Below are 43,231 nucleotides of genomic sequence, written 5' to 3' on the forward strand. Positions count from 1 at the left end.
GGTCCATGCGCGGCGGCTCGCCGAGGAGGTGCCCGCCGAGGCCGCTGCCGCGCGCACGGCGGCGCTGCGGCTGTATCTCGACGCGGCACGCGCCGCCAGCGCATGGGGCCGCGGGGGTTTCCCCACGGGCCCGGAGCCGGCCGGATCCGCGTTCCCGAACTGGCGGGACGCGGTGCGCTGGCTCGACGCTGCGGGCCCCGAACTCGTGGACGTGGTGGAGCACGCCGCCACGTACGCGGAGCCCGAGCTCGCGTGCTGGATCGCGGAGGCGCTCACGGCCCACTTCCTCGGCCGGGGCCGGCACCAGGACTGCCAGAGCGCGATCGAGACGGCGCTCGCCCAGGCGGACCGGGCGAGCGACCGGCGCATGGCGCTCGCGCTGGGCAACGCGCTCGGCCTGACGCTCATGCACCGGGCGCGGTTCGTGGCGGCGTACGTCTGTCTGAGCGAGACGCTGGACCTCACGCGCGCGCACGCGAACCGGCACGAGGAGGCACGGGCGCTGATCGGTCTCGGCACGATGGCCGGTCTCGGCACGCCCGGGGCGCGGGCCGGTCACCGGGCGACGGGAACAGAGTGGCTCGCCGAGGGCCGGGACCTGGCCTGGGAGCACGCGGACCACTGGCTGGCCGCGATGGGCTCGTTCGCGCTCGGCGTCGTCCGCCACGACCAGGGGCAGGACGCGCAGGCGCTGGATCACTTCCGCGACGCGTGCGCGGACGGCGGCGCCCCGCGCGCGGTGGCCCGGGCCCTGACCTCCAACCTCGACCTGTATCTCTACCTGGGACGGCCGCGGACCGTGGACCTGTTGCGGCGGGTGGCCCCGGTCATGGCGGAGACCGGCGACGCCAGGCTGCACGCGCTCGCCCTGGCCCGGCTCGCGGCGGCCGAGCAGGCGGTGGGCGGTCTCGACGCCGCCGAGGCCGCGTGCCGCACGGCGCTGGCACGCCACCGCACGCTGGAGGAACGGGACGATCCGGACCACGGCCGGCACGAGATGGACCTGCACATCCGGCTGGGCCGCATCGCCCGCGCGAGGGGACGGCAGGACGTGGCGGTGGCCCGGTTCGGGGCGGCGCTCGCCGTGCCCGGCGCCGACCTGTTCCCGCTGGAGCACGCTCGGGCGACGGAGGGGCTCAGCGCCGCACCCGCGGCATCCCCAGTCCGATCCACGAGATGATCTCCCGCTGGATCTCGTTGTTGCCGCCGCCGAAGGTGAAGATCACCGCCGACCGGTAGCCGCGTTCCAGTTCGCCGTGGAGCACGGCACCGGCGCTCCCCTCCTTCAATGCGCCGGCCGCGCCCACGACTTCCATCAGCCACGCGTACGCGTCGCGGCGTGCCTCCGAGCCGTAGACCTTCACGGCGGAGGCGTCCTGCGGCATGAGCGTGCCCTCCTGGACGGCGTTCACCATCTGCCAGTTGAGGAGTTTCATCGCGTCGAGCCTGGTGTGCGTCTGCGCGAGGCGCTTGCGCACCCAGCCGAGGTCGATGACGCGGCGCCCGTCCGCGAGCTTGGTCTCCATGGCCCAGCGCTGCACGTCGTGCAGGGCGCGGATCGCCATGGTGCCGTGCGCGGCGAGGGTGACGCGTTCGTGGTTGAGCTGGTTCGTGATGAGCCGCCAGCCCTTGTTCTCGTCGCCGACGCGGCGCGCGAGGGGGACGCGGATGTTCTCGTAGTAGCTCGCCGTGGTGTCGTGCGAGGCAAGGGTGTTGATGACGGTGCAGGAGTAGCCGGGGTCGGACGTCGGCACGAGCAGCATCGTGATGCCCTTGTGCGGGGGCGCGTCCGGGTCGGTGCGGACGGCGAGCCAGACCCAGTCGGCGGTGTCGCCGTTGGTGGTCCAGATCTTCTGGCCGTCGACGACGTAGGTGTCGCCGTCGCGCACCGCCTTCGTCTTCAGGGCCGCGAGATCGGTGCCCGCGTCGGGCTCGCTGTAGCCGATCGCGAAGTCGATCTCGCCCGAGAGGATCCGGGGCAGGAAGTACTCCTTCTGTTCGTCCGTGCCGAACTGCATGATCGTCGGGCCGACGGTGTTCAGTGCCATCAGCGGCAGCGGGACACCGGCCTGCGCGGCCTCGTCGAAGAAGATGAACTGTTCCATCGGGGTCAGGCCGCGCCCGCCGTACTCCTTCGGCCAGCCCACACCGAGCCAGCCGTCGGTGCCGAGGCGGCGCACCGTCTCGCGGTAGAAGCGCTTCTGGGCGGCCGGGTCCTCGTACCGGGCGTAGGCGTTGTCGGGCACGAGCTCGGCGAAGTAGGCGCGCAGCTCGGTGCGCAACTGCTGCTGCTCGGGCGTGTATTCGAGGTGCACGGCCCCTCCTGGCGTTCCACTGGCGGCGTCTGACGGCGTCTCAGATTCGACTGACGGCGCACACGGTAGAACTCGTTCCAGAAATGGGGAAGAGCGATGACGGGACCGATCACGGGGCGGGCGGCGGGTTCCGCTCCAAGGTGGCCAGGAAGTCGGTGCAGGCCCGGGCGCACGCCCGGCAGCGTTCGGCGCAGTCGGCGGCTTCCGGGGCCGCATCGCAGGCGTGGGCGCACTCCAGGGCGACGGCGCGGCACCACTCGACCTGGAGCCGCAGCGCGTACTCGTCCTGGAGCGTCTCCTCCGACAGCAGCCGGCAGGTCGCGTCGCACACCTCCACGCCGAGCAGCAGGGCGCGCCGCAGTCCGGTCGGCGCCCCGGGCGCCGGGGCGGGTCCCGCGGGCGCGGGGCGGACCGGGCCGGATCCCGTCGGCGGGATCACGCCGAGGTCTGTCGAGCTGACCAGGACCGCGCAGGCGCGGGCGCACTCGGTGCAGGACTGCGCGCACGAGAAGCGGTCCTCCAGGAAGCGGACCCGGTCGTCCTCGGCCGGTCCCGCGGGGAGTTCGGCGGCCAGGGCCGGGTACGCGTCCGTGGCGTCCTCGGCGTAGGGGTGCGAGTGCTTCGCCTCGGATGTCACCGGTCCTGCTCCTTCGCAAGGGTCGTTCGTGTCCGGTGCGGGTAGCCCGATCGTCCGTCGCCAAACCGGGCGGGTGGGGCACGGGGGCGTGCCCCGCGCCCCACCCCTGCCGGCGCTCCGTCAGGTGCCCATCACCTTGCGGATGGCGTCCCTGGCGTGGTCCACGACGGTCGCCACGGGTGTCGTGACGAGGTTCTTGGTCGCGGTGTCGGTGCCGGGGTGCGGGCGGGTCGGCGCGACGGCCTCCGCCGCCCGCACCGCACGCGCCAGGTTCGCCAGCTTCCCCTGGTCCGCGACTTCCTTGAAGTGCGCGAACTCGTAGTGCTCCTCCTTCTCGGCATGCGCGAGGACGTCCTGGCGCAGCGCCGCGAACCGGTCGAGGAACTCGGCGGAGTCGGGGTCCATGTCGTCGAGTTGGGCCAGGACCTTCTTGGCGCTTTCCTCTTCCTCGAGACGGTCCTTGACGACGAGTTCACCGCCGTCGATGTTCTTGCGCGCGAAGGGGTGCACGACCTCTTCCTCGGCGGTCTCGTGGACCGCGAGGAGCCTCACGAGTTCATGGAAGTGCCGTCCGCGCTCCTCCCCCTTGGTATTGGCCACCTCCTCGAACAGGGTGCGTATCCGGACGTGCTGCTGCTCCAGCAGCTCCACCACGTCGTTGGATGTCATTCCGTCCGTCCTTCGTCTCGGGTGCGGAGCGGGCGGGTACCCGCCCGCCGCGGTCGTTACGCACCCCTGAATCCGGTCGGCGCCCGTCAGGCGACCCGGTACTCCTCGATCTCCTCGCCGCGCACTTCGAGTCCGTTGCCCGGACCGTTCTCGCCGGGGCGTATCACGCCGCCCGTGGGGTCGAGGACGCCGCCGAAGAACATCGACTCGATGCGGACATGGTCGTGGAACCACTCGACGTGCCGCAGGTTGGGCACGCACGCCGCCACGTCGGCGTGCGCGTGCGGGGCGCCGTGCGCGGAGACCTCCAGGCCGTGGGCCTGGGCGAGGGCGGCCGCGCGCAGGAACTCGGTGATGCCGCCGCACCGCGTGACGTCGATCTGGACGCAGTCGACGGCGCCCGCGCCGATCATGCGGGCGAAGCAGGGCAGGTCGTAGCCGTACTCCCCCGCCGTCACGTCGCACACGAGGGCGTCGCGCACGAGCCGCAGGCCGGTGAGGTCGTCCGCGGAGACGGGCTCCTCGAACCAGCCGACCATCTGCGCCACGAGGGCCTCGCCGACCCGGACCGCCTGCTTGCGGTTGTAGGCGCCGTTGGCGTCGACGTACAACTCGGCCTGCGGACCGATGACTTGGCGGGCGTGCCGGACCCGCTGCAGATCCCGGGGGACCGCCCTGCCCCACCCCTCCCCGACCTTGATCTTCACGCGGGGGATGTGCTGACCGTGCACCCAGCCGCTGAGCTGGGCCGCGAGATGGGTGTCGTGGTACGTGGTGAAGCCGCCGCTGCCGTAGACGGGCACGTCCGCGCGGGCCGCGCCGAGGAGCCGCACGAGCGGGAGGTCCATCAGCCGGGCCTTGAGGTCCCACAGGGCGAGATCGACGGCGGACAGGGCGCAGGACGCGACGCCGGGGCGGCCCGCGTTGCGCACGGCGCGGCACATCCGGCCGTGGGCCGCGGGGATGTCGAAGGCGTCATGCCCCCTGACGAGCGGGGCGAGTCGGTCGCACACGAGGTCGGCGGCGGCCGGGGGCGCGTAGGTCCAGCCGATGCCGGTGGTGCCGTCGGCGGCGCGGGCCTCGACGAGGACGGCCGTGGTGGTGTCCCAGGCGAGGGTGCCGTCGGCCTCGGGGGCGTCGGTGGGGACGGTGTAGGCGGACACGTCGAGGGTGAGGACGGGGAGGCAGGGGGACGGGACGGGCTTCTCGGTGTTCATCTGTGTACCGGGGTGTCAGGGGCCCGCGGGCCCGCTCGTGCGCCCCGGTTCGGACGGGCTGCCCGCGCGGTCGGCGAGGGCCATGATCTCCTCCAGGGACGGTGGCGCCGTGTCGCTGCCCGGCCGGGTAACCCGGATGCCGGGCGCGGAAACGTTTACGGGAACCCACGCCGGTTACTCAGCACCGGTACCGGTGCGACCTTGATCCGTTCGATGTCGTACCGCGCATCACGCATCCGAGCACGGCCATCACCTCCCGAGCACGCCGAGTTCCCGTAACTCCCCCACCTACACTGAGAGATGAAGTGACTGAGCAATCGACTGAAGGGGACCGCAAGACCCGGATCACGGTCCTGGTGGCGCTCGCCGCCAATCTGCTGATCGCCGTGGCGAAAGCGGTGGGCGGTCTGATCGCCGCGTCGCCCGCGCTGCTGTCGGAGGCCGCGCACTCGGTCGCCGACAGCCTCAACGAGGTGTTCCTGCTGGCGGCGCTGCGCCGCAGCCGCAAACCGGCGGACCCCAAGCACCCGTTCGGCTACGGCAAGGAGCGGTTCTTCTGGTCGCTGCTCGCGGCCGTCGGCATCTTCGTGATGGGTGGCTGCTTCTCGTTCTTCCAGTCCTTCGAGGCGTTCACGTCGGGCGGCGGCCAGGAGGAGTCGCGGACGGGGTACGTCGCCGGTCTCGTCGTCCTCGGCGTCGCGCTGGTCGCCGAGGGCACGTCACTGGTCCGGGCCGTCCTCCAGGTCCGTTCGCAGCCGGGCGACGGCATCGGCTCCGACCCGGCGCTGCGTACGGTCCTCGCCGAGGACAGTACGGCGGTGGCCGGTGTGCTGTTCGCCGCGGCCGGCATGACGCTGCACATGGTGACGGGCCGCATCGAGTGGGAGGCGGGCGCCTCCCTCGTCATCGGACTGCTGCTCGTGTACGTCGCGTACGGCCTGGGGCGCAGCGCCCGCGACCAGTTGATCGGCGAGGCCGACCCGAAGCTGCGCCACGACATCCAGCAACTTCTGGAGGCCCAGGACGAGATCGACTACGTGGCCGCCCTCCACACGATGCGGCTCGGCACGGACTCGACGCTGGTCGCGGCCCGCATCGATCTGACCCCGGGCATCGACAGCGAGCGTTTCGAGCTGGCGAGCGAGCGCATCAAGCGGGCGGTGCGGGAGCGGTGGCCCGAGGCGGACCAGGTGTTCCTGGATGTGGTGGAGGCGCCCCAGGGCGTCCGCGGCTGAGTCGCCTGCGGGGCCGCCCCACGCCGGCGGTTGGCAGCCGCGCGTTCGGGTACCCGGCGGGCAGCCGACGGAGGAGGAGCCATGGGCCTGGTGGAGGCGGGAGTGCTGATGCTCGACTGTGCGGAACCGGAGGAACTCGCCGAGTTCTACCGGACATTGCTGGACGGAGAGATTCACGCGGCCCCCGGCAGCGACCGCGTCGACGTGATCGGCGAGCGGGGTACGCACTTGGCCTTCCGCCGCGACCTGAACGCCACGCCGGCCTCCTGGCCGCGCCCCGACGACTCCCAGCAGGCCCATCTGGACTTCCTCGTGCCGCGGCAGGACATGGACGAGGTGGAGCGGCTCATCATCGGCCTCGGCGCCCGTCCCATCGAGACGCGCGGCGCCCGTGGTCCCCAGGAGACGCGGGTGTACTCGGATCCGGCCGGGCACCCGTTCGCGGTGCACTGCGCCGAGCGGCCCGCGCCCAAGGCGCATTGACGGCCGGTCCGGGGCGCGGAGGATCGGCGGGCGCCTCAACGAGCCCGCCCGCCCCGTAGGACCCGTGCGCCCCATACGACCCCATACGAGCACAACCGACCACTCAAATATGCCCTGTTGTTGTTTCAAGGGCGTCTACAGATCTGTCTACAAAACAAATCGATCAGAATCGACCGAGGAGAGGATCGATCATGAGGCCCGTCGCACGCGCCCCGCACCCCGCCGAAACCAAGCGCGAGGTCAAGGGCCGGATCCGGACCTGCCGCCCGGCCCGAGGCGATCTCCGCGAGCCGTCGGGGTCCGATCAGAAGCGCGATCCGGAGTGGAATCTGGTGCGCGGAGACGACTGACGGCCCCTTCCATCCCCCTCGTTCCGGCATATGCTGTCGGTGCCGACGAGGGGAGGCTCCTGGCGATGCCCACCGTTGCACGGCCCAAGATCCTCGTCGTCGACGACCGCGACGACACACTCTTCGCGATGGAAAGCGCACTCGCTCCGCTCGGCTACCCGATGGACCGCGCGAGCTCCGGCGACGAGGCCCTGAAGACGGTGTTGCGCGGCGGGGTCGCGCTGGTCCTGCTCGATGTGCTGATGCCCGACATCAGCGGTCTTGAGGTCGCCCAGTACATGACACGCGTGGAGCAGACCCAGGACATCCCGATCATGCTGATCACCGGCGCCGGCCAGGACCCCACCCTGGCCTCGAAGGCCTTCGAGCTGGGCGTCGCCGACTACGTCGTCAAGCCGATCGACCCGTGGGTGATGCGGACGAAGGTCCGCTATCTGTACGAGATGAGCCGCCGCCTGCACGCTCTGCGTGAGCGCCTGAGGGCGTACGAGCACCGGAGCGAGGAGTTCCGGGGCCCGGCATCACTACCCGTCGAGGACCGTCCGCTGCCGCGGCCCGCCTGACCCGGCAGCCTCCGCCTCCACCCCTCGTGGCCATGGTCACACCCCTCGCGGGCCGCCCGGTCCCCATATGGTTGTAGAGTACAACAGGGTAAGAGTTGTATAAGCCAACCCATGGAGGTCCCGCTCATGCCCGCGCGCAATCCCGCGCTGCGTCACGTGCTGACGCATCTGCTCACCCCGCTCCTGATGTGCGTGGGCATGGGCCTGGCGTATCTCGGCGCGTTCGCCCACCCCGAGCCCCATCACCTGCCGATCGCCGTCGTCGGCTCGGGCCCGGAGGCGAAGGTCTTCGCGCAGACGGTCAAGGACAAGGCGGGCGACGCGCTCGACGTGCGCACCCTCGGCGACCGGACCGCCGCGATCGACCAGCTCAAGACCCGCGACATCGACGGCGCGTACGTCCTGGCGGGCCGGACCGCCGAGGCTCCGGAGCTGATCGTGGCCTCCGCGGGCTCCGACACCACGGTCTCCGTCGTGGAGAAGATCTTCACGCCGGTCGCCGCGCAGCAGGGCGAGCCGCTGAAGGTCACGGACGTGGTGCCGACGGTCGAGGACGACCCGACGGGCCAGGGCCTGTTCTTCCTGCTCGTGGCGCTCAGCATCGGCTCGTACGCGTCGGTCGCGGTGCTCGGCGGCGCCGGTGCCGCGCTGAGGATGCGCACCCGGGCACTGCTCGTGGTCGGCGTCTCGGCGGTCGTCAGCCTGATCGGCGCGGCCTTCGCCGGTCCGCTCTTCCACCTCGCCCACACCAGCCTGTGGGGCCTGTGGGGCATGGCGTGGCTCTACTCGGCGGGCATCCTGTTCATCGGCGTCGGCCTGCACACGTTCCTGAAGCGGTGGACGACGCTCGGCGTGATGGTGCTGTTCGTGATGCTCAACTTCACCAGCTCCGGCGGGATCTTCCGGCCCGAGCTGCAGAACGGCTTCTTCGGCAGCCTGCACGCGTTCTGGAACGGTGCCGGGTTCGTCGAGGGCGCGCGCAGCCTGCTGTACTTCGGCCACCACGACCTGGCGCGCGACATCTGGACCCTGGTGGCCTGGCTGGCCGTGGGCCTCGTGGTCATCGGCGTGGCGGCGCTCGCCGAGCACCGTCAGGAGCGGGCGCTCGCGCGGGAGACCGCCGCTGCCGCGGACGACGAGCCCGCGGTCGAGGAGGAGCTGGAGGAGGCCGTCGGCGTCTGACCGCGCTCTCCGCAGGAGAGAAGCCCCTCGCACCCACCGGGCGCGAGGGGCTTCGTCCGCTCAGGCGCCCTGCGGAATGTTCTTCGCCTTCTTCCGCACGACGAACGCCGTGATGATCTCCACCACGCCGACCACCAGCAGCCACAGACCGCCGACCATGGTGAGGACCGCGACCGACTCGAAGGGCGAGTCGATCAGGACGATGCCGGCCAGCGCGGTGACCACACCGAGGAAGATCTGCCAGCCGCGTGCGGGCATCGTCGGATCGGAGGCCGCGGCGACGGTCTGTGTGATCCCGCGGAACAGCCAGCCGATACCGATCCAGAGGCCGAGCAGCAGGATCGACTGCATCGCCCCGCGGAAGCAGAACAGACCGAGCAGCACCGACAGGGCGCCGCTGATGAAGCCGATGATCCGCATCCCGGTGGTGATGTGGTTGCCGAAGGCGGCGATCAGCTGGAAGACGCCGCTGACGACGAGGTAGACGCCGAACAGGATGCCCGCCGCCCACAGCGAGGCGCCCGGCCACACCAGGACGAGGACGCCGAGGATGATCGAGGAGAGACCCATCAGCAGCACGGCCTGCCAGGCGTTCCGAGCGAGTCTGCCCAGGGGGCCCTGATCGGTGAGCCCGGAATGCGGGCCGCCGGCGTCGGGCGTCTGCTGCGGAGTCTGAGGGTCGTACGGTGCTTGGGTCATGTCCGACTGTTCGCACACCGCCCGGAGTTCGGCCATCGGAGTGGGCCGAACGGGCGACGTCACCGAGGACCGGACGCCCGCGCCGCACAATGGCCCCATGAGCAACCACGCGCAGCCGGACCCCTTCGCCGTACGCCGCGTCTACGACCCGCCCGCCCCGGCCGACGGCACCCGGGTGCTGGTCGACCGGCTGTGGCCGCGCGGCATCTCCAAGGAGCGGGCCGCCGTCGACGAGTGGCTCAAGGACATCGCGCCGTCCAAGGAGCTGCGCACCTGGTACCACGAGGACCGGGAGGGACGGTACGAGGCCTTCGCCGAGCGCTACGACGCCGAACTCACCGACCCGGTCCGCGCGGAACTGGTGGCGCACGTGCGGGAGCTGGGGCGGCACGGCCGGGTCACGCTGGTGACCTCCGTGAAGGAGGTCGGGCACAGCCACGTTCCCGTGCTCGTGCGCCACTTGCACGACGGCTGACGCGCCCGCGCGCGCCGCGCTGCTTCAGGCCGCGAGGCAGACCGTGCCCTGTCCGCGGACGGCGGCGCCGCGCCGGGCGCCGACGGCCGCGACCGAGGTGACGGAGGCGACCGTGGTGACCGGGGTGACCGGGACGGCCCTGCGCACCTGGGCGGCGCGCGCCAGTTCGCCTTGGGCGAGCGCCAGCACGTCGACCAGGCCGAGGCCGAGCGCCCCGGCCACGGCGGCGAGCATCTCGGAGGACGCCTCCTTGCGGCCGCGCTCCACCTCGGAGAGGTACGGCATGGAGATCCCCGCGACATCGGCCACGTCCTGCAGGGTCCGGCCCTGGGCGCGCCGACGGCGGCGCAACACGTCTCCGACGACGTGCCGCCACAGCGGCTCGGGGGCGGGGGCGACACGGGGGCTGCGGGTCTCGTGGGCGCTCATCGCGCCAGAGTAGGCGGGAACCCGGCGCGGGCGCAGCGGACTTCACCCAGAGCGATATCCCGGGCCGCCGTGGCTACTTGATGACGGCGTTGGCCACCACGACCAGGACGCCGAGCAGCGCGTCCCCCGCTCCGATGCGCCCCGCGGACAGCCAGGTCCTGCCGCCCGCCCGGGCGGCGAGCAGACCCCAGGCGAACAGCAGCACGACGTTGAAGGTGAACGCGACGTACTCGATGCCCTGCGAGTACCACCAGCCGAGACCGGAGCCGAGCAGGATCAGCATGGTCGGCGCGGTCGCCAGGAGCAGCGGCCACTCCTGGAGCAGGACGCGGATCGCGGCGACGACCCCGTGGTGGGTGTGGTCGCCGCGCCGGGCGATCAGGTGCGCGTACCCGTGGGCGAGCGCGGAGGCCAGGGCGGTGATCAGCAGCCAGGCCGCGTCGTAGAGCCGGTCCGCGCGTGCGGTCTGGCCGTAGCGGGTGAGCGCCGCGACCATCGAGCTGGCGAGCACGGCGCCGTAGACACCGCCGAACAGGACGTGCGGGCGCGCCGCGTAGTCGCCGAGTGCGCGGCACCCGGCCGCGACGCGCCGCCGTCTCACGTGCCGGTCCGTTCGTGGCGCAGCAGGACGACACCGTTGCCGAAGGTCCTCGACTCGACCAGACGCAGCGGCCGCGGGGCGAACGAGGTGGTCGGGAGGTGGCGCCGGCCCGCGCCGATCCTGACGGGGTGGATGTAGGTGCGGAACTCGTCGACGAGGTCGTGCTCCAGGAACGTGGCGGCGAGGTCGGCGCCGCCGAGCGCCAGGTCACCGCCGGGTTCCTCCTTGAGGGCGCGGATCGCGGCCGGGACGACCTCCGGCAGGACCGTGGTGTGCCAGTCGGCGGGCCCCGGCTTCAGCGTGCGGGAGAAGACGATCTTCGGCTTCGCCCGCCAGATCTCCGCGAACTCGGCCTCGACCGGCGCGGCGTCCGGGCGCGCGTCGGCGGTCGGCCAGTACGCGGCCATCAGTTCGTGGGTGACACGGCCGTCGAGGAAGCCGCCCATGGGGCGCAGCGTGTCGTTCATGTGCTGATGCAGCTCTTCGTCGACCTGGTGCCAGTCGATCTGCCGGTCGGGGCCCTCCATGTACCCGTCCAGGGACACGGACATCATCAGGACGATCTTGCGCATCTCGGCCTCGTCTCTCGTCTCGTCCGGCACCGCCGCGGACACAATGGCCCGCATGCACCAGACTGCACAGTGCGCCGCGAGGCCGCCATGGAAGTGACCCTGATCGCCGTCGTCGGTGTGGCGAGCATCGTGGCGGTGGCCGCCTTCTCGCAGCGCCTCGGACTGGCCGCTCCGCTGAGCCTCGTCGTGGTGGGCATCGCCCTGAGCTTCGTCCCGGGTGTGCCGGTGGTGGAGCTCGAACCCGAGTGGGTGCTCGCGGGCGTCCTGCCGCCGCTGCTGTACTCGTCGGCCGTGAACATGCCCGCGCAGGACTTCCGCCGCGACATCAAGGCCATCGGCGGGCTCGCCGTGCTGCTCGTCGCGGTGTCCACGCTGGGCGCGGGCTGGTTCGTGCATCTGCTGATGCCGGACATCGGGTGGCCCGCCGCGTTCGCGCTGGGCGCCGTGGTCAGCCCGACGGACGCGGTCGCGGCCACCTCCGTGGGCCGCAAACTGGGCCTGCCCTCCCGTCTGCTGACGCTCCTGGAGGGCGAGGGGCTGGTCAACGACGCCTCGGCCCTGGTGCTGCTGCGCTCCGCGGTCGCGGCGCTCGCGGGCGCGGTGTCGCTGTGGGGCGTGGCCTGGCAGTTCGTGTTCTCGGTGGTCGTCGCGGTGGCCGTCGGCGTCGTGGTCGGCCTGGTCAACGTACGCGTACGGGCGCTCCTCGACGACACGGTCCTGAACACGGCGATCTCGTTCGTCGTGCCGTTCGTCGCGTATGTGCCGGCCGAGGAGTTCGACGCGTCGGGGGTCCTCGCGGTCGTCGTGACCGGGCTGGTGACCGGGCATCTGAGTCCGCGGCTGCTGCGCGCGCAGGACCGGATCGGCGAGGCGATGAACTGGCGCACGCTCGCCTTCCTGCTGGAGAGCACGATCTTCCTGCTGATGGGGCTCGGTCTGAAGACGCTGCTCGACGAGGCGCACACCCATGACAACGGGCTCGGCGCGGGCCGTGTCGTCCTCTACGGCCTGGCGCTGACCGGGCTCGTGATCGTCGTCCGGATGGTGTTCGTGGTGCCGCTGGTGGCGATGGTGCGCCGCGACGAGCGCCGGGCCGCGGCCGCGAAGCCGCTGATCGAGCGGATGCAGGAGCGGCTCGAGGCCGCCTTCGACGGCGACGACCGGTTCACCCCGCGCAAGCGGGCCCACATCGAGCGCCGGGTGCACCGGGTGGGCGCCGACATCGACTTCCGGCTCACGGAGACGCTCGGCTGGCGGGGCGGTGTGGTGCTCGCCTGGTCGGGCATGCGCGGCGCGATCACGGTCGCCGCCGCCCAGACGCTGCCCGAGGACACCCCGTACCGCGCCCAGTTGGTCCTCATCGCGTTCGTCGTGGCCGTGACGACCCTGCTGTTGCAGGGGCTCTCCCTGCCGGCCGTGATCCGTACGGTCAAGATCCCCGGCGACGATCCGCAGCGGCTGCGCGACGAGTACGGGCGGCTGATCACCGAGATGTCCGAAGCGGCCTCCGACGCGCTCGACGAGGCCACGGCGGGCGGTGCCGTCGATCCCTCGATCGTGGACCGGGTACGGCGGGACAGCCTGATGCGGACGCGGGACGAGCAGAAGGACGGGGAAGGGGCGGACGCGGCGGACGGGGACGGTCCCGCGCCCGATCCCGCCGGTACCGACGAGATGCGGGCCTCCTACATGCGGCTGCGTCTCGCGGTCGTGGCGGCCGAGCGGGAGGCCCTGCTGGACGCACGGACGCACGGCGCCTACAGCTCCCGCGCGCTCAGCGGGGTCCAGAGCGTCCTGGACCTGGAGGAGGCGCGGCTGCAGCAGTTGGGCGACCGGCTCGACACGTAGCCACCCGGTTCCGCAGGTGCCGGGTCGGACACGGCCTACGACGCCTGCGGCCGTTCCCAGTCGCACGGCGGTGACGGGCATGCGTGGGCGTCGTGCTCCTTCAGCGCGACGCTCACCAGGCTGAGCAGCAAGTGGACGTCGGTGTCGCACTCCAGGAGCACGGTGATCCAGGAGGCGCCGGGCTGAACCCGGATCGCGCTGTTGTGCCGCAGCTGCGGAAGGAGGCGCTGCACCGCCGACGACGTCAGGTACAGATCGGCGCAGTCGTCGGAGTGGAAATGGACGAGTTCATGGCCCGCCGCGCCGAAGGCGTGCCCAACCGAGCACCGGGGCGGGCCACTTACCAGGTTCGGCCAGGTCCCGAGTTCGGACATGGCGCGCTGGGCCGCGGTCATGCCTCCATCCTCGCGCACCCTTCACCTGGAGGACCACCCCCATCAACCCCCGTGTTCCTCCGGCTACTTGCAGCGACCGGGCCGGGCCCCGGGGCGGGGTGGCGAAGATGTCCCGTCCGGCCTTGTGCCCGGCACCCGTCATCGACTTCACTCACTCGGACACGCCTACAAGCAGGGGGTTTCGCACATGCCCACACCTTCGCCGGTGGCCGAGTGGGAAGGCGTCGCGGTACGGGACGTCGCGACGAACGGCATCACGTTGCGGGTCTTCGAGCACGGCCCGGAGGGCCTCGGGACCCCGCAGACCACAGAGAACCCAGCGCATACGGACAAGCCTGTGGTGGTGCTCTGTCACGGCTTTCCCGAGCTGGCGTTCTCGTGGCGGCATCAGGTGTCGGCGCTGGCCGCGGCGGGCTACCGGGTGCTCGCCCCCGACATGCGCGGCTACGGCGGCAGTTCGCGCCCGGCCGACGTCGAGGCGTACGACACTCTGACCCTGTGCGCGGATCTCGCCGGGCTGCTGGACGCCGTCGGCGCGCGGGACGCGGTGTTCGTGGGGCACGACTGGGGTGCGATCGTCGTGTGGCAGATGGCGGCCGCGTACCCGGAGCGGGTGCGGGCCGTGGCGGGGATGAGCGTGCCCGCGACGCCCCGCTCCCCCGTCCCGCCGGTGCCGGTGCTGCGCAAGCGCAACGGTGACGACTTCTACATCGTGTGGTTCCAGGAGCCGGGCGTCGCCGACGAGGCGCTCGCGCGCAATGTGCGCAGGACGCTCGTCACGCGCGAGATCTACTCCGCCGACTGGGCGGCCCGGCCCGACGAGCAGCTGCCGCCGCCCCGCTGGCTGAGCGAGCCGGAACTGGCGTATTACGTGGACGAGTTCACCCGGACCGGATTCACCGGCGGGCTCAACTACTACCGCAATCTCGACCGCACCTGGACGCTGACGGAGCATCTGGCGGGCCGCACGATCGACTGCCCCTCGCTGTTCGTCACCGGATCCAAGGACCCGGTCGCCGGCTTCATGCCGGACGACAAACTGGAACGCGTGCTGACGGATCTGCGCGGCCGGGTCGTCGTCGACGGGGCGGGCCACTGGATCCAGCAGGAGCGTCCCGACGAGGTGAACGCGGCGCTGCTCGGCTTCCTCGCGGGGCTCGACTGATCCGCGCTATGCGGTGCGGGCAGCCCGCGCCAGGTGGTCGCGTACGAGCGTGACGTGCGGGTTGGCCGAGGATCCCGGCCGCTGGACGAGGAACGCGGTGTTGATCGGGGCGTCCTCCGGCGCGTGCAGGAGCCGCAGGTCGCCGCGGGCCAGTTCGGCGTCGCACAGATAGCGGGGCAGCACGCTGAAGCCCGCGCCGCCGGTGACGGCCGCGGTGACGGCCCGCAGGTCGGGCACCGTCACGGCGGGGGCGCGGGTGAGCCGTTCACCGAAGACGTGCCGCCAGTAGCGGCGGACGATCGGCAGGTCCTCGGCGTAGGTGACAAGAGGCACCTCGTTCAGGGCGTCCGGGCCCTCGGTGGTGAGCCGGTCGCCGATCCGGTCGGCCACGGCCGGGGCGGCGACCAGGACGAACTCCTCGTCGGCCAGCGGCACCGAGGGCAGGGTCCGGCCGCGCGGCCGGACGGTGGCGACGACCAGGTCGTGCCGCCCCGCGCGCAGCGCCGCCAGCAGTTCGTCGGTGAGTCCGAAGGTGATCCGCAGCTGGACGCCCCGGTCGATCAGCGGGGCGAGCGTGGGCAGCACGCAGTGCGAGAGGTACTCGGCCGGGCCGGCGAGGTGGACGGGATCCGTGGCGCGCTCGCGCAGCAGTCCGCCGAGCGCGTCCAGGGGTGCCACGATCCGCGCCGCGAGTTCGTCGGCGAACGGCGTCGGGGCGACCCCGCGCGGCAGCCGTTCGAACAGTTCGCGGCCCAGTTGAGTCTCCAGGGCCCGGATCTGGGTCGTCACCGTGGGCTGGGACAGGCCCAGCAGGCGCGCGCCCGCGGTGAAGGAGCCGCTGCGGTGCACGGCGAGAAAGGTGCGCAGCAGATTCAGATCGGGCAGCGGCCCGCCGTGGGGCGCCGCCGCGCCCGCCTCGTCCTCACCGGCTCCGTCTCTCATGATCTTGAGCCTAGAGGAGTCCGGGAGTCGTCAGCGGCGCAGCCCGTCGTCGTCCGTCGTGCGGTCGCACAGCTCGAAGAGGACCTCACCCGTCACGGAGTCGGCGTCGGCACCGCGTGCGGGGCGCACATCGGCCCCGACCCACACCAGGTGGGGCGGGGTGCCGACGATCCGGCACGGCACGACGAAGTCCTCGGGGAAGCGGACCAGCGACTCGTTGCGGGCCACGCCGGTGCCGCGGTGCACGACCCTGGACTGCACGACGATCCCGGGGCCCGCGCTGCGCTCGGTCTCCAGGTCGCTGGAGGCGCACACGGGGCACAGCAGCCGCCGGAACGACGGAGTGCCGCACCACTTGCACCGCTGGTAGGCGAACCCGGTGGGCTCCGGCTCCGGCGGGGTGATCACGCCGATCCCGAAACCGGTCCCCGTCGCGCTTGCGGACACCCCTGCCATCTCCGACATCGTCGGCCTCCCGCGTTCGTCCGGTGTGCGCCCGGCTGCGACCGCGGCGCCTCCGGCATCGTATGGCACTGAGTGCCGCACGGTAAAGACACCGAGTACCCTCAATCGTCGCCGCTCGGCCGTCATTCGTCCCGGAGCGCCGATTCGACCTGCTGGATGACGCGCCACATGGGGGCGCCCTTGGACGCGACCATCACGACGACCTCGTCGGCGGCGGTGGCGGGCGCCGCCCCGCCGCCGCCCTCGCCCCACACCTGCCGGACGAGCCCGAGCGCGTGGTCGACGGCCGCCGCCGCGTCCCCCTCGCCGCCCGAACGGAGCCAGGCCCGCAGCCCGTTGTTGTGCGCGGCCACCACGGACGCGGCGACGACCTCGGCCCGCAGGCCGCCGTCCACGGCACCGCTCCAGCGCTGCCGCAGATAGCCGGCGAGGGTGCGCTCGTACCGGCGCACGACGGAGAGTTCGTAGGTCCGCAGCCCGGGCACCTCGCGGGTCAACCGGTAACGCTGGACGGAGAATTCGGGGTTCGCGGCGTACATGCGCAGCACGAGGCGGGCGGCGTCGCACACCGCGCCGACCGCGTCACAGTCGTCGTCGGCGGCGTCGAGGAACGCCACCATGTCGGCGAGGCAGCTCTCGTGGTCGGGGAAGACCGCGTCCTCCTTGGACGGGAAGTACCGGAAGAAGGAACGCCGTCCGACCCCGGCGCGCGCCACGATGTCGTCCACGGTCGTGCGCTCGAAACCGCGCTCCAGGTACAGCTGGAACGCCGCCTGCGCCAGCGCCTCCCGCATGGGCGCCTTCTTCTGTGACCCGTTGACCTCGCGTGCCTCGCTCATGCCGGGAACGTAACACCGCGCGGCCTGCTTTGGCACTACGTACCTTTACAGAGGGAACTCAGTGCCATACGTTGGCGTCGAGAGAACGTTGCTGGGCAGTCTGAGGACGCTCTGATCGAGGAGAGCCGGCGTGAGCTTGAGGATCGTTGTCACCGTGAAGTACGTGCCGGACGCCACCGGCGACCGGCACTTCGCCGATGACCTGACCGTCGACCGTGACGACGTGGACGGCCTGCTGTCGGAGCTGGACGAGTACGCGGTGGAGCAGGCGCTGCAGATCTCGGAGAACTCCGATGACGACGTGGAGATCACCGTGTTGACGGTGGGTCCGGAGGACGCGAAGGACGCGCTGCGCAAGGCGTTGTCGATGGGTGCGGACCAGGCGATCCACGTCGAGGACGACGATCTGCACGGCACGGACGCGATCGGCACGTCGCTGGTGCTGGCGAAGGCGATCGAGAAGGCCGGTTTCGATCTGGTGGTCTCGGGGATGGCCTCGACCGACGGTACGGCGGGCATCGTGCCGGCGCTGGTCGCGGAGCGTCTGGGGGTGCCGCAGGTGACGCTGCTGTCGGAGGTCGCGGTCGCCGACGGCACGGTGACCGGCCGCCGGGACGGGGATGCGGCGAGCGAGCAGCTGGCGGCGTCGCTGCCGGCGGTGGTGTCGGTGACCGACCAGTCCGGTGAGGCGCGGTACCCCTCGTTCAAGGGGATCATGGCGGCGAAGAAGAAGCCGGTCACCTCGTGGGACCTCTCCGACCTGGACATCGAGGCCGATGAAGTGGGTCTGGAGGGCGCGTGGACGAAGGTCGAGGCGGCCGCGGAGCGTCCGGCGCGCACCGCGGGCACGATCGTGAAGGACGAGGGCGAGGGCGGCAAGCAGCTCGCCGCGTACCTCGCGGGCCAGAAGTTCATCTGAGCTTCAGTCACCCCACCCAACCGCCCCACTTCTTTGTGATTGCAGGAGATTGAAGTCCTATGGCTGAAGTTCTGGTCTACGTCGACCACGTGGACGGTGCCGTCCGCAAGCCCACCCTGGAGCTTTTGACGCTGGCCCGCCGGATCGGTGAGCCGGTCGCCGTCGCGCTGGGTGCCGGTGCCGCCGGCACGGCCGCGGTGCTGGCCGAGCACGGTGCGGTCAAGGTCCTCACGCACGAGGCCGCCGAGTACGCGGACTACCTGGTGGTGCCGAAGGTGGACGCGCTGCAGGCCGCGGTCGCCGCCGTCAGCCCGGCCGCCGTGCTGGTGCCCTCCTCCGCGGAGGGCAAGGAGATCGCCGCGCGTGTGGCGCTGCGCCTCAAGGCGGGCATCATCACCGACGCCGTCGATCTGGAGGCCGGCGAGAACGGTCCGGTGGCCACCCAGTCGGTGTTCGCCGCCTCCTTCACCACCCGCTCGGTGGTTTCGCAGGGCATCCCGGTCATCACCGTCAAGCCCAACAGTGCCGCGGTGGAGGCCGCCCCGGCCGCCGGTACCGTCGAGGCCCTGGAGGTGTCCTTCTCGGAGCAGGCGACCGGTACGAAGGTGACCGCGCGCACCCCGCGCGAGTCGACCGGGCGTCCGGAGCTGACCGAGGCCGCGATCGTGGTCTCCGGCGGCCGGGGCGTCAACGGCGCGGACAACTTCGCCCTCATCGAGGCCCTCGCCGACTCCCTGGGCGCGGCCGTGGGCGCCTCCCGGGCCGCGGTCGACGCGGGCTGGTACCCGCACTCCAACCAGGTCGGCCAGACCGGCAAGAGTGTGTCCCCGCAGCTGTACATCGCCAACGGCATCTCCGGCGCGATCCAGCACCGGGCCGGCATGCAGACCTCGAAGACCATCGTCGCGGTCAACAAGGACGCCGAAGCCCCCATCTTCGACCTCGTCGACTACGGCGTCGTCGGCGACCTCTTCGACGTCGTCCCCCAGCTCACCGAAGAGGTCAACTCCCGCAAGGGCTGAACCTGCTGAATCTCTCGCGGCCCTGAGGCGCCGCGCCCGGGAAGGTCACGACTCCTGGGCGCGGCGCCTCAGCACGTGGTAGCCGGCCGCGCCCAGCGCACCCGCGACGAGCGCGCCGCCCAGCCCCAACTGCACCGCGCTCCACCGTCCCAGCGAACCGCCGTCCCCCGCGTGCACCCCGTGCAGCTGGGTGCCGCCCTCTCCCGACACGGTGAGGGTCATCCGGGCCACCGCACCGCCGCGGCACGTCACGGAGACCGGATAGACGCCGGGACGGGCCCCGGACGGCACCTCGAAGGTGCCGCTGACCGTGCTCCCGTACGAGCCCGACCGGAGCGTGAACTCACCGGCGCCGACGGCGCTCGCGTCGCCGGTCGCGGTGGACTCGCCGCCGCACGCCGCGGTCCTGGCCGTGACGGTGGCACCGGGGCCCGCGTCGGCCGGATCGAGCTCCAGGCTTCCCGACGCGGTCCCGGCCCCGGTCGGCCTGGGAGTGGCGGGCCAGGAGTCGACGGTGTCCCACCCGTCGCCCTCGTCCCCGTCGGCCCTGGCCTCGGCGCACGCGGGTGCGGCGAGGGCCAGCAGGACGGCGACGACGGCGGTCGACAGGGTCGCGGTGCGACGCATGCGGTTCCTCTCGGGCGAGGCCGGTCAGCGGCCATGGCTGCGGGTCTGCGGCCGAGCCAACCGCGCGACCGCGGCTGCCGCCCGTCGAGGCGTCGAGTCGGGTGAGGGAAGGGGCACGGGCGGGTGACTCCGGCGTCCGCCCGGCGGCAGGCCCGTGCCCGGGTCGCGGCGTCGCGCGCCGCCCGCCCTACACGTGCCCCCGCATCCGGTGCGCCTCGACGAGGCTGACCCGGGCCGCCTCCAGGCGGTGGGCCATCACCTCGGCCACGCCGTGCAGCAGCGCGACGCCCAGCGCCGGTTCGATGTCGCACAGGGCGCGCACGGACGAGCCGTCGAATTCATAGGCGCGCACCGGGCTGAACGCCTCGGCGCCGAAGTCCCACGTGTAGGGCGGGAAGAGCCAGGACCAGCCGAGCAGATCGCCGGGTCCGAGCGGGTCGACGGGCAGCCGGGTCCGGTCGGAGACCCGCACGTCGAGCGTGACCGTCCCGGTCCTGATGATCCAGAAGCGGTCGGCGCGGTCCCCTTCCTCGAAGATCCGGGTGTCCTGGGGGAACGACACCTCTCTGGCGAGGGGCATCAGCCGCTCTCGATAGGCGCGCGGCAGTCGGTTCAGCAGTCGTGTCCGGTCCGTCATGGCGGAACACCTCCACCGTCGGGTCATTCCAGCGTACGTACGTTCCGCGCGTTACCCGATGGGCCGAGGCGGACAGCGGCCGGATGGCCGTAAGCGGATCGCGGCCGGACGATCACGCCCCTACGTTGCCCGCATGGCGACATTCATCCGTTTTCGCCCGCTGATCAGCAGGGCAGTCGTGACGTCAGGTGTCTGCGCGACGCTCGCGGCGGGGGCCACCGTCGGCCCCGCGCGGGCCGCGCAGGCCGTCCAGGACCCTCCCGCCGCGCCGTCCCTGTCCGCGCTGTCCTGGGAGGTCATGGACGCGCGCACCGGGACCGTCCTGGCCGCCAGGGCCCCGCATCTCCGGCTGCCTCCGGCGAGCACGCTCAAGACCTTGTTCGCGGTGACCCTGCTGCCCCGTCTGCGCCAGGACACGGTGCACCGGGCCACGGCGGCCGACCTGGCCGAGGTGGCCGAGGGCAGCAGTGAGGTCGGCGTCGAGGAGGGGCACCGGTACACCGTCGCGGACCTGTGGCGCGGGGTGTTCCTGAGCTCGGGCAACGACGCCGTGCACACGCTGGCGCAGATGAACGGCGGTCTGGCCCGCACTCTGGCGCAGATGCAGGCGACGGCCCGCCGGATCGGTGCGGTGGACACCCAGGTCCGCTCCCCCGACGGCTTCGACACCCCTGGCCAGTTCTCCTCGGCCCACGACCTGGCGCTGATCGCGCGCGAGGGGTTCAAGAACCCGGATTTCCGGCGCTACATGGGCACCAAGTGGGCGCGCTTCCCGGCGTCCGGGGGCCCGGGCGCGTACGAGATCCAGAACACCAACCGTCTCCTGGTCGGCTCGCACGGGGTGGAGCCCTACCCGGGGCTCATCGGGGTCAAGAACGGCTACACCTCACAGGCCGGCACCACGCTCGTCTCGGCGGCGACCCGGCACGGCCGGACGGTCCTGGTCACCGTGATGAACCCGCAGGACGAGGACTTCAACGCCGTGTACGAGGAGAGCCGCGCTCTGCTCGACTGGGGGTTCGCCGCTCCGATGCCGCGTCCGGCGCGTCAGCAGGCCGGTCCGCAGCGCTCCGCCCCGGCGGCGGCCCCGGCGCCCACGCGTCAACAGCCGGAGGCGTCGCCCGGTCTCGGCCGGCACCTGGGTGCGGCGACCGCCCTGCTGGTCCTGACGTGCGTGCCGTTCGTGGTGCGGCGGCGGATGCGGGCCCGGCGGGCGGGCCGCTAGTTAGTCGTGCGGCGCCTGGCCGGTCACCCGGTGATCGGCGTGGCTCAGGGCCTCGGTCACCAGGCGCCGCAGATGGCCGTCGGCCAGCCGGTAGTGCATGTGGCGGCCTTCGCGGCGGGCCTCGACGAGGCCGGCGAGCCGGAGTTTCGCCAGGTGCTGGCTGACCGCGGTACGGGACGCGGCCACCCGCTCGGCCAGCGAGCCCACGTCCGACTCCTCCTGGGCCAACAGCCACAGGACGTGCAGCCGGGTCGCGTCCGAGAGCAGCGCGAAGACGCGGGTCGCCTCGGCGAGACGGCTGGCGTCGGGATCGCGCAGATGCGCACCTGACGCAGGTGGGACGGGGTCGCTGTGCGGCATGGACCCCAGCCTAGGGCCGCGTGGGTCCGGCCGGTTGACCGGAGTGCGTCACCGGATCCATAGTCGTCACAGTCGTCATGTGCGCAGATGCGCACATGACGACTGTGAAGGCCGTCCGAGACCTCCGGGAGCCCGCGCCCCATGCCCGCCACCGTTCTGCGTGACGGCGTCTACCGCCGTCTGTTCACGGCCCAGGTCGTCGCCCTCGTCGGCACCGGCCTGGCGACCGTCGCGCTCGGTCTGCTCGCGTACGACATCGCGGGCGCCGACGCCGGGGCCGTCCTCGGTACCGCCCTCGCCCTCAAGATGACGGCGTACGTCGCGATCGCCCCGCTCGTGGGCGCGTTCGCGGACCGGCTGCCGCGCCGGGCCCTGCTGGTGGGCGCCGACGGGGCACGGGCCTGCGTCGCGGCCGCGCTGCCCTTCGTCGACCAGGTGTGGCAGGTGTACGTCCTGGTCTTCGTGCTGCAGTCCGCGTCGGCCGTGTTCACGCCCGCTTTCCAGGCCGTGATCCCCGACGTGCTGCCCGAAGAGCGCGACTACACCAGGGCGTTGTCCCTCGCCCGGCTCGCCTACGACCTGGAGAGCCTGTTCAGCCCCGCGCTGGCCGCGGCGCTGCTGTCCGTGATGTCGTACCACCGGCTGTTCACCGGCACCCTGGTCGGCTTCCTCGCCTCCGCCGTCCTGGTGGCCTCGACGCCGCTCCCCCGCGGGGCGCCCGCCGCCGTGCGCACAGGCGGTGTGTACGCGCAGGCCACCGCCGGGACGCGGCTCTTCCTGGCGGTGCCGCAACTGCGGGCGCTGCTCGCGCTCCACCTCGTCGTGGCGGCGGCGAGCGCGCTGGTGACGGTCCAGTCGGTCGTCTACGTACGGGACTTCCTCGGCATGCCGGCGGGTTCGGTGCCGCTGGCGCTCGGCGCGTACGGGGCCGGGTCGATGGCGGTGGCGCTCGCGCTGCCCCGGGTCCTGGAGCGCACCGGCGACCGCCCGGTGATGCTGCGCGGCGCGCTGCTGATCGGCGTCGTGTTCGGGGTGACGGGTCTCGTCACCGCGGCGGGGGGCGGGAGTTGGCGGCTGCCCGCGCTGCTCGCGGCCTGGTGCGCGTTCGGCGCGGGGTGCTCGATGGTGCTGACGCCCGCGGGCCGCCTGGTGCGCCGTGCGGCTCCGGAGAGGGAACGCACGGCGGCGTTCGCCGCGCAGTTCTCGCTGTCCCACTCCTGCTGGCTGCTCACCTATCCGCTGGCCGGCTGGGTGGGCGCGGCGGCCGGCCTGGAGGCTGCGGTGCTGGCGCTGGGGGCCGTGGCCGGGTGCGCGGCGATGGCGGCAGTGCGGCTGTGGCCCGAGCCCGCCGAGGAGCACGACCATGTCGGCCTCGCCCCCGGCCATCCGCACGTCAGTGGCGCGACGCGGATTCCCGGCGGCTGGCGGCACAGTCATCCCCGCCCGGCCGACGACCCGCACCCGGCCGCGTCAGCGTGACGCCGCCGCCCTCGGGGAGGGCGTGCCACTGCGCGGCGAAGGAGTCCAGGCGGGCCGGGATCCGAGCGACGAGTCGGCGAGTCGACGAGGTTGGGGCCGGCCCGCGCCATCCCGTCGGGCGGGGCCGTGCGCAGTCCCGCGCGGACGAGCCGGACCCGCGTGCCCACGGAGTCGAGCTCCGCGGACCTGGCCATGTCGGCGTGCTCGGCCGGGGTCGGCCGCCGCTTCGCCCTCAAGGCGGGCCTGCCGCTTGCGGACGGCGGCGCCGGCGGGCCGGAAGTCGGTGTTCCACCCGGCCGTGATCCGCTCGAGGGCGCCGACGGTCAGGCCGGCCTCCGCCTCGACGAGGAAGTGCACGGCGTCGCGCGGCAGCCAGTCGTCGTAGCCCGGCCCCTGACGGGGCGCCGGCTCGGGGCCGCGCTCCCGGACGGCGCCCGTCAGCTACCGGCGCCCCGGGCCCTTCGTGAACGTCACGTCCAGGCCGGTCACGCCAGGGCGTGCGCGGACGGCGCGAGCGGGATGCCGGTGGCCCGGACCGTCAGCCGACCTCCGCCGCACGATGGCCCGCCTTGAGCAGATAGCTCACCTTGACCCGCAGCACCCAGGGGTCGACGGGTTTGACCAGCAGGTCGGCGATGCCGAGGTCGATCGCGGTCTGGGCGAGGGCGCTGGTCCCGATGCCGGTCACCAGGATGATCGGGATGTCCCGGGTCTGGTCGAGGCGGAGCAGGTAGTCGGCCACTTCCAGGCCGCTGATGCCGGGCATCCGCACGTCCAAGAGGATCACGCCGATGCCGCCGCGCAGGGCCAGCTTCATGGCGTCGTCGCCGTTGCCTGCCGTCACGACCGGGACGTCGAGCGGGGCGAGGGCCGCCTCCAGCACTCGGAGATTGGACTCGCGGTCGTCCACCAGGAGGACCTTCGCGGATTCGGCCATCGATCCTCAACTGCCTCCGTGCCAGGGCCCCTTGGAGCCGTACCGTCCCGTACAGCACCCGCCGACACAGGGGCCGCGGTTCGAGATTACGGTGCGCGGGGCGCGGCGGGCGACCCGTCCGCGCAGAACGGGGTGCGACCAGCGTCGTACCGTGTCCTGATCGTCACCTCGCCGGACTCCGCAAAGATCGCCTCCACGAGGTACGTTGCCGGGCTGCGGCCCCCCACCCGCCACCCGTCCGTCCCTCGTCCGCGGAGAGCAGGAACATGCAGGAACTCGACGTGCCCCGGTTGACGGCCCCGCCTGTGTCGGGTGGGCTCTCCGACTCGGTGTTCACGACGGCGGAACAGGCCCCGGGGCGCGTCCAGTTCTCGCTGTCCACGCCCGGCCAGGAGTGGGAGCCCGTGACCGCGCACCGGTTCGCCGCCGAGGTGCTCGCGGTGGCCAGGGGGCTCGTCGCGCAGGGGGTCGGCTTCGGCGACCGGGTCGCCGTGATGTCCCGTACCCGGTACGAATGGACGCTGGCCGCCTACGCGTTGTGGTCCGTCGGCGCCGTGGTCGTGCCCATCTATCCGACGTCCTCGACGGAGCAGGTGCGCGGCATCCTCCGGGACACCGGCGCGATCGGCTGCTTCGTCGAGAACGAGAACCTCGCGATGACCGTGGCCGCGGCGCACGGCCCCCACAACCCGCTGACCCGGCTGTGGCAGATGGACCAGGGCGACCTCGACGTCCTGAAGACCGAGGGCGCCGAGGTCGACGCCTCGTACGTGCATCGACTGCGCGCCGGCGTACGGCCCGAGGACACCGCGCTCATCTGCTACACGTCCGGGACGACGGGCCGGCCCAAGGGCTGTGTCCTCACGCACGCCAACATGATCGCCGAGTGCGACACCCTCTCGATCGGCTGGGGCAGCCTGCTGGCCGCACCCGGCGAGGAGCCCTCGCTGGTGGCGTTCCTGCCGCTGGCGCACTGCTACGGCCTGGTCGTGGTGATCAGTTCGGTGCGGTTCGGGGTCAACGTCGCCTTCCAGCCCGACCCTTCGCCGCATGTGCTGCTGCCGACGCTGGCGGCGTTCCGGCCGACGTTCCTGTACGCGGTTCCGTACATCTTCGAACGGCTCTTCCGGGCCGCCCGGCTGAAGGCCCGTCAGGGCGGGCGCAGCGCCCTCTTCGAGCGGGCGGTGAAGTCCGCGGTGCGTTACGCGGAGGCCGAGCAGCGCAGGAAGGCGGGGCGGGGCAGCGGTCCCGGGCCGCGGCTGCGGCTGCGGCACGCCGTGTACGACCGGCTCGTGTACGCCCGGGTGCGGGCGGTGCTCGGCGGCCGGGTGCGCAACGCGGTCTCGGGCGGCTCTCCGCTCTCCCGCGAGCTGGGTCTGTTCCTCGCGGGCTGCGGGATCACCGTCTACGACGGGTACGGCCTCACCGAGACCGCGGCGGCCGTGACCGCGCAGCCGGTGGGCGCGGTGCGGCACGGGACGGTGGGCCGGCCGCTGCCCGGCAACGCGGTGCGCATCGCGGGCGACGGCGAGATCCAGGTCCGCGGCGACGTGATCTTCGCCGGGTACCACAACGATCCCGAGTCGACCGACGCGGTGCTGCGCGACGGCTGGTTCAGCACCGGCGACCTCGGCCATCTGGACCCGGACGGCTATCTCGTGATCACTGGCCGCAAGAAGGACATCATCATCACCAGCGGCGGCAAGAGCATCTCGCCGCTGACGCTGGAGGAGGAGCTGCGCGGCCATCCGCTGATCTCGGGCTGTCTGGTCGTCGGCGACAACCGTCCGTACGTGGCCGCGCTGATCACGCTCGACGAGGAGGCCGTGGCGGGCTGGCTCGCCCTCAAGGGGCGAGAGCCCGAGAAACCCGCGGCGCTGGTGACGGACGAGGAGCTGCTCGGTCATGTCCGGCGTGCGGTCACCCGGGCCAACTCCCGTGTCTCCCGGGCCGAGTCGATCCGCGCGTTCAAGGTGCTGCCGCACGAGTTCGGGGCGCACGAGGGCCTGTTGACCCCGTCGTTGAAGGTCCGCAGATCGGCGGCGATCCAGCGGTACGCGCGGGAGATCGACGAGTTGTACGGGACGCGGCCGCCGCGGCGCTCGCGCTGAGCCGCGGACGGCCCCCGTCAGCTGCGCGACGACTCCTCCACGGTGCACGTGTGCCGGTCGGCCGGGCACCAGTGCGTGCGGCCGCCCACCAGGTGGAGCTCCAGGTCCGCGTCGCCCATGCCGTTCTTGTCCAGGGCGGCGCGCAGCGTGGTGGGGGCCGGCTGGGGCGGCAGGCCGAGGACACCGATGACGACGATGCCGTTGCGGGCCTCGACGGAAGCGATCTGCCACTGGCCCGAGGCCGCCCATTCCTCGGCCACCGGCCGGGCGTCGGCGGCCAGGGACCGGTCGCGGGCCACTGAGACGGAACCGATGGTCAGTGGCACCGCGATCAGCAGCAGCACCGTGATCACGACGCCGAGCGTGCGCCCGTGGAAGGCGCCGGTGTGCAGGCCGCTCTGCCGCGCCGCCGCCCGGATGCCGTAGACGAGGAAGACGACGGTGCCGGTGGCCACGATCGCGGCCACGTTCGTCGCGAAGAGCAGCGCCGACTGCGAGGCGTCGTGGTAGCGGCCGACGGTGAGGAGCAGTCCGGTGACGGCCAGCGGCGGCACCAGCGAGATGGCGATGGCCACGCCGGGCAGCGTGTCGGAGATGTCGGTGCGCACCAGCGCGAAGGCGCCCACGGTGCCGGTGGCGAGGGCGGCGAGCAGGTCGATCAGGCGCGGGCTGATGCGCGACGCGACCTGACTGTTGGAGGCGAACTCGTCCGGAGGTGCGGCGATCCAGCCGAGCAGCATGCCGATCGCGACGACGGCGAGCGCCCCGAGGAGCACCAGGAGCACGCAGCGCACGACGTGCGGCCGGTCGGCGAGGACCAGGGCCAGGGCGGTGCCGAGGATCGGGGTCATCAGCGGAGCGACGATCATCGCGCCGATGACGGTGGCGGTGGAGTCCCCGACCACGCCGGCGCTCGCGATGACGGCGGCCATGACGAGCAGCCCCCAGAAGCGGGTGGAGCTCGGGCTGCGCAGTGAGCGTTCGATGAACAGCGTGTCGGTCATGCGTCGGACAGCGGCCGCGTCGACAGACGCCATGAGGGGTCCCTTCCCGTGTGCGGACTTCCCGTGTTCGGGCCGACGGCGGTACCGCTGCATGGAATGGAGCGGAGGCCTCTACGACGGAACGGGATCATATGCCGCGCAAGGGACATTTGTGGTGCGGCGCCGACACGACGGGTCGACGCCGCACCCGAACCCGACACCGATGCCGGTGCCGGCGTCACAGGATGTGGATGCGCTCCAGCTCGCCGTCCGGCGTACGGATCATCAGCTCGTTCCCCTTGTCGCGCTCACGCTCGACGAAGCCGAGCAGCAGCACCGCCCGGTTGATGACGTCGGCCTTGCTGACGCGCCCCGTCTCGGCCAGTTCGTTGACCGCGACGACGGCCGGGGGCGCGAGGGTCACCGACAGACGCTCGCTGGCCGGGTGGTCGGGATGTGTGGCTGCCATGGTGCTCACTCCTGTCGAAGGGATCTGCGCCGACCTTTCCAGTGAACCATAAACACACCAGATATGCACCAGATCTGCACCATACTCGCGGCCGGACACTCTCCCCACCCACAGGACGCAAGCCCTCGATCGGGTTGCCGTCCCCGCACGAGTGATTCGAAAACAAGATCACGGCGCCGAGGGCGCGTGGCGCCCGGCCGGCCGCCCGTCATCGAACTTTCGCGCGGCACATCGCACCCACGACACCGTTACGGGGTGTGGAGCGGCCCCGTTCTCCGAGCACCTGTCCGGATCTCCGAGCAAGGAGCCCCTGTGCAACATCGACCGAAGGTGACCGGAGTTCACCTTGTGTTCGAGCCGGTCCGTCCTCACCCTGGGCAGCCGCACCAGCGCCACGGGGTCCTCCCGGCCGCGTCCGTCGACCCCGAGGAGGACCGTTGACCTCGTCAGCCCATCGGTACCGGACGGTGGTGGACGTCCTGGCCGTGCTCCAACGCCCGGACGGGCGCGTCCTGTTGGTGCGCCGCTCACCCCGGCAGGCGTACGCGCCGAACCTGCTCACCGTGCCGGGCGGCCATCTGGAACACGGGGAGAGCGTCGCCGCGGGCACCTTGCGGGAGGTGCTGGAGGAGGTCGGTCTCAGCGTCGGCGAGAGCGACCTGGAATTTAGCGGGCTGATCCATTACCGCGGCACGTCCGACGCCCGGATCGGCGTCGTCTTCGCCGCCCGGCGCTGGCGGGGCGAGCCGTACAACGCCGAACCGGACAAGCACACGGGCCTCGTGTGGGCAGCGCCGACCCGACCGCCCGCCGACTGTCACCCGTACACCGCCGCGGCGCTCGCCGCCTTCTGCGCAGGGGCGCTCTACACCCCGGTGAACTGGGGCCCGGCGGGCCCGGAGGTGACCGCATGAGGCTGCTGCGGCGTCCCAAGCCCGCGGACCCGAAGGTCTCCGCCGCCGAGGAAGAGCTGTTCGGCGGTCCCCTGCGCTACGACACGGGATGGGCCGAACACGAGAACGCCTTCCTGGAGTTGTCCCTGCTCACGGCGTTACGGGCGATGCCACGACTGGTGTACGGCACGCTGCGCCGGGCCTGGCACGCCGACCGGAGCGCGCTCGTCGGCGTCGGTGTCAGTGAGATCGGCCAGGGCGTCGCGGCCGCGGTGAACCTGCTCGTCCTCAACTCCGTGATGCACACGCTGCTCTCCGGCGGCACCGCGGCCGCGCGGGTGCGGGACGCGCTGCCCGCCCTGCTGACCGGGGCCGCGGTCGCCATGGTCAACGCGCTCCTCGCCAGTTGGTCGACGTCCCACGCGGGGCGGCTCGAACCGCTGGTGGAGCGGGTGGCGACCACCGAGTATCTCGACGCCGCGCAGGCGGTGGAGCTGGAGGCCATCGAGGACCCGGCTTTCCGGCGCCTGCTCGACGTGGCGTTCTACGGCGCGGCGTCCGCGCGCCGGATGATCTCCGCCTGTGTGGCCGCGCTCAACGGGGTCATCTCGCTGATCGCCACCGCGTCCATCCTCAGCGTCCTGCACTGGGCGCTGCTGCCGATGCTGCTGCTGATCGTCGCACCGCGCGGCTGGGGCGCGATGCGGGTGGCGCAGGAGCGGTACGTGTCGGTCCTCAACTGGATCGAGCATGTACGGGCCAGCCGGCTGATCGGCAATCTCATCACCGAGCGCAGCGCGGCCCAGGAGGTGCGGCTGCACGCGGTGGGCCCGGCGCTCCTGGAGCGGTACCGCGACATGGCCGAGAGCGCGGAGAGCGAGCAGCGGCGGCTCGCGAACGGCAAGGCCGCGACCGAACTGGTGGCGACCGCCCTGTCGGGGGTCGCGCTGGCCGCCACGTACGGGGTGATGTTCTGGCTGATCACCACGGGCCGGATGAGTCTGGCGATCGCCGGGACCGCGGTCGTGGCGGTGCGCAGCGGCTCCGCGAACCTGGGCACTCTGGTGATGAACGTCAACCAGCTGCACGAGGAGTCGCTCTACGTCCAGGACCACGAGAAGTTCCTCGCGGAGGCGGCCCGGCGGACCATTCCCACCGGGGGCGACACGCTGCCCGAGCGGATCGACGCGATCGTCCTCGACCAGGTCACCTACCGTTATCCGGACCGGGCGGAACCGGCCCTGGACGAGGTGTCGTTGACGGTGCCGATGGGGTCGGTGATCGCGGTCGTCGGGGAGAACGGCAGCGGCAAGTCGACGCTGATGAAGGTCATCAGCGGGCTGCTGATCCCGCACTCCGGGGCGGTGCACTGGGGCGGCAGACCGCTGGCCGAGCTCGACCGGGCGCGGGTCTTCGAGCGGGTGAGCCAGCTGACGCAGGACTTCCAGCGCTGGCCGATGACCGCCGCGATGAACATCCGCATCGGGCGGCCCGGCAGGCCCGCGACGGCGGACGAGCTGGAGCCGTCGGCGCGGTACGCGGGCGCCACCTCGGTGATCGCGAAACTGCCGGACGGCATGCGCACGCTGCTGGCCCGGATGTTCCGCGGGGCGAGCGAGCTGTCCGGCGGCGAGTGGCAGAAGTTCGGTCTGGCGCGCACTCATTGGCGTACCGGGACGTGCGCGGCGGACGGTGTGCTGATCGTGGACGAGCCGACGTCGGCGCTCGACCCGGAGGCGGAGATCGAGGCGTTCGACCGGCTGCGCGGACTCGCCGGTCCGTCGCGTGCGGTGGTCCTGGTGACGCACCGCATGTCGGGGGTGCGCTGGGCCGACACGATCCATGTGCTGAGCCGCGGCCGCGTCGTCGAGTCCGGCAGCCACGCCGAACTCCTCGCGGCCGACGGCCGGTACGCCGCCATGTTCCGCACCCAGGCGGCCCAGTACGGCCACGACGGACAGGACGGCCACCGGGTCCCACGGCCCGCACAGCCTCCGGCGACCGCCTAGGTCCGTGCGGGCTGCGGAGTGAGACGGTGCAGGCCCTTGTGGTCGTAGTAGCGGGTCATCAGGAATCCGAAGACGAGCGCGAGGGCCGCACCGGTCGCGATCATGGTCCAGGCGCGGGTGAGGCCGGCGTCGCCACGTGCGTCGAAGAAGAGGATGGCGCGCACGCCGTCGCTGATCTGCCGCATGGGCTCGAAGTGAGAGAGGAACCGGTAGAAGCCGGGCACGGCCTGGAGGGGGACGGTGGCGCCGGACGACGGCAGGCCGAGGACGATGAAGACGAACATGGCGACGAGCTGCCCGAGGCCGCCGAAGGCGGCGTTGATGGCCTGGACGCCGAGGCCGACCGCGAGGATCGCGCAGTACGAGTAGATCCACAGCAGCGGCAGATGAGCGGCGTCCATGCCGAGCAGCGTGATGGTGCCGACCATCACCAGGGTCGTGGTCAGGGCGGTGACCGCGGCCGTCATGACGACCTTGAGGAGCAGGGTCTGGGTGCGGTCGACGGGAACGGTGGGGCGCCGGGTGTGCCAGGGGCCGATCTCGCTGTCCGCGTAGCCGAGGGCGGTGTCGAGGCCGACGCTGATCAAGTTGCCGCCCATGAATCCGGCGAGCACCAGCAGCAGCGTGTAGTAGAACGCGGTCAGGCCGAGACCGCTGTTCGCGCCGATGGGATGGCCGACACGGGTGATGATCCGCACCGGGTCGGCGAGCAGGGTGCGGGTGGTGCCGGGCGGGGCGGTGCGCACGAGCTGCCGGCCGATGGTCCTCGACGCCTGCTGGGCGGCGGCGGTGTCGAGCTGGGCGCCGAGTGACGAACCGAGGCTGCCCAGGCCGGGGTTGGTGAGCACCGTCAGCGTCGGGCGGGCGCGGGCGGCGTCCGTGGTGAGCGCGCGGACCGCGTCCGTGAAACCGGCGGGGACGACGAGTGCGCCGTAGACCTTGCCGGAGTCGAGCTGGTCCTGGGCGGCCGCTTCGGAGAGCAGCCGCCAGTGTGCCGCGTGCGGGGCGCCGCCGCCGGTGAGGTTCCGGGCGATCTGCGTGCCGAGGTTCTGGTCCTGTCCGGGCAGTGGCCTGCCGGTGTCGGAGTTGACGAGGGCGAGCGGCAGGGCGTGCAGTTCGCGGTGCGGGTTGACGATGCCGCCCATGTACAGCAGGGAGAGCAGCAGCGCGAACAGGCCGCTGAGCACGGTGGGCAGCAGCCACAGCCGTGGCCTGCGCAGCAGGGTGGCCGCGGTCTGTCGTACGGCGGTGACGTGGTCCGGGGAACGGGTGGCGTTGTCGTCGGCCATGGTTCTCCGTAGCGGGGACGGGGCGCGCGGCGTCGGCGGGCCGCGCCCGGGCGCCTCAGCATCCCCGAACGGGCCGCCGCGGACAGCGTGTTCGCGCGCCAACCCGGGACGCGGCTCCGCTCACACCGCCACGGACCAGGTGACGGCCACCGCCATCGGCGCAAGCGGGCAGGCCAGGACGCCGAGGAGCAGCCTGCGCCACGGCGCGGGCAGGCGCCGCACGGGCGGCAGCAGGGCGACGGCGGCGAGGACGGCCGCGCCGGTGACGAGCCACAGGCCGTAGCACCGCAGGACGCCGCCGACCGGGTCCCCGCCCATCGACATCAGCGTCGCCACGGCGCACACCAGGAACGTCCCTGCGTACAGCGTCAACGCCGTGACCGTCCACGCGGCAGCGGCGAGCCGGGCGACCCCGGTCCGCGGCGGCGGCGCGGCCGGTCGCCACGGGCTGTACAGACGGGCGTACGTGTGCGGATCCATGTCCTGATCCTCACCATCGGTGCGCGGCCGCCGCATGGGCGCTGATACTCACTTCGGACCCGGGGTACTCAGTGAGCGCCCGGCCAGGGCCACCCGGCCCCTGCCGTCGCCCCGTCCTCGTGCCCATGATGGTCATGCGTCCCGGCCGTGCCGGGCACGGCGCATCGAGCGGGCCGCGAGGAGGACAGCCTGGAGGTGACCGCTGTGAGTACGGACTTCTGGCGCGGATCACGGGGGCGGGGGCTACCGGTGCTCGAACTGCCCTGCGCCGACCGGACGGTGGGAGTGGCGGCGGCCCTTGAGCTGCCGAGCGTGATGATGCTCGTCGTGGAGGACGCCTGCACCCGCATCGCCTACGCGGACTGGCGGCATCGTGAACCGTCCCGTCTGCACGTCCGGGCGCGCCGCCGCTGGCAGGCGGAGGGGCATCAACTGCGCGCCAAGAGGCAGCGGTTGAGGGAGCTGGCCGTGGAGTGCCTGGACGCTCCCGACTGAACCGGCCGGTCGTCCCCGCCCACTGCCCGAACGGCCCGCTGCGCGGGGCCGCCGGGCGATCCACGATGCAGGTAGGGACGCGACCGCGGGGGACCACACAGGTGCCTGCCCGCACGTTCCCGGGCCGGGCACCGGGAGGCGGGCCGAACCATGAAGGAGACCCTGCCGCTGGGGCGGATCGGCGGAACCCGGATCGGTCTGCACTGGAGTGTGCTGGTCGTCGTCGCGCTGGTGACCGGCTCGCTGGCCACCGGCCGGCTGCCCGACGCCGAACCGGGCCGGCCCACCTGGCAGTACTGGGGTGTCGCGCTGCTGACGGCCGCGCTGTTCCTCGCGTCACTGCTGGTGCACGAGCTGGCCCATGCCGTCGTGGCCCGCCGCGACAAGGTCGGGGTCGACGGCATCACGCTGTGGATGCTCGGCGGTGTCGCCCGGCTGAGCGGCGAGCCGCCGACGCCCGGCGCACAGGCACGGATCGCCGCGGCGGGCCCCGCCACCAGCGCCGCCGTCGGGGCGCTCGGCACCGTTCTCGCCCTGTGCGTCGACGCGGTGCACGCGTCGGCGCTGCTGGTCGCGGCGGTCGCCTGGACCGCGGCGATCAACTTCGTCCTCGCCGTCTTCAACGCGCTGCCCGCCGCCCCGCTGGACGGCGGCCGCGTGCTGCACGCCGCGCTCTGGCACCACAGCGGCGACCGGCTGCGGGCCACCAGGGGCGCGGCCGGCGCCGGACGGCTGCTCGGCTGGGTTCTGATGACGACCGGGTTCGTGGTGGTGCTGTTCGTCGGCGACTTCGCCGGGATCTGGTCGGCGCTCGTCGGCTGGTTCCTGATCTCCGCCGCGAACGCCGAGGAGCGCAGGGCCACGCTGCACAGCGCGCTGGACGGGGTGCCCGTACGTCAGGTGATGACCCGTGACCTGGTCACCGTCCCGGCGACTGCGACGCTGACCGCCTTCCTGTCCGAGGCGCCCTTCGGCCGCTACCGGCACTCCGCCTTCCCGGTCGTCGCCGCCGACGGCACGGCGGCCGGGCTGCTCACCGTCCGGCTCGTCGACCGGGTCCCGGTGACCGCCCGCGGGTCCACCACCGCGGGCGAGATCGCGCACCGGGTGCCCGAGGTCCCCGCCACCACACCGGACGAGCCCGTCGTCGACCTGCTCCCCCGCATCGAGGCGGCCCGCGACCACCGTGCGCTCGTCCTCGACGAGGAGCGGCGCCCGGTCGGGATCGTCACCCTCACCGACGTCAGCCGCACCCTGGCCTGGCTCTCCCAGGCCACGCGGCTCCCGAGCCCCTGACCTCCGCACCCGCCGTGCGGTCCCTTCCAGGAGGTACGCCATGAACCCGATCCCGTCCGCCGTCGACCCCCTCGGCCGGGCCCGCGCCCGGTCCGTCGCCGAACCCCCGGGACGCGTCGAGGTCACCCACGTCGCGCACCAGGCCTACGCGGTGTTCGTCCGCGACCACGAGTTCACCGTCGACCAGCCGTCCGACGCGGGCGGCGACAACGAAGGACCCACTCCGGTGGAACTCTTCGTCGCCTCGCTCGCGTCCTGCGTCGCCTACTACGCCGGGCGGTTCCTGCAGCGCCACGATCTGCCGTACGAGCATCTGCGGGTCAGCGCGGACTTCACGATGGCCGACGACAGGCCGGCCCGGATCGCGGACGTGTGCATCACCGTGCGGCCGCCCTCGGGACTGAGCGCGGCACGGCTGGCGGGGCTGCTGGCGGTGGCCCGGCACTGCACGGTCCACAACACGCTGGAGGAGCCGCCGCGGATCACCCTCGACGCGGCCTGACCGGCCACCTCGACCGAATGCCCCGCCTCGCCAACTCCCTTTATCTGCAAGGGGGTTGATTCATCGGACACCTGGGGGTATGCCAGGGGCACCACCATGACACGGTGCCCCGGCGCTGCGAGGAGGCCATGCCCGCCCACCATGACACGGACGACACGGACGACACCGCCGACACCGCCGGCTTCACCGACAACGATGCCGACATCGATGCCACCTTCGGTCTGAGGGTGGTGCGCCACGACGATCCACGGATCGTCGAGCTGTGGGGTGAGCTCGACGTCCTGGCCGCGCACCAGCTGTCGGGCCGCCTTCCGTGCCTGCTCCCGGAGAAGGGCCGCAGGCTCGTCGCCGATCTGAGCGCGGTGACCTTTCTCGACTGCAGTGGACTGTCGATGCTGCTGCGCGTCCAACAGCGCCTGCACACGCAGGAGGCGACCCTCACCCTGGTCACCAACGATCCGTTCCTGCTGCGCATCATCCGGATCGTCGGGCTCGCCGACGTACTGCACATCGTCGCGGACCTCGACACGGCACTCGACGAACCGCCCCACGACGTACCCGCCTGACGCGCGACGCGCGTACCCTCCGGGGGCCACGGCCTCCGGAGGGTACGGTCCCGCAGCCCGGTCAGACGCGCGTACGGGTCATCAGCAGCCGGGCGCTGCCGGAGAGGGTGACGAGGTCCGGATAGTCGTCCTCGTCGAGGCGGCAGCCGGACTGTTCGGCGAGGGCTTCGACGAACTCCAGGAAGTCGAGGGAGTCGATCTCCAGCTGCTCACGGAACGTGTCGTCGGGGCCGACCGTCGCGAGGTCGGCGTCGGGAGCCACCCGGGCGAGGGCCTTGGTCACGAGGTCGAGGGCCTGTTCGTACGTCATAGCTCCTCCGGGTGCTGCAGCAGTCGGTTCAGGGTGGTGAGGAAGCGGGCACCCACCGCGCCGTCGGAGGCCCGGTGGTCGGCGCTGAGCGTGGCGGTCACCGTCGGGTGCACGCCGAGCAGCCCGTCCACGGCACAGGGCCGCTCGACGACGGCGCCGAATCCGACGAGGGCCACCTGGGGCGGATGGATGACGCCGTACACGCTCTCGACGCCCTGTTCGCCGAGATTGGTGACGGTGAGGGTGGCCCCGGTGAGCTCACTGGCCCGCAGCCGGCCGGTGCGGGCCCGCACGGCCGTGTCCTTCAACTCGGTCATCAAGTCGGGCAGTTCGCGTTGCGCCGCGTCGTGCAGGACCGGGGTGAGCAGTCCGCCGCCGCGCAGCGAGACCGCGAAGCCGAGGTGCACGGCGTCGCCCGGCACGAAGCGGTCGTCGGTCCAGAAGCCGTTGAGGTCGGGGACGGCGCGGGCCGCGAGCGCGGTGGCCTTCAGGAGCAGCGCGGCGGGCAACAGCCGCTGCGCCACAGGGCGTTCGCGGTTGGTGGCGCGCAGCCAGGCCAGGGCCGTGGACAGGTCGACGGTGGTGGACAGGTAGTAGTGCGGGATCTCGCGCTTGGAGCGGGTCATCAGATGGGCGATGGCCGCGCGCATGCCCGGGGTCGCCGCCCGCTGGGCCTGCGGCGGCGTGGGCCGTGTCGCGGGCTCGGAGGCGGTCTCGGGGCGAACCTCGCGCGGGGCCTCATGAACGGCCGACGGGACGGCGGCGCGGACATCGGCGGCGCGGACGGCTCCGCGCTCCCCCGTGCCCGTCACCGTCGACAGGGTGATGTGCAGCGCGTCGGCGAGCCGTCGGGCGTAGGGCGTGGCCCGCACGCGTTCCGTGCCCGCCGCGGCCCGCTCCACGTCGTGGCGGGTGACGCGTCCGCCGGGTCCGGTGCCCTCGACCCGCCCCAGATCGATCCGTTTCGCCTCGGCGAGATGGCGCACGAGGGGGCCGTTGACGCCGGTCCGGGGCGGCCGGGTGCGGGGAGCCCGCACGGGTCCGGGCTCAGGTTCGGGCACCGGGGCAGCGGCCGGCACCGGTTCGCGTACGGGCTCGGGTTCGGGCGCGGGTCCGGGCGCGGGTCCGGGCTCCCGGGCCCCTTCGGCAACGACAGACTCCACTGCCACCGCCGCATCCCCCACATCCCCCGCATCCCCCGCATCCCCCGCCCCGATCATCGCGAGCGGCGCCCCCACCGGCACCCGGGTCCCCGGCTCCACCAGCAGGCGCTGCACCGTGCCGGTCTCGAAACACTCCACCTCGATGGCCGACTTGTCCGTCTCGACGACGGCGACGACATCGCCCTTGGTCACGTGGGCGCCCGGCGCCACGAGCCACTCCTGCAGCACGCCCTCGTCCATGTCGGCGCCCAGCGAGGGCATCGTGAACTCGGCCATGTCAACCGTCCCGCCCCTCGACGGCCCCGCGCGCCGCCGAGACGATGTCGGCCACCTGGGGCAGCGCCGCCTGTTCGAGCTGGCGGGCGTACGGGATCGGCACCTCGGCGCTGCACACCCGCCGTACGGCGGCGTCGAGTTCGTAGAAGGCCTGCTCGGTGATGCGGGCGGAGACCTCGGCGGCCAGGCTGCCGCTGCGCCAGCCCTCGTCGACGACGACGGCGCGATGCGTCCGGCCGACGGACTCCATGATCGTGGCGTCGTCGAGCGGCCGCAGGCTGCGCAGGTCGACGACCTCGGCGGAGACCCCGGCCGCCCCCAACTCGTCGGCGGCGGCCATGCACTTGGGCAGCGAACCGCCGTAGGTGATCAGGGTGACGTCCGTCCCGGGCCTGCGGATCGCGGCCCGGTCCAGGCCCAAGGGCCGTGCGTGCGGGTCGAGTTCGCCGGACGCGTTGTACAGCGTGCCGTGCTCGAAGATCAGGACCGGGTCGGGGTCGGCGAGGGCGGGCGCCAGCATGTGGCGGGCGTCCTCCAGGGTGGCGGGGGCGAGGACGCGCAGTCCGGGGATGTGCGCGTACCAGCCCTCCAGGCTGTGCGAGTGCTGCGCCGCGAGCTGGCGTCCCGCGCCCGTCGTCATGCGGATGACGAGCGGCACCGGCAGCTGTCCGCCGGACATGTGCAGCAGCGTGGCGGCGTTGTTGAGGATCTGGTCGAGGGCGAGCAGGCTGAAGTTGACCGTCATGATCTCGACGATCGGCCGCATCCCGGCCAGCGCCGCCCCGATCCCGGCGCCGACGAACGCCGACTCGGACAGCGGGGTGTCGCGGATCCGCTCGGGTCCGAACTCCTCCAGGAGGCCGAGGCTGACGCCGAAGCAGCCGCCGTACGCGCCCACGTCCTCGCCCATCAGGAAGACCCGCTCGTCGGCGCGGAGCGCTTCGCGCAGGGCCTCGCGCAGGGCTTCCCGGTAGGTGGTCTTGTCGCCGCCGCCCCCGGCCGGCGCCGGTTCCGGCTGCGGTTTCGTCGGTGTCTTCGGCTGTGTCCTCATCCCGGGCTGCTTCATCGCCCCGTCGCCTCCTTCGCGGGCGTCCGAGGTTCGCTGGTGACGTGCAGCAGCAGATCCTCGACGGGTTCGGCCGGTGCCAGGTCCGCGGCCTCGACGGCGTGCTCGATCTCCTGCTCGGCCGCACGCTCGATCTCCCGCAGCCGGGCCGCGGGCAGGGCGTGCGCGCGCCGCAGCCGGTCGGCGTGGCGAACGATCGGGTCGCGCTTCTTCCACCGCTCGATCTCGGTCTTGTCGCGGTAGCGGTCCGGGTCGTACATGGAGTGGGCGCGGAAACGGTAGGTGCGCAGTTCGAGGAAGTGCGGTCCGCCGCCGGCCCGGATCGCCTCGGTGGCGCGCAGCGCGGCCGTCTCGACGGCCTCGACGTCCATGCCGTCGACGGCCCAGGCGACCATGCCGTACGAGGAGGCGCGCAGCGCCAGATCGGTCTGGGCCTGCGCGCGGTCGAGGGCTGTACCCATCGCGTACTGGTTGTTCTCGCAGACCAGCAGGAGCGGCAGGCCCCACAGCGCGGCCAGGTTAGCGCTCTCGTGGAACTCGCCCTCGGCGACCGCGCCGTCGCCGAAGAAGCAGCACGTGACCCGGGAGCGGCCGGTCATGCGGTCGGCGAGCGCGAGTCCGACGGCGAGCGGAAGTCCGCCGCCTACGATGGCGTTGCCGCCGTAGAAGCGGTGGTCCGCGTCGAACAGGTGCATGGAGCCGCCGCGGCCGTGGCTGCATCCGGTGGCCTTGCCGAACATCTCGGCCATGACGGCCTCGGCGCTGAGACCGCGGGCGAGGGCGTGACCGTGCTCGCGGTACGTGGAGACGACGGCGTCGTCGTCGGTGAGAGCCTCGTTGACGCCGACGGCGACGGCCTCCTCGCCGATGTAGAGGTGGACGAAGCCGCGGATGCGGGCCGCGCTGTACAGCTCGACGCAGCGTTCCTCGAAGCGCCGGATGCGGATCATCGACTCCAGGAGCGCACGGCGGTGGACGGCGTTCGCGGCCTTGCGGGGGCGGCTGGTGGCGTTCATGCGGGGGCCTCCGGTCCCATGGGTTCGTACGGCGCTTCGAGGGTGGAGGTGTCTCCCTCGGGCAGCCCGAGTTCGCGGGCGCGGAGCAGGCGGCGCATGACCTTGCCGCTGCGGGTGTGCGGCAGGTGCTGGTCGAAGGCGATCTCGCGCGGGGCGACGGCGGGGCCGAGGCGGCTGCGCGCGAAGGCGATCAACTCCCTTTCCAGCGCCGGTCCCTGTGCGTGGCCGGGCCGCAGCGACACGAACGCCTTCACGATGTCGCCCGCGACGGGGTCGGGCCGTCCGATGACGCCCGCCTCGGCGACCGCCGGGTGTTCCATCAGGGCGCTCTCCACCTCGAAGGGCCCGATGAGGTGTCCCGCGGACTTGATCACGTCGTCGGCACGTCCGACGAACCAGTACCAGCCGTCGGCGTCCCGGCGCACCAGGTCCCCGGTGAGGTACCAGCCGTCGGCGAAGGCCGCCTCGTAGCGTTCCTTGTCGTGGAGATAGCCGCGGAACATCGAGGGCCAGCCCGCGCGCAGCGCCAACTCGCCCTCCGTGTCCGGGGTTTCGACGGCGGCGACATGGCCGTCTCGGCTGACCTTCGCGCGCCCGTCCGCACCGCGTTCGAGGACGGCGGCGCTCACGCCGGGCAGCGGGCGGCCCATCGAGCCGGGCCTGATGTCGCAGGCCGCGAAGTTGCCGATCATGATGGCGCCGGTCTCGGTCTGCCACCAGTTGTCGTGCACCGGCAGTCCGAGCACCTCCTGCCCCCACACCACGGCCTCGGGGTTGAGGGGTTCACCGACGGAGGCGATGAAGCGCAGCGCCGACAGGTCGTAGGAGCGGGGCAGCGCGTGGTCGCCCCGGCGCGGTGTGGTGCGCATGAGCATGCGCAGCGCGGTGGGGGCGGTGTACCAGACGGTGACGTGCTGCTCGGCGAGGATGCGGTACCAGCGGCGGGCGTCGAAGTCGCCCTCGTCGACGACGACGGTCAGACCGTGGGTGAGCGGGGCGATGACCCCGTACGACATGCCGGTGACCCAGCCGGGGTCGGCGGTGCACCAGAAGACGTCGCCGCGGTGCAGGTCCAGGGCATAGGCGGCGCTCACGTGGTGGGCGACGACGGCCTCGTGGACGTGCACGGCACCCTTGGGCGCGGCGGTGGTGCCGCTGGTGAAGTGCAGCAGCGCCATGTCGCCCGAGGCCGTCGGCGGAATGTCGAAGACGGGCGGGGCCGCGGCCATCAGTTCCTCGAACGAGCGGGTGCGGGGCGGCAGTTCACCGGGGTCCGCCCCGACGATCAGAACGTGTTCCAGGGCGGGCAGCGCGTCCCGGATCCCGGCGACCTTGCGCCGGTAGTACGCGGCCGTGGTGACCAGCACCCGGACGTCGCCGAGGGCGAGCCGCCGGCGCACCGGTTCGGGGCCGAACGCCGAGAACAGCGGGCACAGCACGCTGACGTTCTTCAGTGTGCCGAGGACCACGGTGAACAGGTCGGGGCCGCGGCCGAGCAGGGTCGCCACGCGGTCGCCGCGTTCGACCCCGAGCAGACGCAGCACGCCCGCGAACCGGGAGGTGCGGTGGGCGAGTTCGGCGTAGGTGACGGTGGTGACGGTGTCGTCGCGGCCCACGCAGCGCAGCGCCACCGCGGCGCCGTGGCCCGCGTCGACCTGCCGGTCCACCGCCTCGTACGCGATGTTGAGACCCCGGCCACCGGGCAGCCCGCGCAGTTGTCCGTGCGCGTTGGACCAGGTGAACCAGCGCCGCTCCTGGTCGTAGTCGGCCAGGTTCGGCGGGACTCGGGGCGCAGCACCCTTGTGGATGGTCTGCCATGGCATGACGGGCCTCCCTCTGCCTCCGGCTCCTGCTTCGACCATCCGCCCGGACGGGCCGGCGGAGCAGGGGCCGAAGGACCCCGGATCGGGTCCTGGCGGCCCACGCGCCGTGCGTGGAAAGGGAGTTGACTGAAGGTGCATCGACGTACGCGAGCGAGGAGGCGGTCCCCATGCGTACGTTCCTCCCTGCCGAGTTCTGGTGGATGTTCGGCGAGCTGCTCGCCGTGTCCCTGGTGGTGGTGTGCGTGGCCGTGGTCGTCGCCGACGCGCTGCTGCTGCGGCTGCGTCGCCGTCGGTCCGTGCCGCGCGGCGGGACCCCGGTGGCGGCCCCCGGGCCGAAAGAGTTCCAGCACGCCGGCTCCCGTGGCTGAGGAGAACGGGTGATCGCGATGACGGTCAAGGAGTGGCACGTGCGGATCCGGCTCTCCGAGCGGGACGACGAGACGTACGCGGAGGCCGAGCTCACCGCTGCGGGGTCGTCCCTGTCGGTGACCGGCCGGGGCACGGCGCGGCGCAATCCGATCGACCGGCCGGTGCCCGAGATCGGCGACGAACTGGCCGTCAGCCGCGCGCTGGAGGACCTGGCGCTGCGGCTGCACGACGTGGCGGCGGACGACATCGTGGAGCTCACCGGGCCTGCGGAGCCGCCGCCCCGGTGCTCGTGAGCCGGGGCACGTCATGCCGGTCCTGGTGGCGTACGCGAGCGCGCACGGTTCGACCCGTGAGGTGGCGGAGCACATCGCCGCCCGGCTCGGGCGGCGCGGTCTCGACGCGGTGACGGCCCCCCTCGACACCGATCCGGACCCCTGCCCCTGGCAGGCGGTCGTGCTCGGCAGCGCCGTGCACGACGGGGCGTGGCTGCCCCCGGCCGAGGCGTACGTACGCCGCCGGGGCGCCGCGCTCCGCGGCCGGCCGGTGTGGATGTTCAGCGTCGGCATGAGCGCCGCACTGCCACGCCCGCTGCGCCGGCTCGCGAGCCGGGCCGAACAGCCGCCGATCGCCCGCCTGGTGACCGTGGTGCGCCCCCGGGAGCACCGTCGCTTCTCCGGCGTGATCCGCCGGGACCAGCTGGACCGGCGCGGCCGGGTCGTGTTCCGGCTGCTCGGCTGCCGCTACGGCGACCACCGGGACTGGCCCGGCATCGACGCGTGGGCGGACGCGGTCGCCGCGCACCTGACGGGAACGGACACGACCACCGGGAGGCGAACACCATGACCAAGCCGATCGTCGTCGGACTCGACGGCTCACGCGAGAGTCTCGCCGCAGCCGACTGGGGTGCCCGCGCGGCCCTGCTGCGCGGGGCTCCGCTGCGGCTCGTGCACGCCTGGGAGGGACCGCCGAGTGCGGACTTCGCCGACGCGCGCCGGCCCGATCTCACCGTGCCGCAGTTCTGGGCGCGGCGGGTGCTGCGCGGCGCCGTGGACCGGATCGGGGAACGTCATCCGCAGCTCTACATGAGCGCCGAGCAGGTCCGTCTGCCGCCGCGTCAGGCGCTGCTGGCCGAGGCGGATTCGGCGGAGCTGCTGGTGCTCGGCCACGACGGCGCCGGAGGACCCGGCGGCCTGCTGTCCGGGTCCGTCGCCCTTTCGGTGGTGGCCCGTGCGACCGTGCCGGTGGTGCTGGTGCGAGCCTCCTTCACCGCAGCCGACGAGCACCGGCAGCCCGACGACACGCCGGGCGGCCCGCTCCCGGGGCACGACCTGCCGTACCGCGACGTCGTCGTCGCGGTGGATCCGGCGCGGCCCTGCGAGGGGCACCTGCGGTTCGCCTTCGAGGAGGCCGCTCGGCGCAACGCCACGGTGGACGCCGTGCACATCTGGCATCTGCCGTACGAGACGGCGCCGGCCCCGCTGCCCGGCGCGCACGCCCGCGCCGCGCAGGCGGCCGAGCACGCGCTGGAGCGGCGGCTCGCCCCGTGGCGGGAGAAGTTCCCCACGGTGCGGGTGCGCTCCGCCGCCGTGCACGCGCGCACCGCGCACGAGATCGTGCACGCCGCACACGGCGCCGGACTGCTCGTCGTGGGGCGCAGGCCACGCCGGGCGGGCGTGGGTCCGCACACGGGTCCCGTCACGCACGCGGTGCTGCACCACGTGGCCTGCCCGGTCGTGGTGGTGCCGCACGAGTGAGGTCGCACGACACCCGGGGACACGACACCTGAAGCACACATGGAGTGGGGGGGGGCGCGCCGGGCGCGGGGGGG

At 72.7% G+C, this 43,231-nt stretch carries 49 protein-coding genes (1 of these 49 cut by a window edge); 24 read left to right on the forward strand and 25 right to left on the reverse strand.

Annotated elements, in window-relative coordinates:
- Positions 1–1,180: the 3' portion of a BTAD domain-containing putative transcriptional regulator gene (locus J3486_RS17260; protein ID WP_307804844.1), read on the forward strand. It extends 1,772 nt beyond the left edge of the window; only the last 1,180 of its 2,952 coding nucleotides appear in the window; its start codon lies beyond the left edge, outside the window; its stop codon occupies positions 1,178–1,180.
- Here the strand turns inward: J3486_RS17260 and J3486_RS17265 are convergent.
- The 4 genes from J3486_RS17265 to J3486_RS17280 all read right to left on the reverse strand — a co-directional run bounded on the left by J3486_RS17265 (position 1,137) and on the right by J3486_RS17280 (position 4,838).
- Complete coding sequence (locus tag J3486_RS17265; protein ID WP_207821190.1) at positions 1,137–2,315, reverse strand: acyl-CoA dehydrogenase family protein; 1,179 nt, start codon at positions 2,313–2,315, stop codon at positions 1,137–1,139. The genes J3486_RS17260 and J3486_RS17265 overlap by 44 nt on opposite strands.
- 109 nt (positions 2,316–2,424) lie before the next feature.
- Positions 2,425–2,889: a ferredoxin gene (locus tag J3486_RS17270; protein WP_207821280.1), complete on the reverse strand. Its 465-nt coding sequence runs from the start codon at positions 2,887–2,889 to the stop codon at positions 2,425–2,427.
- Between the two features lie 183 nt (positions 2,890–3,072).
- On the reverse strand, positions 3,073–3,621 hold the full coding sequence (locus J3486_RS17275; protein ID WP_207821191.1) for a hemerythrin domain-containing protein: 549 nt from the start codon (positions 3,619–3,621) through the stop codon (positions 3,073–3,075).
- An 86-nt stretch (positions 3,622–3,707) separates the two neighbouring features.
- Positions 3,708–4,838: an enolase C-terminal domain-like protein gene (locus tag J3486_RS17280; protein WP_207821192.1), complete on the reverse strand. Its 1,131-nt coding sequence runs from the start codon at positions 4,836–4,838 to the stop codon at positions 3,708–3,710.
- 305 nt (positions 4,839–5,143) lie between these two features.
- On the opposite strand from J3486_RS17280, the gene J3486_RS17285 reads away from it, so the two are divergent.
- From J3486_RS17285 to J3486_RS17305, 5 genes are all read left to right on the forward strand, one after another.
- Entirely contained in the window at positions 5,144–6,073 is a 930-nt protein-coding gene (locus tag J3486_RS17285; RefSeq protein WP_307804846.1) for a cation diffusion facilitator family transporter, read from the forward strand.
- 81 nt (positions 6,074–6,154) lie between these two features.
- The gene (locus J3486_RS17290; protein ID WP_207821193.1) at positions 6,155–6,556 is read left to right on the forward strand and encodes a VOC family protein; all 402 of its coding nucleotides are present in this window, start codon (positions 6,155–6,157) and stop codon (positions 6,554–6,556) included.
- A gap of 191 nt (positions 6,557–6,747) precedes the next feature.
- Positions 6,748–6,906 carry a hypothetical protein gene (locus J3486_RS17295; RefSeq protein ID WP_207821194.1) on the forward strand — a complete coding sequence of 53 codons (159 nt, stop codon included), beginning with the start codon at positions 6,748–6,750 and terminating at the stop codon, positions 6,904–6,906.
- Positions 6,907–6,971: 65 nt separating this feature from the next.
- Positions 6,972–7,469 carry a two-component system response regulator gene (locus J3486_RS17300; protein ID WP_207821195.1) on the forward strand — a complete coding sequence of 166 codons (498 nt, stop codon included), beginning with the start codon at positions 6,972–6,974 and terminating at the stop codon, positions 7,467–7,469.
- Positions 7,470–7,595: 126 nt separating this feature from the next.
- Positions 7,596–8,651: a hypothetical protein gene (locus tag J3486_RS17305; RefSeq protein ID WP_229378112.1), complete on the forward strand. Its 1,056-nt coding sequence runs from the start codon at positions 7,596–7,598 to the stop codon at positions 8,649–8,651.
- Between the two features lie 60 nt (positions 8,652–8,711).
- Here J3486_RS17305 and J3486_RS17310 read toward each other — a convergent pair whose 3' ends face one another.
- Complete coding sequence (locus J3486_RS17310; RefSeq protein ID WP_207821197.1) at positions 8,712–9,350, reverse strand: HdeD family acid-resistance protein; 639 nt, start codon at positions 9,348–9,350, stop codon at positions 8,712–8,714.
- A gap of 97 nt (positions 9,351–9,447) precedes the next feature.
- Here J3486_RS17310 and J3486_RS17315 point away from each other — a divergent pair, with 97 nt between their 5' ends.
- Positions 9,448–9,825, forward strand: coding sequence for a DUF488 domain-containing protein (locus tag J3486_RS17315; protein ID WP_207821198.1), 378 nt, complete (start codon positions 9,448–9,450; stop codon positions 9,823–9,825).
- 24 nt (positions 9,826–9,849) lie between these two features.
- Here the strand turns inward: J3486_RS17315 and J3486_RS17320 are convergent, their stop codons facing one another.
- From J3486_RS17320 to J3486_RS17330, 3 genes are all read right to left on the reverse strand, one after another.
- Entirely contained in the window at positions 9,850–10,254 is a 405-nt protein-coding gene (locus J3486_RS17320; protein WP_207821199.1) for a helix-turn-helix domain-containing protein, read from the reverse strand.
- 73 nt (positions 10,255–10,327) lie between these two features.
- On the reverse strand, positions 10,328–10,855 hold the full coding sequence (locus J3486_RS17325; RefSeq protein ID WP_207821200.1) for a hypothetical protein: 528 nt from the start codon (positions 10,853–10,855) through the stop codon (positions 10,328–10,330).
- On the reverse strand, positions 10,852–11,427 hold the full coding sequence (locus J3486_RS17330; protein WP_207821282.1) for a dihydrofolate reductase family protein: 576 nt from the start codon (positions 11,425–11,427) through the stop codon (positions 10,852–10,854). Before J3486_RS17330 ends, J3486_RS17325 begins: the two co-directional genes overlap by 4 nt.
- Positions 11,428–11,514: 87 nt before the next feature.
- Here J3486_RS17330 and J3486_RS17335 point away from each other — a divergent pair, with 87 nt between their 5' ends.
- The gene (locus J3486_RS17335; protein ID WP_207821201.1) at positions 11,515–13,275 is read left to right on the forward strand and encodes a sodium:proton antiporter; all 1,761 of its coding nucleotides are present in this window, start codon (positions 11,515–11,517) and stop codon (positions 13,273–13,275) included.
- Positions 13,276–13,310: 35 nt separating this feature from the next.
- On the opposite strand, the gene J3486_RS17340 is transcribed toward J3486_RS17335, so the two are convergent.
- On the reverse strand, positions 13,311–13,670 hold the full coding sequence (locus tag J3486_RS17340; protein WP_207821202.1) for a luciferase family protein: 360 nt from the start codon (positions 13,668–13,670) through the stop codon (positions 13,311–13,313).
- A 187-nt stretch (positions 13,671–13,857) separates the two neighbouring features.
- On the opposite strand from J3486_RS17340, the gene J3486_RS17345 reads away from it, so the two are divergent.
- Positions 13,858–14,835 carry an alpha/beta fold hydrolase gene (locus J3486_RS17345; protein WP_207821203.1) on the forward strand — a complete coding sequence of 326 codons (978 nt, stop codon included), beginning with the start codon at positions 13,858–13,860 and terminating at the stop codon, positions 14,833–14,835.
- 6 nt (positions 14,836–14,841) lie between these two features.
- On the opposite strand, the gene J3486_RS17350 is transcribed toward J3486_RS17345, so the two are convergent.
- The 3 genes from J3486_RS17350 to J3486_RS17360 all read right to left on the reverse strand — a co-directional run bounded on the left by J3486_RS17350 (position 14,842) and on the right by J3486_RS17360 (position 17,081).
- Positions 14,842–15,777, reverse strand: coding sequence for a LysR family transcriptional regulator (locus J3486_RS17350; RefSeq protein ID WP_207821204.1), 936 nt, complete (start codon positions 15,775–15,777; stop codon positions 14,842–14,844).
- A 30-nt stretch (positions 15,778–15,807) separates the two neighbouring features.
- The gene (locus J3486_RS17355; RefSeq protein ID WP_207821205.1) at positions 15,808–16,233 is read right to left on the reverse strand and encodes a Zn-ribbon domain-containing OB-fold protein; all 426 of its coding nucleotides are present in this window, start codon (positions 16,231–16,233) and stop codon (positions 15,808–15,810) included.
- A gap of 131 nt (positions 16,234–16,364) precedes the next feature.
- On the reverse strand, positions 16,365–17,081 hold the full coding sequence (locus J3486_RS17360; RefSeq protein ID WP_207821206.1) for a TetR family transcriptional regulator: 717 nt from the start codon (positions 17,079–17,081) through the stop codon (positions 16,365–16,367).
- 130 nt (positions 17,082–17,211) lie between these two features.
- Here J3486_RS17360 and J3486_RS17365 point away from each other — a divergent pair, with 130 nt between their 5' ends.
- Both J3486_RS17365 and J3486_RS17370 read left to right on the forward strand, forming a co-directional pair.
- Positions 17,212–18,000, forward strand: a complete 789-nt coding sequence (locus tag J3486_RS17365; RefSeq protein WP_207821207.1) for an electron transfer flavoprotein subunit beta/FixA family protein — start codon at positions 17,212–17,214, stop codon at positions 17,998–18,000.
- Positions 18,001–18,059: 59 nt separating this feature from the next.
- Positions 18,060–19,022, forward strand: coding sequence for an electron transfer flavoprotein subunit alpha/FixB family protein (locus J3486_RS17370; protein WP_207818330.1), 963 nt, complete (start codon positions 18,060–18,062; stop codon positions 19,020–19,022).
- Positions 19,023–19,067: 45 nt separating this feature from the next.
- Here J3486_RS17370 and J3486_RS17375 read toward each other — a convergent pair whose 3' ends face one another.
- Positions 19,068–19,649, reverse strand: coding sequence for a hypothetical protein (locus tag J3486_RS17375; RefSeq protein WP_207821208.1), 582 nt, complete (start codon positions 19,647–19,649; stop codon positions 19,068–19,070).
- Between the two features lie 187 nt (positions 19,650–19,836).
- A complete protein-coding gene (locus J3486_RS17380) occupies positions 19,837–20,286 on the reverse strand; it encodes a cyclic nucleotide-binding domain-containing protein (RefSeq protein ID WP_207821209.1) in 450 nt (149 codons plus the stop codon).
- A gap of 133 nt (positions 20,287–20,419) precedes the next feature.
- On the opposite strand from J3486_RS17380, the gene J3486_RS17385 reads away from it, so the two are divergent.
- Complete coding sequence (locus J3486_RS17385; RefSeq protein WP_207821210.1) at positions 20,420–21,511, forward strand: D-alanyl-D-alanine carboxypeptidase family protein; 1,092 nt, start codon at positions 20,420–20,422, stop codon at positions 21,509–21,511.
- Here the strand turns inward: J3486_RS17385 and J3486_RS17390 are convergent, their stop codons facing one another.
- Positions 21,512–21,871: a helix-turn-helix transcriptional regulator gene (locus J3486_RS17390; RefSeq protein ID WP_207821211.1), complete on the reverse strand. Its 360-nt coding sequence runs from the start codon at positions 21,869–21,871 to the stop codon at positions 21,512–21,514.
- Between the two features lie 141 nt (positions 21,872–22,012).
- On the opposite strand from J3486_RS17390, the gene J3486_RS17395 reads away from it, so the two are divergent.
- Positions 22,013–23,350 (forward strand): MFS transporter, encoded by a 1,338-nt coding sequence (locus J3486_RS17395; protein ID WP_207821212.1) that lies wholly within the window; start codon positions 22,013–22,015, stop codon positions 23,348–23,350.
- A 538-nt stretch (positions 23,351–23,888) separates the two neighbouring features.
- Here the strand turns inward: J3486_RS17395 and J3486_RS17400 are convergent.
- Positions 23,889–24,287 carry a two-component system response regulator gene (locus tag J3486_RS17400; protein ID WP_207821213.1) on the reverse strand — a complete coding sequence of 133 codons (399 nt, stop codon included), beginning with the start codon at positions 24,285–24,287 and terminating at the stop codon, positions 23,889–23,891.
- 266 nt (positions 24,288–24,553) lie between these two features.
- Here J3486_RS17400 and J3486_RS17405 point away from each other — a divergent pair, with 266 nt between their 5' ends.
- The gene (locus tag J3486_RS17405) at positions 24,554–26,398 is read left to right on the forward strand and encodes a long-chain fatty acid--CoA ligase (RefSeq protein ID WP_207821214.1); all 1,845 of its coding nucleotides are present in this window, start codon (positions 24,554–24,556) and stop codon (positions 26,396–26,398) included.
- A gap of 17 nt (positions 26,399–26,415) precedes the next feature.
- Here J3486_RS17405 and J3486_RS17410 read toward each other — a convergent pair whose 3' ends face one another.
- Both J3486_RS17410 and J3486_RS17415 read right to left on the reverse strand, forming a co-directional pair.
- Positions 26,416–27,435: a TIGR00341 family protein gene (locus J3486_RS17410; RefSeq protein WP_207821215.1), complete on the reverse strand. Its 1,020-nt coding sequence runs from the start codon at positions 27,433–27,435 to the stop codon at positions 26,416–26,418.
- Positions 27,436–27,619: 184 nt separating this feature from the next.
- Complete coding sequence (locus J3486_RS17415; RefSeq protein WP_207821216.1) at positions 27,620–27,850, reverse strand: hypothetical protein; 231 nt, start codon at positions 27,848–27,850, stop codon at positions 27,620–27,622.
- 437 nt (positions 27,851–28,287) lie between these two features.
- On the opposite strand from J3486_RS17415, the gene J3486_RS17420 reads away from it, so the two are divergent.
- Both J3486_RS17420 and J3486_RS17425 read left to right on the forward strand, forming a co-directional pair.
- On the forward strand, positions 28,288–28,764 hold the full coding sequence (locus J3486_RS17420; RefSeq protein ID WP_229378113.1) for an NUDIX domain-containing protein: 477 nt from the start codon (positions 28,288–28,290) through the stop codon (positions 28,762–28,764).
- Positions 28,761–30,752 carry an ABC transporter ATP-binding protein gene (locus tag J3486_RS17425; protein WP_207821217.1) on the forward strand — a complete coding sequence of 664 codons (1,992 nt, stop codon included), beginning with the start codon at positions 28,761–28,763 and terminating at the stop codon, positions 30,750–30,752. The genes J3486_RS17420 and J3486_RS17425 overlap by 4 nt, the downstream gene beginning before the upstream one ends.
- Here J3486_RS17425 and J3486_RS17430 read toward each other — a convergent pair.
- Together J3486_RS17430 and J3486_RS17435 are read right to left on the reverse strand one after the other, a co-directional pair.
- Positions 30,749–32,041, reverse strand: a complete 1,293-nt coding sequence (locus tag J3486_RS17430) for a YhgE/Pip domain-containing protein (RefSeq protein WP_207821218.1) — start codon at positions 32,039–32,041, stop codon at positions 30,749–30,751. The genes J3486_RS17425 and J3486_RS17430 overlap by 4 nt on opposite strands.
- A gap of 120 nt (positions 32,042–32,161) precedes the next feature.
- On the reverse strand, positions 32,162–32,521 hold the full coding sequence (locus J3486_RS17435; protein ID WP_229378114.1) for a hypothetical protein: 360 nt from the start codon (positions 32,519–32,521) through the stop codon (positions 32,162–32,164).
- Between the two features lie 195 nt (positions 32,522–32,716).
- On the opposite strand from J3486_RS17435, the gene J3486_RS17440 reads away from it, so the two are divergent.
- From J3486_RS17440 to J3486_RS17455, 4 genes are all read left to right on the forward strand, one after another.
- Complete coding sequence (locus J3486_RS17440) at positions 32,717–33,016, forward strand: hypothetical protein (RefSeq protein WP_207821220.1); 300 nt, start codon at positions 32,717–32,719, stop codon at positions 33,014–33,016.
- A gap of 150 nt (positions 33,017–33,166) precedes the next feature.
- The gene (locus J3486_RS17445; protein ID WP_207821221.1) at positions 33,167–34,312 is read left to right on the forward strand and encodes a site-2 protease family protein; all 1,146 of its coding nucleotides are present in this window, start codon (positions 33,167–33,169) and stop codon (positions 34,310–34,312) included.
- Between the two features lie 40 nt (positions 34,313–34,352).
- Positions 34,353–34,814, forward strand: coding sequence for an OsmC family protein (locus tag J3486_RS17450; protein ID WP_207821222.1), 462 nt, complete (start codon positions 34,353–34,355; stop codon positions 34,812–34,814).
- Between the two features lie 128 nt (positions 34,815–34,942).
- Positions 34,943–35,380 carry an STAS domain-containing protein gene (locus J3486_RS17455; protein WP_207821223.1) on the forward strand — a complete coding sequence of 146 codons (438 nt, stop codon included), beginning with the start codon at positions 34,943–34,945 and terminating at the stop codon, positions 35,378–35,380.
- 61 nt (positions 35,381–35,441) lie between these two features.
- On the opposite strand, the gene J3486_RS17460 is transcribed toward J3486_RS17455, so the two are convergent.
- From J3486_RS17460 to acsA, 5 genes are read right to left on the reverse strand one after another with little or no spacing between them, the layout of a single operon-like run.
- Positions 35,442–35,690: an acyl carrier protein gene (locus J3486_RS17460; RefSeq protein WP_207821224.1), complete on the reverse strand. Its 249-nt coding sequence runs from the start codon at positions 35,688–35,690 to the stop codon at positions 35,442–35,444.
- Positions 35,687–37,129: a 2-oxo acid dehydrogenase subunit E2 gene (locus tag J3486_RS17465; RefSeq protein WP_207821225.1), complete on the reverse strand. Its 1,443-nt coding sequence runs from the start codon at positions 37,127–37,129 to the stop codon at positions 35,687–35,689. The genes J3486_RS17460 and J3486_RS17465 overlap by 4 nt, the downstream gene beginning before the upstream one ends.
- Before the next feature lies 1 nt (position 37,130).
- Positions 37,131–38,195 carry an alpha-ketoacid dehydrogenase subunit beta gene (locus J3486_RS17470; protein WP_229378115.1) on the reverse strand — a complete coding sequence of 355 codons (1,065 nt, stop codon included), beginning with the start codon at positions 38,193–38,195 and terminating at the stop codon, positions 37,131–37,133.
- Positions 38,192–39,211, reverse strand: coding sequence for a pyruvate dehydrogenase (acetyl-transferring) E1 component subunit alpha (gene pdhA / locus J3486_RS17475; protein WP_229378116.1), 1,020 nt, complete (start codon positions 39,209–39,211; stop codon positions 38,192–38,194). The genes J3486_RS17470 and pdhA overlap by 4 nt, the downstream gene beginning before the upstream one ends.
- The gene (gene acsA / locus J3486_RS17480) at positions 39,208–41,034 is read right to left on the reverse strand and encodes an acetate--CoA ligase (protein ID WP_207821226.1); all 1,827 of its coding nucleotides are present in this window, start codon (positions 41,032–41,034) and stop codon (positions 39,208–39,210) included. The genes pdhA and acsA overlap by 4 nt, the downstream gene beginning before the upstream one ends.
- A 167-nt stretch (positions 41,035–41,201) precedes the next feature.
- On the opposite strand from acsA, the gene J3486_RS17485 reads away from it, so the two are divergent.
- Genes J3486_RS17485 through J3486_RS17500 form a run of 4 tightly spaced genes read left to right on the forward strand, consistent with a single transcriptional unit; the run spans position 41,202 to position 43,157 of the window.
- Entirely contained in the window at positions 41,202–41,402 is a 201-nt protein-coding gene (locus J3486_RS17485; RefSeq protein WP_207821227.1) for a hypothetical protein, read from the forward strand.
- A gap of 18 nt (positions 41,403–41,420) precedes the next feature.
- On the forward strand, positions 41,421–41,696 hold the full coding sequence (locus J3486_RS17490; RefSeq protein WP_207821286.1) for a DUF1876 domain-containing protein: 276 nt from the start codon (positions 41,421–41,423) through the stop codon (positions 41,694–41,696).
- Positions 41,697–41,709: 13 nt separating this feature from the next.
- Positions 41,710–42,246 carry a flavodoxin domain-containing protein gene (locus tag J3486_RS17495; RefSeq protein WP_207821228.1) on the forward strand — a complete coding sequence of 179 codons (537 nt, stop codon included), beginning with the start codon at positions 41,710–41,712 and terminating at the stop codon, positions 42,244–42,246.
- A complete protein-coding gene (locus tag J3486_RS17500) occupies positions 42,243–43,157 on the forward strand; it encodes a universal stress protein (protein ID WP_207821229.1) in 915 nt (304 codons plus the stop codon). The genes J3486_RS17495 and J3486_RS17500 overlap by 4 nt, the downstream gene beginning before the upstream one ends.
- Positions 43,158–43,231: the final 74 nt, after the last annotated feature.

It is taken from the genome of Streptomyces sp. VRA16 Mangrove soil (genome assembly GCF_017377775.1).
In the GTDB taxonomy this organism is placed as follows: domain Bacteria; phylum Actinomycetota; class Actinomycetes; order Streptomycetales; family Streptomycetaceae; genus Streptomyces.

Coding starts and splice junctions, on each gene's coding strand:
- J3486_RS17275 (WP_207821191.1), bottom strand. CDS start 3,621: ATGACATCCAACGACGTGGTGGAGCTGCTGGAGCAGCAGCACGTCCGG.
- J3486_RS17280 (WP_207821192.1), bottom strand. CDS start 4,838: ATGAACACCGAGAAGCCCGTCCCGTCCCCCTGCCTCCCCGTCCTCACC.
- J3486_RS17290 (WP_207821193.1), top strand. CDS start 6,155: ATGGGCCTGGTGGAGGCGGGAGTGCTGATGCTCGACTGTGCGGAACCG.
- J3486_RS17295 (WP_207821194.1), top strand. CDS start 6,748: ATGAGGCCCGTCGCACGCGCCCCGCACCCCGCCGAAACCAAGCGCGAG.
- J3486_RS17300 (WP_207821195.1), top strand. CDS start 6,972: ATGCCCACCGTTGCACGGCCCAAGATCCTCGTCGTCGACGACCGCGAC.
- J3486_RS17305 (WP_229378112.1), top strand. CDS start 7,596: ATGCCCGCGCGCAATCCCGCGCTGCGTCACGTGCTGACGCATCTGCTC.
- J3486_RS17310 (WP_207821197.1), bottom strand. CDS start 9,350: ATGACCCAAGCACCGTACGACCCTCAGACTCCGCAGCAGACGCCCGAC.
- J3486_RS17315 (WP_207821198.1), top strand. CDS start 9,448: ATGAGCAACCACGCGCAGCCGGACCCCTTCGCCGTACGCCGCGTCTAC.
- J3486_RS17320 (WP_207821199.1), bottom strand. CDS start 10,254: ATGAGCGCCCACGAGACCCGCAGCCCCCGTGTCGCCCCCGCCCCCGAG.
- J3486_RS17330 (WP_207821282.1), bottom strand. CDS start 11,427: ATGCGCAAGATCGTCCTGATGATGTCCGTGTCCCTGGACGGGTACATG.
- J3486_RS17335 (WP_207821201.1), top strand. CDS start 11,515: ATGGAAGTGACCCTGATCGCCGTCGTCGGTGTGGCGAGCATCGTGGCG.
- J3486_RS17340 (WP_207821202.1), bottom strand. CDS start 13,670: ATGACCGCGGCCCAGCGCGCCATGTCCGAACTCGGGACCTGGCCGAAC.
- J3486_RS17345 (WP_207821203.1), top strand. CDS start 13,858: ATGCCCACACCTTCGCCGGTGGCCGAGTGGGAAGGCGTCGCGGTACGG.
- J3486_RS17350 (WP_207821204.1), bottom strand. CDS start 15,777: ATGAGAGACGGAGCCGGTGAGGACGAGGCGGGCGCGGCGGCGCCCCAC.
- J3486_RS17355 (WP_207821205.1), bottom strand. CDS start 16,233: ATGGCAGGGGTGTCCGCAAGCGCGACGGGGACCGGTTTCGGGATCGGC.
- J3486_RS17360 (WP_207821206.1), bottom strand. CDS start 17,081: ATGAGCGAGGCACGCGAGGTCAACGGGTCACAGAAGAAGGCGCCCATG.
- J3486_RS17370 (WP_207818330.1), top strand. CDS start 18,060: ATGGCTGAAGTTCTGGTCTACGTCGACCACGTGGACGGTGCCGTCCGC.
- J3486_RS17375 (WP_207821208.1), bottom strand. CDS start 19,649: ATGCGTCGCACCGCGACCCTGTCGACCGCCGTCGTCGCCGTCCTGCTG.
- J3486_RS17380 (WP_207821209.1), bottom strand. CDS start 20,286: ATGACGGACCGGACACGACTGCTGAACCGACTGCCGCGCGCCTATCGA.
- J3486_RS17385 (WP_207821210.1), top strand. CDS start 20,420: ATGGCGACATTCATCCGTTTTCGCCCGCTGATCAGCAGGGCAGTCGTG.
- J3486_RS17390 (WP_207821211.1), bottom strand. CDS start 21,871: ATGCCGCACAGCGACCCCGTCCCACCTGCGTCAGGTGCGCATCTGCGC.
- J3486_RS17395 (WP_207821212.1), top strand. CDS start 22,013: ATGCCCGCCACCGTTCTGCGTGACGGCGTCTACCGCCGTCTGTTCACG.
- J3486_RS17400 (WP_207821213.1), bottom strand. CDS start 24,287: ATGGCCGAATCCGCGAAGGTCCTCCTGGTGGACGACCGCGAGTCCAAT.
- J3486_RS17405 (WP_207821214.1), top strand. CDS start 24,554: ATGCAGGAACTCGACGTGCCCCGGTTGACGGCCCCGCCTGTGTCGGGT.
- J3486_RS17410 (WP_207821215.1), bottom strand. CDS start 27,435: ATGGCGTCTGTCGACGCGGCCGCTGTCCGACGCATGACCGACACGCTG.
- J3486_RS17415 (WP_207821216.1), bottom strand. CDS start 27,850: ATGGCAGCCACACATCCCGACCACCCGGCCAGCGAGCGTCTGTCGGTG.
- J3486_RS17425 (WP_207821217.1), top strand. CDS start 28,761: ATGAGGCTGCTGCGGCGTCCCAAGCCCGCGGACCCGAAGGTCTCCGCC.
- J3486_RS17430 (WP_207821218.1), bottom strand. CDS start 32,041: ATGGCCGACGACAACGCCACCCGTTCCCCGGACCACGTCACCGCCGTA.
- J3486_RS17435 (WP_229378114.1), bottom strand. CDS start 32,521: ATGGATCCGCACACGTACGCCCGTCTGTACAGCCCGTGGCGACCGGCC.
- J3486_RS17445 (WP_207821221.1), top strand. CDS start 33,167: ATGAAGGAGACCCTGCCGCTGGGGCGGATCGGCGGAACCCGGATCGGT.
- J3486_RS17450 (WP_207821222.1), top strand. CDS start 34,353: ATGAACCCGATCCCGTCCGCCGTCGACCCCCTCGGCCGGGCCCGCGCC.
- J3486_RS17455 (WP_207821223.1), top strand. CDS start 34,943: ATGCCCGCCCACCATGACACGGACGACACGGACGACACCGCCGACACC.
- J3486_RS17460 (WP_207821224.1), bottom strand. CDS start 35,690: ATGACGTACGAACAGGCCCTCGACCTCGTGACCAAGGCCCTCGCCCGG.
- J3486_RS17465 (WP_207821225.1), bottom strand. CDS start 37,129: ATGGCCGAGTTCACGATGCCCTCGCTGGGCGCCGACATGGACGAGGGC.
- J3486_RS17470 (WP_229378115.1), bottom strand. CDS start 38,195: ATGAAGCAGCCCGGGATGAGGACACAGCCGAAGACACCGACGAAACCG.
- pdhA (WP_229378116.1), bottom strand. CDS start 39,211: ATGAACGCCACCAGCCGCCCCCGCAAGGCCGCGAACGCCGTCCACCGC.
- acsA (WP_207821226.1), bottom strand. CDS start 41,034: ATGCCATGGCAGACCATCCACAAGGGTGCTGCGCCCCGAGTCCCGCCG.
- J3486_RS17485 (WP_207821227.1), top strand. CDS start 41,202: ATGCGTACGTTCCTCCCTGCCGAGTTCTGGTGGATGTTCGGCGAGCTG.
- J3486_RS17490 (WP_207821286.1), top strand. CDS start 41,421: ATGACGGTCAAGGAGTGGCACGTGCGGATCCGGCTCTCCGAGCGGGAC.
- J3486_RS17495 (WP_207821228.1), top strand. CDS start 41,710: ATGCCGGTCCTGGTGGCGTACGCGAGCGCGCACGGTTCGACCCGTGAG.
- J3486_RS17500 (WP_207821229.1), top strand. CDS start 42,243: ATGACCAAGCCGATCGTCGTCGGACTCGACGGCTCACGCGAGAGTCTC.